Origin of the sequence: Nonomuraea sp. NPDC047897, assembly GCF_043204415.1 — a bacterium.
GTDB lineage: Bacteria > Actinomycetota > Actinomycetes > Streptosporangiales > Streptosporangiaceae > Nonomuraea.
Genome location: NZ_JBIDCC010000014.1, coordinates 186,194 through 242,818 on the forward strand (window position 1 = coordinate 186,194; position 56,625 = coordinate 242,818).

Annotated in this window: 51 protein-coding genes and 2 pseudogenes (2 of these 53 only partly in view); 29 read left to right on the plus strand and 24 right to left on the minus strand. The window is 72.3% G+C overall.

The features are described 5' to 3' along the window. Window positions 1-705, plus strand: the 3' portion of a protein-coding gene (locus ACGF0J_RS29465) for a glycosyltransferase family 4 protein (protein ID WP_393150874.1). The gene continues 468 nt to the left of window position 1, outside the view; 705 of the gene's 1,173 nt are visible here — the last part of the coding sequence; its start codon lies beyond the left edge, outside the window; it ends in the stop codon at window positions 703-705. Here ACGF0J_RS29465 and ACGF0J_RS29470 read toward each other — a convergent pair. Both ACGF0J_RS29470 and ACGF0J_RS29475 read right to left on the minus strand, forming a co-directional pair. Then, window positions 702-2,003, minus strand: coding sequence for a cytochrome P450 (locus tag ACGF0J_RS29470; RefSeq protein WP_393150876.1), 1,302 nt, complete (start codon window positions 2,001-2,003; stop codon window positions 702-704). The two genes, ACGF0J_RS29465 and ACGF0J_RS29470, sit on opposite strands and share 4 nt — an antisense overlap. 43 nt (window positions 2,004-2,046) lie before the next feature. Next, entirely contained in the window at window positions 2,047-2,361 is a 315-nt protein-coding gene (locus ACGF0J_RS29475; protein ID WP_393150878.1) for a hypothetical protein, read from the minus strand. 83 nt (window positions 2,362-2,444) lie between these two features. Between ACGF0J_RS29475 and ACGF0J_RS29480 the strand changes: the two are divergent. From ACGF0J_RS29480 to ACGF0J_RS29495, 4 genes and pseudogenes are all read left to right on the plus strand, one after another. Next, window positions 2,445-2,912: pseudogene (locus ACGF0J_RS29480) on the plus strand (GAF domain-containing protein); the annotation flags it as partial. Window positions 2,913-3,161: 249 nt separating this feature from the next. Beyond that, a pseudogene (locus ACGF0J_RS29485) lies at window positions 3,162-3,758 on the plus strand (PP2C family protein-serine/threonine phosphatase); the annotation flags it as partial. Next, window positions 3,755-4,120: an STAS domain-containing protein gene (locus tag ACGF0J_RS29490; protein ID WP_393150880.1), complete on the plus strand. Its 366-nt coding sequence runs from the start codon at window positions 3,755-3,757 to the stop codon at window positions 4,118-4,120. The pseudogene ACGF0J_RS29485 and the gene ACGF0J_RS29490, both read left to right, overlap by 4 nt. A gap of 175 nt (window positions 4,121-4,295) precedes the next feature. Next, window positions 4,296-4,733, plus strand: coding sequence for an STAS domain-containing protein (locus ACGF0J_RS29495; protein ID WP_393150882.1), 438 nt, complete (start codon window positions 4,296-4,298; stop codon window positions 4,731-4,733). Window positions 4,734-4,738: 5 nt separating this feature from the next. Here ACGF0J_RS29495 and ACGF0J_RS29500 read toward each other — a convergent pair whose 3' ends face one another. The 3 genes from ACGF0J_RS29500 to ACGF0J_RS29510 all read right to left on the minus strand — a co-directional run bounded on the left by ACGF0J_RS29500 (window position 4,739) and on the right by ACGF0J_RS29510 (window position 7,633). Beyond that, window positions 4,739-5,788 carry an NAD-dependent epimerase/dehydratase family protein gene (locus ACGF0J_RS29500; RefSeq protein ID WP_393150884.1) on the minus strand — a complete coding sequence of 350 codons (1,050 nt, stop codon included), beginning with the start codon at window positions 5,786-5,788 and terminating at the stop codon, window positions 4,739-4,741. Between the two features lie 37 nt (window positions 5,789-5,825). Continuing rightward, window positions 5,826-7,007 (minus strand): zinc-dependent alcohol dehydrogenase, encoded by a 1,182-nt coding sequence (locus tag ACGF0J_RS29505; protein WP_393150886.1) that lies wholly within the window; start codon window positions 7,005-7,007, stop codon window positions 5,826-5,828. A gap of 62 nt (window positions 7,008-7,069) precedes the next feature. Continuing rightward, complete coding sequence (locus ACGF0J_RS29510; protein ID WP_393150888.1) at window positions 7,070-7,633, minus strand: DUF4142 domain-containing protein; 564 nt, start codon at window positions 7,631-7,633, stop codon at window positions 7,070-7,072. Between the two features lie 160 nt (window positions 7,634-7,793). Here ACGF0J_RS29510 and ACGF0J_RS29515 point away from each other — a divergent pair, with 160 nt between their 5' ends. The 4 genes from ACGF0J_RS29515 (at window position 7,794) to ACGF0J_RS29530 (ending at window position 13,940) form a co-directional block, all read left to right on the plus strand. Continuing rightward, window positions 7,794-8,843 carry a polyprenyl synthetase family protein gene (locus ACGF0J_RS29515; RefSeq protein ID WP_393150890.1) on the plus strand — a complete coding sequence of 350 codons (1,050 nt, stop codon included), beginning with the start codon at window positions 7,794-7,796 and terminating at the stop codon, window positions 8,841-8,843. A 66-nt stretch (window positions 8,844-8,909) separates the two neighbouring features. Then, a complete protein-coding gene (locus ACGF0J_RS29520) occupies window positions 8,910-10,313 on the plus strand; it encodes a family 2B encapsulin nanocompartment shell protein (RefSeq protein WP_393150892.1) in 1,404 nt (467 codons plus the stop codon). Between the two features lie 34 nt (window positions 10,314-10,347). Further along, a complete protein-coding gene (locus tag ACGF0J_RS29525) occupies window positions 10,348-11,760 on the plus strand; it encodes a family 2B encapsulin nanocompartment shell protein (protein ID WP_393150894.1) in 1,413 nt (470 codons plus the stop codon). Next, a complete protein-coding gene (locus tag ACGF0J_RS29530; RefSeq protein ID WP_393150896.1) occupies window positions 11,757-13,940 on the plus strand; it encodes a germacradienol/geosmin synthase in 2,184 nt (727 codons plus the stop codon). Before ACGF0J_RS29525 ends, ACGF0J_RS29530 begins: the two co-directional genes overlap by 4 nt. Here ACGF0J_RS29530 and ACGF0J_RS29535 read toward each other — a convergent pair. The 5 genes from ACGF0J_RS29535 to ACGF0J_RS29555 form a co-directional block, all read right to left on the minus strand. Beyond that, window positions 13,838-14,263 carry an STAS domain-containing protein gene (locus ACGF0J_RS29535; RefSeq protein WP_393150898.1) on the minus strand — a complete coding sequence of 142 codons (426 nt, stop codon included), beginning with the start codon at window positions 14,261-14,263 and terminating at the stop codon, window positions 13,838-13,840. The genes ACGF0J_RS29530 and ACGF0J_RS29535 overlap by 103 nt on opposite strands. Before the next feature lie 872 nt (window positions 14,264-15,135). Continuing rightward, window positions 15,136-15,687 (minus strand): hypothetical protein, encoded by a 552-nt coding sequence (locus ACGF0J_RS29540; protein ID WP_393150900.1) that lies wholly within the window; start codon window positions 15,685-15,687, stop codon window positions 15,136-15,138. A gap of 1,008 nt (window positions 15,688-16,695) precedes the next feature. After that, a complete protein-coding gene (locus ACGF0J_RS29545; RefSeq protein WP_393150902.1) occupies window positions 16,696-16,935 on the minus strand; it encodes a hypothetical protein in 240 nt (79 codons plus the stop codon). A 360-nt stretch (window positions 16,936-17,295) separates the two neighbouring features. Further along, entirely contained in the window at window positions 17,296-17,754 is a 459-nt protein-coding gene (locus ACGF0J_RS29550) for a MarR family winged helix-turn-helix transcriptional regulator (RefSeq protein ID WP_393150904.1), read from the minus strand. Continuing rightward, window positions 17,751-18,377: a type 1 glutamine amidotransferase family protein gene (locus ACGF0J_RS29555; protein WP_393150906.1), complete on the minus strand. Its 627-nt coding sequence runs from the start codon at window positions 18,375-18,377 to the stop codon at window positions 17,751-17,753. Before ACGF0J_RS29555 ends, ACGF0J_RS29550 begins: the two co-directional genes overlap by 4 nt. 60 nt (window positions 18,378-18,437) lie before the next feature. Here ACGF0J_RS29555 and ACGF0J_RS29560 point away from each other — a divergent pair, with 60 nt between their 5' ends. Then, a complete protein-coding gene (locus tag ACGF0J_RS29560) occupies window positions 18,438-19,781 on the plus strand; it encodes an NERD domain-containing protein (protein WP_393150908.1) in 1,344 nt (447 codons plus the stop codon). A 67-nt stretch (window positions 19,782-19,848) separates the two neighbouring features. On the opposite strand, the gene ACGF0J_RS29565 is transcribed toward ACGF0J_RS29560, so the two are convergent. Beyond that, window positions 19,849-22,536 (minus strand): BTAD domain-containing putative transcriptional regulator, encoded by a 2,688-nt coding sequence (locus tag ACGF0J_RS29565; RefSeq protein WP_393150910.1) that lies wholly within the window; start codon window positions 22,534-22,536, stop codon window positions 19,849-19,851. Between the two features lie 149 nt (window positions 22,537-22,685). Between ACGF0J_RS29565 and ACGF0J_RS29570 the strand changes: the two genes are divergently transcribed. The 4 genes from ACGF0J_RS29570 (at window position 22,686) to ACGF0J_RS29585 (ending at window position 26,640) form a co-directional block, all read left to right on the plus strand. After that, complete coding sequence (locus ACGF0J_RS29570; RefSeq protein ID WP_393150912.1) at window positions 22,686-23,654, plus strand: M23 family metallopeptidase; 969 nt, start codon at window positions 22,686-22,688, stop codon at window positions 23,652-23,654. After that, the gene (locus ACGF0J_RS29575) at window positions 23,651-25,075 is read left to right on the plus strand and encodes an N-acetylmuramoyl-L-alanine amidase (protein ID WP_393150914.1); all 1,425 of its coding nucleotides are present in this window, start codon (window positions 23,651-23,653) and stop codon (window positions 25,073-25,075) included. Before ACGF0J_RS29570 ends, ACGF0J_RS29575 begins: the two co-directional genes overlap by 4 nt. 135 nt (window positions 25,076-25,210) lie before the next feature. After that, entirely contained in the window at window positions 25,211-26,272 is a 1,062-nt protein-coding gene (locus ACGF0J_RS29580; RefSeq protein WP_393150916.1) for a DUF2293 domain-containing protein, read from the plus strand. After that, window positions 26,269-26,640: an MmcQ/YjbR family DNA-binding protein gene (locus ACGF0J_RS29585; protein WP_393150918.1), complete on the plus strand. Its 372-nt coding sequence runs from the start codon at window positions 26,269-26,271 to the stop codon at window positions 26,638-26,640. The genes ACGF0J_RS29580 and ACGF0J_RS29585 overlap by 4 nt, the downstream gene beginning before the upstream one ends. Before the next feature lie 43 nt (window positions 26,641-26,683). Here the strand turns inward: ACGF0J_RS29585 and kynU are convergent, their stop codons facing one another. Continuing rightward, window positions 26,684-27,880 carry a kynureninase gene (gene kynU / locus ACGF0J_RS29590; RefSeq protein ID WP_393150920.1) on the minus strand — a complete coding sequence of 399 codons (1,197 nt, stop codon included), beginning with the start codon at window positions 27,878-27,880 and terminating at the stop codon, window positions 26,684-26,686. 81 nt (window positions 27,881-27,961) lie between these two features. Next, window positions 27,962-28,759, minus strand: coding sequence for a 2-keto-4-pentenoate hydratase (locus ACGF0J_RS29595; protein WP_393150922.1), 798 nt, complete (start codon window positions 28,757-28,759; stop codon window positions 27,962-27,964). A 101-nt stretch (window positions 28,760-28,860) separates the two neighbouring features. On the opposite strand from ACGF0J_RS29595, the gene ACGF0J_RS29600 reads away from it, so the two are divergent. The 3 genes from ACGF0J_RS29600 to ACGF0J_RS29610 all read left to right on the plus strand — a co-directional run bounded on the left by ACGF0J_RS29600 (window position 28,861) and on the right by ACGF0J_RS29610 (window position 31,130). Next, a complete protein-coding gene (locus ACGF0J_RS29600; RefSeq protein ID WP_393150924.1) occupies window positions 28,861-29,568 on the plus strand; it encodes a dienelactone hydrolase family protein in 708 nt (235 codons plus the stop codon). 428 nt (window positions 29,569-29,996) lie between these two features. Continuing rightward, the gene (locus ACGF0J_RS29605) at window positions 29,997-30,749 is read left to right on the plus strand and encodes a GntR family transcriptional regulator (RefSeq protein WP_393150926.1); all 753 of its coding nucleotides are present in this window, start codon (window positions 29,997-29,999) and stop codon (window positions 30,747-30,749) included. 120 nt (window positions 30,750-30,869) lie between these two features. After that, on the plus strand, window positions 30,870-31,130 hold the full coding sequence (locus tag ACGF0J_RS29610; protein ID WP_393150928.1) for a hypothetical protein: 261 nt from the start codon (window positions 30,870-30,872) through the stop codon (window positions 31,128-31,130). Between the two features lie 192 nt (window positions 31,131-31,322). Here the strand turns inward: ACGF0J_RS29610 and ACGF0J_RS29615 are convergent, their stop codons facing one another. Continuing rightward, a complete protein-coding gene (locus ACGF0J_RS29615; protein ID WP_393150930.1) occupies window positions 31,323-32,420 on the minus strand; it encodes a hypothetical protein in 1,098 nt (365 codons plus the stop codon). A 145-nt stretch (window positions 32,421-32,565) separates the two neighbouring features. Here ACGF0J_RS29615 and ACGF0J_RS29620 point away from each other — a divergent pair, with 145 nt between their 5' ends. The 3 genes from ACGF0J_RS29620 (at window position 32,566) to ACGF0J_RS29630 (ending at window position 35,239) form a co-directional block, all read left to right on the plus strand. Next, window positions 32,566-33,090: a gamma carbonic anhydrase family protein gene (locus tag ACGF0J_RS29620; protein ID WP_393150932.1), complete on the plus strand. Its 525-nt coding sequence runs from the start codon at window positions 32,566-32,568 to the stop codon at window positions 33,088-33,090. A gap of 99 nt (window positions 33,091-33,189) precedes the next feature. After that, the gene (locus ACGF0J_RS29625; RefSeq protein ID WP_393150934.1) at window positions 33,190-34,869 is read left to right on the plus strand and encodes a hypothetical protein; all 1,680 of its coding nucleotides are present in this window, start codon (window positions 33,190-33,192) and stop codon (window positions 34,867-34,869) included. Between the two features lie 214 nt (window positions 34,870-35,083). After that, window positions 35,084-35,239: a hypothetical protein gene (locus ACGF0J_RS29630; RefSeq protein WP_180903870.1), complete on the plus strand. Its 156-nt coding sequence runs from the start codon at window positions 35,084-35,086 to the stop codon at window positions 35,237-35,239. A 144-nt stretch (window positions 35,240-35,383) separates the two neighbouring features. Here ACGF0J_RS29630 and ACGF0J_RS29635 read toward each other — a convergent pair whose 3' ends face one another. From ACGF0J_RS29635 to ACGF0J_RS29665, 7 genes are all read right to left on the minus strand, one after another. Beyond that, complete coding sequence (locus ACGF0J_RS29635; RefSeq protein ID WP_393150936.1) at window positions 35,384-35,665, minus strand: metal-sensitive transcriptional regulator; 282 nt, start codon at window positions 35,663-35,665, stop codon at window positions 35,384-35,386. A gap of 30 nt (window positions 35,666-35,695) precedes the next feature. Further along, on the minus strand, window positions 35,696-36,766 hold the full coding sequence (locus tag ACGF0J_RS29640) for a glycosyltransferase (protein ID WP_393150938.1): 1,071 nt from the start codon (window positions 36,764-36,766) through the stop codon (window positions 35,696-35,698). Continuing rightward, window positions 36,763-37,560, minus strand: a complete 798-nt coding sequence (locus ACGF0J_RS29645; protein WP_393150940.1) for a hypothetical protein — start codon at window positions 37,558-37,560, stop codon at window positions 36,763-36,765. The genes ACGF0J_RS29640 and ACGF0J_RS29645 overlap by 4 nt, the downstream gene beginning before the upstream one ends. Window positions 37,561-37,708: 148 nt before the next feature. Further along, window positions 37,709-39,811 carry a (Fe-S)-binding protein gene (locus tag ACGF0J_RS29650; protein ID WP_393150943.1) on the minus strand — a complete coding sequence of 701 codons (2,103 nt, stop codon included), beginning with the start codon at window positions 39,809-39,811 and terminating at the stop codon, window positions 37,709-37,711. Window positions 39,812-39,958: 147 nt separating this feature from the next. Continuing rightward, window positions 39,959-40,540 (minus strand): TetR family transcriptional regulator, encoded by a 582-nt coding sequence (locus ACGF0J_RS29655; RefSeq protein ID WP_393150945.1) that lies wholly within the window; start codon window positions 40,538-40,540, stop codon window positions 39,959-39,961. Further along, complete coding sequence (locus tag ACGF0J_RS29660; RefSeq protein WP_393150947.1) at window positions 40,537-41,289, minus strand: class I SAM-dependent methyltransferase; 753 nt, start codon at window positions 41,287-41,289, stop codon at window positions 40,537-40,539. The genes ACGF0J_RS29655 and ACGF0J_RS29660 overlap by 4 nt, the downstream gene beginning before the upstream one ends. An 11-nt stretch (window positions 41,290-41,300) precedes the next feature. Then, window positions 41,301-42,110 carry a sugar phosphate isomerase/epimerase family protein gene (locus tag ACGF0J_RS29665; protein WP_393150949.1) on the minus strand — a complete coding sequence of 270 codons (810 nt, stop codon included), beginning with the start codon at window positions 42,108-42,110 and terminating at the stop codon, window positions 41,301-41,303. A 55-nt stretch (window positions 42,111-42,165) separates the two neighbouring features. Here ACGF0J_RS29665 and ACGF0J_RS29670 point away from each other — a divergent pair, with 55 nt between their 5' ends. From ACGF0J_RS29670 to disA, 5 genes are read left to right on the plus strand one after another with little or no spacing between them, the layout of a single operon-like run. Beyond that, window positions 42,166-42,864 carry a class I SAM-dependent methyltransferase gene (locus ACGF0J_RS29670; RefSeq protein ID WP_393150951.1) on the plus strand — a complete coding sequence of 233 codons (699 nt, stop codon included), beginning with the start codon at window positions 42,166-42,168 and terminating at the stop codon, window positions 42,862-42,864. 41 nt (window positions 42,865-42,905) lie between these two features. Further along, window positions 42,906-43,280, plus strand: coding sequence for a MerR family transcriptional regulator (locus ACGF0J_RS29675; RefSeq protein WP_393150954.1), 375 nt, complete (start codon window positions 42,906-42,908; stop codon window positions 43,278-43,280). Continuing rightward, a complete protein-coding gene (gene trxA / locus ACGF0J_RS29680) occupies window positions 43,280-43,585 on the plus strand; it encodes a thioredoxin (RefSeq protein ID WP_393151008.1) in 306 nt (101 codons plus the stop codon). Before ACGF0J_RS29675 ends, trxA begins: the two co-directional genes overlap by 1 nt. A gap of 36 nt (window positions 43,586-43,621) precedes the next feature. Then, on the plus strand, window positions 43,622-45,028 hold the full coding sequence (radA, locus tag ACGF0J_RS29685) for a DNA repair protein RadA (RefSeq protein ID WP_393150957.1): 1,407 nt from the start codon (window positions 43,622-43,624) through the stop codon (window positions 45,026-45,028). A 39-nt stretch (window positions 45,029-45,067) separates the two neighbouring features. Then, window positions 45,068-46,144, plus strand: a complete 1,077-nt coding sequence (gene disA, locus ACGF0J_RS29690; protein WP_393150959.1) for a DNA integrity scanning diadenylate cyclase DisA — start codon at window positions 45,068-45,070, stop codon at window positions 46,142-46,144. A gap of 23 nt (window positions 46,145-46,167) precedes the next feature. Here disA and ACGF0J_RS29695 read toward each other — a convergent pair whose 3' ends face one another. Continuing rightward, entirely contained in the window at window positions 46,168-46,854 is a 687-nt protein-coding gene (locus ACGF0J_RS29695) for a hypothetical protein (protein WP_393150961.1), read from the minus strand. A gap of 79 nt (window positions 46,855-46,933) precedes the next feature. Between ACGF0J_RS29695 and ACGF0J_RS29700 the strand changes: the two genes are divergently transcribed. From ACGF0J_RS29700 to ACGF0J_RS29710, 3 genes are all read left to right on the plus strand, one after another. Next, window positions 46,934-47,809: an A/G-specific adenine glycosylase gene (locus ACGF0J_RS29700; RefSeq protein WP_393150963.1), complete on the plus strand. Its 876-nt coding sequence runs from the start codon at window positions 46,934-46,936 to the stop codon at window positions 47,807-47,809. A 266-nt stretch (window positions 47,810-48,075) separates the two neighbouring features. Further along, a complete protein-coding gene (locus ACGF0J_RS29705; protein ID WP_393150965.1) occupies window positions 48,076-52,398 on the plus strand; it encodes a HAMP domain-containing protein in 4,323 nt (1,440 codons plus the stop codon). 59 nt (window positions 52,399-52,457) lie between these two features. After that, window positions 52,458-54,818: a SpoIIE family protein phosphatase gene (locus tag ACGF0J_RS29710; RefSeq protein WP_393150968.1), complete on the plus strand. Its 2,361-nt coding sequence runs from the start codon at window positions 52,458-52,460 to the stop codon at window positions 54,816-54,818. Window positions 54,819-54,825: 7 nt separating this feature from the next. On the opposite strand, the gene ACGF0J_RS29715 is transcribed toward ACGF0J_RS29710, so the two are convergent. After that, a complete protein-coding gene (locus ACGF0J_RS29715) occupies window positions 54,826-55,206 on the minus strand; it encodes a cupin domain-containing protein (RefSeq protein ID WP_393150970.1) in 381 nt (126 codons plus the stop codon). Window positions 55,207-55,265: 59 nt separating this feature from the next. On the opposite strand from ACGF0J_RS29715, the gene ACGF0J_RS29720 reads away from it, so the two are divergent. After that, window positions 55,266-55,733: a MarR family winged helix-turn-helix transcriptional regulator gene (locus tag ACGF0J_RS29720; RefSeq protein ID WP_393150972.1), complete on the plus strand. Its 468-nt coding sequence runs from the start codon at window positions 55,266-55,268 to the stop codon at window positions 55,731-55,733. Window positions 55,734-55,926: 193 nt separating this feature from the next. Here the strand turns inward: ACGF0J_RS29720 and ACGF0J_RS29725 are convergent, their stop codons facing one another. Continuing rightward, window positions 55,927-56,625, minus strand: partial view of a TIM barrel protein gene (locus tag ACGF0J_RS29725; protein ID WP_393150974.1) — the 3' portion only. Its footprint extends 240 nt past the window's final position; only the last 699 of its 939 coding nucleotides appear in the window; the start codon falls outside the window, past its right edge; the stop codon is at window positions 55,927-55,929.

The window sequence follows — 56,625 nt, forward strand, 5'->3', positions numbered from 1 at the left end:
CACTACGGCCGCTTCGACGCCGTGGTGGTGCTGACGCGCTCCAACCAGCGCGCCTACCGCGAGCTGCTGCCCGGCACCCCCGTCGTGCGCATCCCCAACGCCGTCGTGCCGTCCGGCGAGTTGTCACGGCAGGAGAACCCCGTCGTGATCGCGGCCGGCCGGCTCGTCCGCCAGAAGGGCTTCGACCTGCTCGTCCCGGCGTTCGGGCAGGCCGTGCGCCGCCATCCGGAGTGGGAGCTGCGCATCTTCGGCTCCGGGGCGCAGAAGGCGGCACTCACCGCGCTCGTCGACGCGCGGGGACTCGGCGACCGCGTCCACCTGATGGGCCGCACCGGCCGGCTCGACAGCGAGCTGGCCCGCGCCTCGATCTACGCGCTGTCGTCCCGCTTCGAGGGGCTGCCGATGGTGATGATCGAGGCGATGGGCCACGCGCTGCCGGTGGCCGCCTTCGACTGCCCCACCGGTCCCGCCGACGTGCTGACGCACGAGATCGACGGGCTGCTCGTGCCGCCGGGCGACGTCGCCGCGCTGGCGGCCGTCCTCGACCGGCTCATGGGCGACCGCGAGCTGCGGCTGCGCCTCGGGGCCGAGGCCGCGCGCACCGCCCGGTCGTACGCGCCGGAGGCGGTGATGCCGCTGTGGGTGGACCTGTTCGCCCGGCTGCTCGCCGGGCAGCCCGTGGGCGGCCGGCACGAGACCGGTTAGGAGCCGACCGGCGCCACCTGGTCGATCACGAAGCGGCTGTTGGGCAGGGCGGGCGCCCGCCACTGCTCGACGCGCAGGTCCTGGGCGGGCACGCCGTACGTCATCCAGCGGGTGAGCGCCGTCACGGCCACCTTCATCAGGTCCACGGTGATCCACTCGCCGGGGCACCGGTGCCCCCCGTGGTGGTCGCCACCGCCCTGCGGCACCAGCTCGTACGCGCCGGGCTCCCCTCCGGCGAACCGCTCCGGCCTGAACAGCTCCGGCCGGTCCCACAGGCGCGGGTCGTGGTCGGTGCCGTGCAGGTCGAACAGGACCCGCCGGCCGCGCGGGAAGTGGTGTCCCCGCCACTCGAAGGGCCGGGCGACCCTGGCCGCGACGGCGGGGAAGAACGGGTAGAAGCGGCGCACCTCCTGCACGAAGTGCTCCAGGTAGGTGTCGTCGCCGTCGCGGATGCGCTCCCGGCAGCCGGGCTGGGCGTGCAGCGCCATGGCGGCGAACGTGACGAACCGGCCGACCGCCACCGTGGGGCGCAGCACGTTCAGCACCTCGACGGCCGCCGTGCGGGGGTCGAGCTCCCGCCCGTCGGCGTCGCGGTGGCCGGCGATGTCGCCCAGGGCGGTGCCCTCGTACGGCTCCGGCCGTTCGCGCACCCGCTCCACCAGCCGGGCGATGCCCTGCTCGGCCCGGACCCGGGCCCGCCGCCCGCGCAGGTGACGCGGCCCCACGGCGGCCGGCGCCTCGACCATGGCCAGCAGCTCGGCGGTCAGCCACGGGATGTGCCGGGGCGCCGGGCGCAGTCCCGTCCACTCGCACACCGCCTGGCACAGCAGCCGGCTGACCTCGTCGTACAGCACGACGTGCGGCATCCGCGCCCAGATCGGGACGCGTTCCCGCCAGGCCCGCCCGGCCAGCTCCGCCAGCCGGGCGCGCGCCTGCGGCGTCATCAGGGACATGAACATCGCCTTGCGCACCCGGTGCGCCTCGCCGTCCAGCGTCTGCACGCCGCCCTCGCCGAACAGCGTCCGCAGCAGCCGCCCCGGCGCGGCGTCCTGCCGGACGAACCGCTCCGGGTCGTAGAACACCCGCGCCGCCTCGGCGCCCGTCATGCACGTGGTCGGCCGCAGCAGCAGCCGCGTGTCGAAGACGTCGGTGCCGAGCGCCCGTGCCCGGTCGCCGATGAAGGTGTACGGGCTGAGCCGGAAGGCCACGGTGTCGTCCGGGCCGACACCGGACACGGGCGGGCCGAAGTGTTCGGTCACCGCGGCGTGCTCGCTCGGAGGCGTTCCCAGGATGCTCATGGACGGGGACTATCCCGGTGAGATCAGCGGAAACCTCCGCAGCTCACTCCCGGCGCGCGGGCAGGTCGGGCCGTTCCGTCGTCCAGCCGACCTCCCGGTAGGCCGTCGAGTACCGCAACTCCACCCGCCGCCCGTCTGCCGTCGTGTCCGGCGACGTGGTCTCGCGCGCGAGGAGGAGGCCCCGGCGCGGGTCGATCACGAGGCGCGTGGCGGCGCGCGTCCCGTCGAACCGCACCGTCGAGGAGTCGAGCGCCTGGCCACGCCGGCCCAGCGCGTCAACGGTCTCCCCTCCGGCCCGCATGCCGGGCAGGCCGGCGAGCACCCGGAAGGCGGCGTCGCAGGCCCGTTTCGTCTTCACGCGCCCCGATGCCTGCCCTTCACACCGTGAAGCCGACTAAACTGCCTGAGATCGCGGAAGAAGAAGACGGTGACGACGAGCAGATGACGGCAACGCTGATCGATCCGGGCGTGGAGGCGGCGAGACTGGCGGCCGTCCGGCGCTACCAGATCCTCGACACGCCCCCGGAGAGCGCGTTCGACAGGATCGTGCAGCTCGCGGCGCGTGTCTTCGGGGCGCCGATGGCCTCGCTGACGATCGTGGACGAGGACCGGATCTGGTTCAAGGCCCGCACGGGCCTGCCCGACAACCTGACGCAGGTCTCCCGCGACGAGGGCCTGTGCGCCTCCGTGATCACCCAGTCGGGCCCGTACGTGGTGACCGACACGCTCGCCGAGCCGCGGACGGCCGACAACCCGCTGGTCACCGGCGAGCCGGGCATCCGCTTCTACGCCGCCGCCCCCGTCTCCACGGCCGACGGCCACCACCTGGGCACGGTCAACGTGCTCGACGTCCGGCCGCGCGAGGTCACCGAGGAGGAGCTGAACAGCCTCACCGACCTGGCCGCGCTCGTCGCCGGCGAGCTGGAGCTGCGGCTGTCGGCGCGGGCCGCCGTCGAGCGGGAGCGCCGGCTGCGCGAGCGGGCCGAGGCGGAGCGGGGCCGGCTGGAGCTGCTGACCTCGACGCTGCGCCGGGTGCTGCTGCCGCCCTCCCCGCCCAAGGTGCCGGGCCTCGACATCGCCACCCACTACCACGTGGCCTCGACCGACCAGGTCGGCGGCGACTTCTTCGACATCTTCCGCGTCGACGAGAACGACTGGGGCTTCTTCCTCGGCGACGTGTGCGGCAAGGGCGCCGACGCGGCGGTGGTGACGGCCCTGGCCCGCCACACGCTGCGCGCCGCCGCCGTCTACGCGGGCGATCCCGAGGACGTGCTGACCAACCTCAACGCGGTGCTGATGGACGAGTTCCTCGGCGCCGACCCGTGCTACTGCACCGTCGTCTACGGCGTGCTCACGCCAGGCGACGACGGGGTGCGGGTCAGCCTGGCCGGCGGCGGTCATCCGCCGGCGCTGGCCATCCGCGCCGACGGCACTGTGGACGCCGTCCACACCGAGGGCGGGATGCTGGTCGGGCTGCTGCCCGAGGCCCGCTTCGCGGTGGCGAGCACGTTCCTGCACCCCGGCGACGGCCTGCTGCTCTACACCGACGGGCTCACCGAGGCGCGCACCCGCGCCGGCCACATGTACGGCGAGGACCGCCTGATCGGCCTGGCCGCGTCGATGGCGGGGCAGCCGGCGCAGGCCATGGTGTCGCGGCTGGAGGAGACTCTGTCCGCGTTCGGCCCCGGCCTGACCGACGACACGGCCATCCTGTCCATGACCGTTCCTCCGATCGTGAAAAGGCAATCCCGGTGACCGCACCTGTTCAGCTGACGCAGATCTCGGCCGACGCCGCCACCGGCACGTGTGTCCTGGCCCTGAGCGGAGAGCTCGACTACATCAGCGCGGCGCAGCTTCGCACCGACATGGAGAACGCGCTGACGCCGGACCACCGGCACCTCGTCCTCGACCTGAGCGGGCTGGAGTTCTGCGACTCCACCGGCATCCGGACGTTCCTGGTGTTCCGCAAGCTCATCCTCGAACGCGGCGGCACGGTCGCGCTCGCGGGGCTGACCCCGCGGCTCGACCGGGTCTTCCGCATGACGGGGCTGTCGCAGGCCTTCGACCTCTACCCGAGCGCGGAGCAGGCGACGGCCGCCATCGCGGGAAAGAGCTGACCGTGGCGCGCTAGCACATGCTTCGCGGTCCTCGCGGAGGCGTCGGGCGACAGCCGGGCGATATTCGTCATTGGAATCCCACGTTTCCGCGGCCGACCGCGGCGGGGGTGGCGGGCTATGGTTCGTGCATGGCGACCATCGCTCGGCGCGGGCCCGCGGCCCCTTGACACCCCCGATGTCCCGGCTGACGTTCGCCCATCGGCACCTGCCCGGCGTCACCGTGATCACCTTGGGCGGTGAGCTGGACGCGACGAACGCAGGCCGGCTGGCAGAGCTCGTCGCGGACGTGTGCCGGCGACCCGGTGACCATCTGGTGTTCGACCTGGCCGAGGTGCGTTTCATGGACAGCGCGGGCCTGCGCGCCCTGCTCCGCTCCCACCTCGCCGAGGCCCGGCACGGTGGCGGCGTCCGCCTGGCCGCGCTGCAGCCCATGCCGGCCCGCATCGTCGAGATCACCCGGGTGGACGCGTACCTGCCGGTCCACGAGACGGTCGAGGACGCGCTGACGGCCGTCCGCCCCTCCCCCGAGCCGCCCGGCCGTCCGGGCGAGCCGCCCCGCCGCCCGGTCGGCGGCACGGGCGGCGGCGCCGGCGGCGGCACAGGCGTGGCCTGACCCCGCTACGGGCGCCCGCCGGCGCGGGAGGCGACCTCCTTCAGCCGTCCGACCGGGCCGCTGTCGGGAGCCAGCGGCGCCGTGTCCATCCCGGCCCCCTCGCGCAGCCCCTCCATCATCTCCAGCACGGCGTCGGCGGCCGAGTGCCGCGGCGCCCAGCCCAGCACCTCACGGGCCCGCCGGGTGTCCATCAACGGCAGTTGCAGCAGCATCTCCAGCAGTCCGGACGCGGCGGGCAGCAGCCGCAGATGCCAGCCGGCCGCCATGGCGCTGCGCGCCATCCACGCCGACACCGGCACCGTCCGCGCGCCGAGCAGCCGGGCCAGCTCGGCCGGCTCCAGCACGGGCTCGGCCGCCAGGTTGAACGCCCCCGAGACGGGCCGGGTGACCGCCAGCCGGTACGCCTCCCCGGCGTCGTCGGCGTGCAGCGCCTGGAACCGCAGCCCAGGAATGTCCGGGACGACCGGGATCAGACCCGGCCGCACCAGCCGTCGCGGGACGAACGGGCCGCCGAACAGCCGCCGCTGCTCGGTGGCCGCCACGCGCTTGAAGATGAAGCCCGGTCGCATCCGCACCACACGGATGTCCGGATTGTCGTGCTCGAAGACGTCGAGGACGCGCTCCACGTACGCCTTCTCCCGCCCGTACGCGGCCCCAGGCCAGCCGTGGGTCGGCCAGCTCTCGTCCACCGGCGGCTCGTCCGGGCCGGGCGAGTACGCCCCCACCGACGAGGCGTACACGAGCGCGGGCACCCCGGCCTCCGCCACCGCGCGGAAGACCCGCATGCTCCCCAGCACGTTGGCCCGCCAGGTGATCGTGGCGTCCCTCGTCGGCTGGAACAGCCACCCGAGGTGCACCACCGCGTCGGCCCCCTCGAAGATCTGGACCAGGTCGGCGGTGACGACGTCGGCCTGCCGCCACTCGGCGCGGGCGCCCCGCCAGCCGGGCGTCCGCCTGGCCACGCCGACGACGGAGGTCACGTCCGGGTCCGCTTCCAGGGCGCGCACCACGCTCGTGCCGACGTTGCCCGTAGCCCCGACCACGATCACTCTCATGAGGTGTCTCGCTGCCCGGGCGCCGGGCCCCGAAACCCTACGGCCGGAGCAGCACCTTGATCGCGCCGTCGCGCTTCTTCTGGAACATCTCGTAGGCGTGCGGCGCGTCGTCGAGCGGCAGCCGGTGCGTGGCCAGGTCCATCACGCCCAGCGGGTCGGCGTCGTCGGCGACCAGCGGCATCAGGTCGTCGATCCACCGCTTGACGTGGGCCTGCCCCATGCGCAGCGTGACGCCCTTGTCGAACATGCGCAGCATGGGCAGCGGGTCGGTCATGCCGCCGTAGACGCCGCTGACGGAGATCACGCCGCAGCGCCGCACCGCGTCGATCGCCTGGTTGAGCACCGCCAGCCGGTCCACGCCCGCCTGGGTCATCAACGGCGCCGCCACCATGTCGGGCAGGAAGCCGGTGAGCGTCTGGGCGAGCTTGGCGGCCGGCGAACCGTGGGCCTCCATGCCGACCGCGTCGATGACCGAGTCGGTGCCGCGCCCCCCGGTGAGCTCCCTGATCGCGTCGGGCACGTCACCGGCGCTACGGGCGTCGATCACCTCGACGCCGTGCCTGCGTGCCATCTCCAGCCGTTCGGCGACGCCGTCGACCCCGATCACCCGGTAGCCGCGGTGCCGGGCGACGCGGGCCGACATCTGGCCGATGGGACCGAGGCCGAAGACGGCCACGCTGCCGCCCTCGGGCACCTCGGCGTACTCGACGGCCTGCCAGGAGGTCGGCAGGACGTCCGACAGGTAGACGAACCGCTCGTCCGGCGGCCCCTCCGGCACCTTGATCGGCCCGAACTGGGCCTGCGGAACCCGCAGGTACTCGGCCTGTCCGCCGGGCACCTGGCCGTACAGCCGGGTGTAGCCGAACAGGGCCGCCCCCATGCCGTGCTCGCGCACCTGGGTCGTCTCGCACTGGGCGTACAGCTGCAGGCCGCACATGTGGCAGTGGCCGCAGGAGATGTTGAACGGCACGACGACCCGGTCACCGGGCCTGATGTGCCGCACCTCCGCGCCGACCTCCTCGACGACGCCCATGGGTTCGTGGCCCAGGATGTCGCCCTCGCTCATGAAGGGGCCCAGCACCTCGTACAGGTGCAGGTCTGACCCGCAGATGGCAGTGGAGGTGATCTTGATGACGGCGTCGGTCGGCTCCTTGATCGCCGGGTCGGCGACCTCCTCGACCCGTACGTCGCGCTTGCCGTGCCACGTGACGGCCTTCATGGGTCTGCTCCTCCGTCGGATCCGTCTCGCATACCCTCACACCCGGCGCCAAACGGCCCGGCTCAGGAGCCGGCGACCTTGCGCAGCAGCTGGAGGTGGTCGCGCAGGGACGGCAGCGTGGTCTTGGCCAGAGTCACGACCTCGGGCGCGCTCCCCCGGTTGATCTGGCGCCGGGTGGCGGCGATGGCGTCCTTGTGCGACTTGAGCATCTCCGTGACGAACCTGCGGTCGAACCGCGCGGTCGGAGCCTGTGCCAGCGCCTCGGCCTGCTTGCGGTGGGCCTCGGTGAGCGTGCCGGGCAGGTCGACGCCGAACTGCTGCGCGTTGCGGAGCAGCTCTCCGTCCATCTTGGCGCGCTCGGTGACCAGCGTGTCGCCGAGCGCCTTGACCTCGGCGCTCTTGGCCCGGGTCTGCGCCAGCCGGGCGACGTGGATCTGGGCGATGCCTCCCTGGTGGATCGTGCGCAGCCAGGCGCGGTCCTGGCCGGACAGGTGGACGGGCGCCGCGGCCGGCGCGCCGGCCGGCGCCTCGTCGGTGGCGGCGGTGTCGGTGGTGGCTCCCCCGCAACCCGCGGCTGCGGTGACGGCGAGGGTGGCGAGAAGCAGGCTCAGGTGCGAACGGCGCATCGACATGGAATCCCCACTTGTTTCGAGCACTCAGCGTATGGCCACAAGTAGACACCTTTCGGATGCGTAGCGTAATCGCGCTACGCAAGGGGGTTTACACAATCAGTGTTCAAACAATAACGTCGCGTAGCGAAACCGTTGCCGGAAGGGGCGCCAGGTCATGGCATTGAGCTTCACGCGCAATCTGGTCGGGCCGCGCATCGACGAACGACTGATCGGCTTCCTCGACTCCTGGCGTGCCCCCGTGTCCGATCCGGACGTGGTGGCGGCGTACGAGCTGCTGACCGACTTCATCATGGGCGGCGGCAAGCGCATCCGCCCGCAGCTGTGCTACTGGGGGTGGTGCGGGGCGGGCGGCGCCGACTGCGACGAGATCATCAGCGCGGCGGCCGCCCTGGAGCTGTGCCACGCCGGGCTGCTCATCCACGACGACATCATGGACGGCAGCGACCTGCGGCGCGGCCACGCCACCGTGCACCGCAGGCTCGCCGCGCTGCACCAGGGGCCGGGCTCCGACACCTTCGGCCAGGCGGCCGGCATCCTGCTCGGCACGCTCAGCCTGGCCTGGGCCGACGCGCTGCTGTCGTCGTGCGGGGTGGAGCCCGCCCGGCTGCGCGTGGCGCACCACCTGTTCGACGCCATGCGCAGCGAGGTGATCAGCGGCCAGTACCTCGACATGCTGGCCCAGCTCCGGGCGGGCGTGTCCGTGCAGCAGGCGCTCACGGTCGTCCGCTACAAGACGGCCAAGTACACCGTCGAGCGGCCCCTGCAGATCGGCGGCGCGCTGGCCGGGGCGCCCCCGGAGCTGCTCGACGCCTACTCCCGTGTCGGCCTCCCGCTCGGCGAGGCGTTCCAGCTCCGCGACGACGTGCTCGGCACGTTCGGCTCGTCCGCCGAGACCGGCAAGTCGGCGCTCGACGACCTGCGCGACGGCAAGCACACCGTGCTGTTCGCGCACGCCGTGCAGCGGGCCACGCCCGCGCAGCGCACCTACCTGCGCACCTGGCACGGCAACCCCGAGCTGACCGAGGAGCGGGCCGGCGAGCTGCGCTCGATCCTCGTCGAGACGGGCGCGCTGGCCGAGGTCGAGGGGATGATCGCCGAGCGGGTCCGCGAGGCGGTGGCGGCCATCGGGGCCGCGCCGATCGCGGCCGAGGTGCGCGAGACCCTGACCGTGCTGGCCGGCGAGCTGGCCCACCGCGACCGCTGACCGGCCGCATCCCTGATCCTCCCTTCAGCTGGAACGCTCCATCTCTCCTGAGTAGAACGGCACATCATGACAGAGACGACCGAGCCGGCCCTGCCCGGCGGGCAGCAGCTCAGCCTCAGCACCGAGGCGGCGCGCAACCTGGCCACGACCACCAAGACCGCCCCGCAGATGCAGGAGATCACCTCGCGGTGGCTGCTGAAGCTGCTGCCGTGGGTGCAGACCTCGGGAGGCGTCTTCCGGGTCAACCGACGGCTCACCTACACCCTGGGCGACGGCCGGATCACCTTCACCACGACCGGCGCCGAGGCGCGGGTCATCCCCGCCGAGCTGACCGAGCTGGCGCCGCTGCGCGGCTTCGCCGACATGGACGTGCTGGAGGCGCTGGCCGAGCGCTTCACGCAGCGCGAGTACGAGCCGGGCCAGGCGATCGTCACCGAGGACACGCCGATCGACCAGCTCGTCCTCATCGCGCACGGCCGGGTGGTCAAGACGGGCCACGGCGCCTACGGCGACGAACAGAGCCTCGGCGTGCTGGCCGACGGCGACCACCTGGGCGAGGAGCTGCTCACCGGGGCGGGCCGCTACGGCTTCACCGCCAGAACCACGACCGCGTGCACCGTGCTCACCCTGTCGCAGCACGACTTCCGCCAGGTGCTGGAGCGGTCGGCGGAGCTGCGCGAGCACCTCGACGGCATCCAGGCCCGCCAGGCGCGGGCGAGCAACGCCTACGGCGAGGCCGCGATCGAGCTGTCGTCCGGCCACACCGGCGAGCCGACGCTGCCCGGCACGTTCGTCGACTACGAGCTGAGCCCGCGCGAGTACGAGCTGAGCGTCGCGCAGACGATCCTGCGCGTGCACACCCGCGTCTCCGACCTGTACAACCAGCCGATGAGCCAGCTCGACCAGCAGCTCCGGCTCACGATCGAGGCGCTGCGCGAGCGGCAGGAGCACGAGCTGGTCAACAGCCGCGACTTCGGCCTGCTGCACAACGCCGACTTCGGCCAGCGCATCCGCACCCGCACCGGCCCGCCCACCCCCGACGACCTCGACGACCTGCTGGCCAAGGTGTGGAAGGAGCCCGCCTTCTTCCTGGCCCATCCGCAGGCGATCGCGGCCTTCGGCCGGGAGTGCTCCAGGCGCGGGCTCTACCCGCAGGCGAGCGAGGTCAACGGCCACCGGGTGCCGGCCTGGCGCGGCGTGCCGATCTTCCCCTGCAACAAGATCCCCGTCTCGGAGGCCCGGACGAGCTCCATCATGCTGATGCGGGTCGGCCAGGACAACCAGGGTGTCGTCGGCCTGCACCAGACGGGCATCCCCGACGAGTACCAGCCGAGCCTGTCGGTCCGGTTCATGAACATCAACGAGAAGGCGGTCATGTCCTACCTGGTCAGCGCCTACTATTCGGCCGCCGTGCTGGTGCCGGACGCGCTCGCCGTGCTGGAGGACGTCGAGCTCGGCCGCGACAACTGACGGCGCGGGTCCGGTCGAGAGGGTGGTGTTCCGGTTGACGGAGCGGGATCAGCGGCTGAGCCTGGACACGGCGGCGGCACGCACGCTCGCCACGACGACCAAGTCGGCCCCGCAGACGAGCGAGGTCTCGCCGCGCTGGTTGTTGCGGGTGCTGCCGTGGGTGGACGTGCCCGGCGGCACCTACCGGGTGAACCGCAGGCTCACCTACCCGGTGGGCGGCGGGCGGGTGAGCTTCGCCGGGGCGGGCGCACGGCTCGGCGTGATCCCGCCCTCCCTCACCGAGCTGCCGCCGCTGCGCGGCTACGCCGACGTGCCGGTGCTGGAGACCTTGGCCGGGCTGTTCGAGCAGCGCACGTACGCCTACGGCGAGGAGATCGTGCGGGCCGGTGATCCGGCCGGCGGGCTGCTGGTGGTGGCGCACGGCAAGGTGGCCGTGCGCCAGGCCGGCCCGTACGGCGACAGCGTCGTCCGCGCGACGCTGTCCGCCGGCGACCACGCCGGCGCCGACCTCCCGGCGGCCGGTGACGGCCTGCCCGCACCGGGCGCGCGCTGGCCGGTCACCCTGCAGGCCCGCACGACCGCCTGCACCGTGCTGTTCCTGCCGTGGGCCGCCTTCCGCACGGTGGCCGGCCGGTCACCCTCGCTGGAGGCGCAGCTCGCCCGACGCCTGGCGGCGCCGGCCCGGCCGCGCACCCGGCACGGCGAGGCCGTCATCGAGGTGGCCGCCGGCCACACCGGCGAGCCCGTCCTGCCGGGCACGTTCGCCGACTACGACCCCGGCCCCCGCGAGTATCCGCTGAGCGTCTCCCAGGCGGTGGTGCGCGTGCACACCCGGGTGGCCGACCTGTTCAGCGAGCCCATGGACCAGACCGAGCAACAGCTCCGGCTGACGATCGAGGCGGTGCGCGAGTCGCAGGAGCGCGAGCTGGTCAACAACCGCGACTTCGGCCTGCTGCACAACGCCGACCCGCGTCAGCGGCTCACCACGCGCACCGGCCCGCCCACCCCTGACGACCTCGACGAGCTGCTGTGCCGCCGGAAGAAGTCGCGCTACTTCCTCGCCCACCCGGCCGCCATCGCCGCGTTCGGCCGCCAGTGCAACCGCCGGGGCGTGCTCCCCGAGCCGGCCGAGGTGGACGGCCGCGTGGTGCCTGCCTGGCGGGGCGTGCCGATCCTGCCGTGCGACAAGATCCCGATCTCCCGCCACGGCACCACCTCGATCCTCGTGCTGCGCACCGGCGAGGCCGACCAGGGCGTGGTCGGCCTGCGCCAGAGCGGCGTGCCGGGTGAGCGGGAGCCCGGGCTGAGCGTGCGCCACACCGGGATCGACGCGCGGGCCATCGCCTCCTATCTGGTCAGCGCCTACTACTCGGCCGCCGTGCTGGTGCCCGACGCCCTCGGCGTGCTCGACGACGTCGAGCTCTGCGAAACCGGAGTGACCCCATGACCGACCAGCCGTTCGAGCTCCCCGACTTCTACCTGCCGTACCCGGCGCGGCTCAACCCGCACGTGGAGGCGGCGCGCGGCCACTCCCGCCGGTGGGCCCGCGACATGGGCATGCTGGAGGGGTCGGGCGTCTGGGAGCAGCGCGACCTCGACGCCCACGACTACGCCCTGCTGTGCGCGTACACCCATCCCGACTGTGACGCGCCCACGCTCGGTCTGATCACCGACTGGTACGTGTGGGTGTTCTTCTTCGACGACCACTTCCTGGAGCTGTACAAGCGCACCGGCGACCGCGAGAGCGGCCGGCACCACCTCGAACGGCTCCCGGCGTTCATGCCGATGGACCTGGCCGGCGGTCTCCCCGAGCCCGCCAACCCGGTGGAGGCCGGGCTGGCCGACCTGTGGGCGCGCACGGTGCCCGGCCGGTCCCGGCACTGGCGGGCCAGGTTCGCCGAGACGACCCGCAACCTGCTGAACGAGTCGCTCTGGGAGCTGTCCAACATCAACGCCGATCGGGTGCCCAACCCGGTCGAGTACATCGAGATGCGCCGCAAGGTCGGCGGGGCGCCGTGGTCGGCCGCCCTCGTGGAGCATGCGGTCGGCGCCGAGGTGCCCGAGCGGGTCGCCGCGTCCCGGCCGTTGCGGGTGCTGCGCGACACGTTCTCCGACGGGGTGCACCTGCGCAACGACCTGTTCTCCTACCAGCGCGAGGTCGAGGACGAGGGTGAGCTGAGCAACGGCGTGCTGGTCCTGGAGACGTTCTTCGGCTGCACGACGCAGCAGGCCGCCGACGCCGTCAACGACCTGCTCACCTCACGGCTCCAGCAGTTCGAGCACACCGTCGCCACCGAGCTGGGGCCGCTGTTCGTGGAGCACGGTCTCGACCCGCTGTCGTGCGCGGGCGTGCTCGCGTACGTGAAGGGGCTGCAGGACTGGCAGTCGGGCGGGCACGAGTGGCACCTGCGCTCCAGCCGCTACATGAACGAGCGCGCCGACCGGGGTGGCGGGCCCGGCATGGGGTCGATCACGTCGATCGCCGGGCTGCTCGGCCCGCAGCGGGTGCGCGCCCGCACCCACGTGCCGCACCAGCGGGTCGGGCCGTCGGTGATCCCCGACCTGTACATGCCGTTCACGCCGAAGCTGTCGCCGCACCTGGACGCGGCGCGGGCCAACGTCGTCACCTGGGCGCACGCCATGGGCATCCTCGAAGCGCAGCCTGGCGTCGCCGGGTCCGCCGTGTGGGACGAGGACAAGCTCCTCGACTACGACCTGCCGCTGTGCGCGGCGGGCATCCATCCGGACGCCTCCCCCGAGCAGCTCGACCTGTCGTCGGCCTGGCTGGCGTGGGGCACCTACGGCGACGACTACTTCCCCGTCGTCTACGGCCGGACCCGCAATCTGCCCGCCGCCCGGGCGGCCGTGGACCGGCTGCCGGCGTTCATGCCGCTCGACGGCCCGGTCACCGCCCAGCCGGTCACCGGGCTGGAGCGCGGCCTCGCCGACCTGTGGACCCGCACGGCCGGCCCGATGCGGCCGGCCGCGCGCCGCGCGTTCCGCAAGGCCGTCGAGGACATGGTCGGAAGCTGGCTGTGGGAGCTGGCCAACCAGATCGAGCACCGCGTCCCCGACCCGGTCGACTACGTCGAGATGCGGCGGATGACGTTCGGCTCGGAGCTGACGATGAGCCTGTGCCGGCTGGCCCACGGCACCCGGGTGCCGCCGGAGATCTACGCGAGCGGACCGATGCGGTCGCTGGAGAACTCCGCCATGGACTACGCCGCCCTGCTCAACGACGTGTTCTCCTACCAGAAGGAGGTGGAGTTCGAGGGCGAGGTGCACAACGTGGTGCTGGTCGTGCAGACCTTCTTCGGCTGCGACCATCCCACGGCGCTCGCCGTGGTCAACGACCTGCTCACGTCGCGGATGCGCCAGTTCCAGCACGTGGCCGAGCACGAGCTGCCGGTCCTGTACGACGACGCGGGGCTGGACGAGGAGGCCCGCCGGGTGCTGCGCGGTTACGTCGAGGAGCTGGAGAACTGGATGTCCGGCATCCTGGTGTGGCATCGGGAGTGCCGCCGCTACGACGAGGCGTCCCTGCTCCGCCACCATCGGCCGCCTCGGCCCTCGCTCGGCGGGCCGACCGGTCTCGGCACCTCGGCGGTGCTCGTCTCCGGCCACTGATCCGGCTCCGGCACGTCGCACCAGCCCAGCAGCCCGATGATCCGCCGCTGTGACGGGGTGACGTTGCGCAGGCGTACCCAGCGTTGCTCGGCCGGCACCGCGGGCAGGAGCAACACCCGCAGACCCGAAAGGTCGACGAAGGTGAGCGCGCCGGTGTCCACGGTCACGTGCCGGCCGCGGGGGCGGCAGCGTTCCAGCGCTCGGGCCAGCGCCTCGCTGTTGGTGGCGTCCACCTCGCCGGCGACCACCAGCAGGGGTCCGTCTCCGGACACCCGCAGGGAGATCCGGACCAGCCTGTCGGCATAGACCAGGCGCTCGGTCATGTCCGTGCCACCGCCCATCGGCCTCACCCCCATCTCCCTCGTGCCGGGGGTTGCCGCCGGACAGCCCAGCGCCCCTGCCTCGGACGGAGGGTGATCGTCACGCATGACGATGACCCGGAACCAGATTATCTGAAATGTCTTTTCGGCAGTGATATGCAGGATAAAGAGGTGGTATCAGGCATCCGTCGGCCGAGACGCCGAACGCCCGGCCGGGGTTCGAGGAGGACCTCGAACCCCGGCCGGGCGCCGTAGGCCGTACGGATTTTCCTGGTCGACCGTCGTGACCCAGGCGTACATGTCGAGCCGGGACTCGGTGCCGGTGCCGCCATCGTCATCACCGCCGCCCGTCGTGCTCGTCGCCGCGGACGGCCTGAGGCCGCCGCACTCACGTTGGCGGTGATGTCCGCCGGTCCGGGCCCGGGCGCCCCTTGCGGGCCGCCATCTCGCGCCCACGCCCTCCGGCGGTCATGTCGTCATCCCGCACCGGGGCGACGGCTCCTTCTCCGGTGTTCACGTCTGAACGCCGGTCGCCCGTCGCCGCCACCCTGCCGGCTCGCGGTCTCGACTCCTGGGACGCTGGTCATCGCCGGTTTCCGGCTCGTCGTCCGGACGCGGCAGAGGTTCCGACGGACGTGCACGGTCCATCGGCACGGCCTGCCCGGTCCGCCGCGGGCACCGCCGCCATCACGCGGGTGCCTCGGCCGTACGGGTGCCGCCTGTTCCCTGTCGCTCCCGCGCTCGGCGAGCACGGGCTCCGGTCCGGCCAGGGCCGTCCGCACGGGGCACCACGGTCACCTGACCGCGTCACGTGCTGCGCGGATGGACGTGCGGGAGGCCGACGCCTCCCCGGGCCGTCCGGGTCTGCCGGTCGTTCAGCAGGGGTCGGCGCAGACGATGCCGTGCGTGGCGAGGCCGGAGGCGGCCTGGTTGTTCAGCGCCGACACGTCGATCTTCGACAGCCTGTCGATGTTGAGCACGTGGACGTTCTTGACCGAGTTGTTGGCCACGCCGTTCAGCAGGCTCGCGCCGCTGAGCGCCGACCACTGGCTGCCGATCTGGTTGCCGGTGTTGACCGCGCCGGAGGAGGCGGCGGAGGAGGCGGCGGGGGTCACCACGCACTGGGTGGTGGTGACGGCCGACTTGGCCTCGCACCAGGTCGCGCTGATGGAGCTGGTGGCGACGGGCGCGACGACGGCGGGCTTGGCGATGACGCAGTTGGTCGTGACGACGACCGGCTTGGCGACACAGTGGGTCGTGGTGATGACCGGCTTGACAGCGCACACGTCGGTGGTGACGGCGGGCTTGGCACCGCAGTCGGACGTCCTCTTGACCGGGGCGGGGTTCGCGTCGGCAGAGGCGGCAGTGGCCGAGATACCGAACGCGAAGCCGGCGATGGCTGCACCGACGAGAATGCGACGCATCATTTCACTTCTCCTTTGTTGGGGATTCAGCGCGAGAGGGGTTTGCGCATCATCTGAGTCGCTCTCACAGGTCTGCGAGGGCCGAATAAAGATCCCGCGCCCCACCCGGTCACCGCAACCGAAATTCGCTAAGTCGGAGTCAAATACGGCCCTCAATTGCTTGGCACTTGGTGATGCGTTGTCCGGATATGTCCCGCATACTCCAGACTTGGCGATGAGTTATGGACGTCTATTTCCCGCTTATCGCCTTATGCGCTACCGACCTGATCAAAGGGGGTTTTATCTCCATACGGCGGGAGGAATACTCCCGACCGGACGTCCTGGGCGACACCGAAGGGGCTGCGATGCGAAAACGAGCGCGAGAACGCCGAATATGCCGTGGACCCCATACTGACGCTTCTCATCGGGGCGGCGACAAAGCGGAGCCCGGGGAATGCTGATCGTTTTGAATAGCGGCGCGACAGACGTACGGGCACGACGGACGGGGGTGCACGGGCGGCCTGAAGGCGCGTGGGGTCAGGCGGTGCACGCGGGGGTCAGGCGGTGCAGGCGGGGGGTCGGCCGGGTCAGGGGACGGCGGGCGGGGGCGCCGGCGGGAGGGCCAGGAGCGCGGGTCGCACGGCGTCGGGGGGCGGCGCGGCGGAGGCGGCGCGGCGGGGGGGGCGGCGCGGCGGAGGGGGCGGCGCGGCGGAGGGGGCGCGGCGGTGGCGGCGCGTGGCGCGCTGGGCAGGCCGGGTCCCGTACGTGTGAGGTGGCGGTCGGGGGAGTCGGCGTTCTGGAGCAGTGGGCCGGTGACGGCGAAGGCCCGGGACGTCCCGCCGGAGCGGGTGGGCGTCCCGGGCCGCGCGCATCAGGTCCGGAGACCGGGCGGAAACCGTGGCCTCGCGAGAATCCACGGTCGTCGCGATGTGCGTCAGGGCGCCGGATCGCGAAGGTGATGGCGTCCGGTGACCGGCCGGCTCGTGGCCGGCGGTCCTCGGAGGAGACTTCGCGCCCGCGCCCCCGGTGGTGTCAGCCGTTGTTGAGGGCGGTGACGTTGAGCTCGGAGGCGCGGGTCACGTTGAGCACGTGCACGTTGTGCACCGAGTCGTTGAGAACGTTGTTCAGGGCGGTCAGGTTGTCGAGCGCGCTGAACTGGCTCAGCACGCTGTTGCCGCTGTTGAACGGTGCGGAGTCGGCGGAGGCGGCGGTGGCCGAGAAGCCGAACGCGGCGCCCGCGATTGCAGCACCGACGAGAATACGACGGATCATGTTTGTTTTCCTCCGTTGATCGGCGCACAATGGGCGGCGCCATAGTCGATTGCGCAGGGCTGTAAGGTGCCGTCAATAACAATCCCCAACAGCATGCGCGCGCCGCAACCCAAGAAAGCCTCGCCAGAGTCAAGGAGCCGCCTCGATTTCTTGGCACTCCGTTTCGCCCGGCACCGAACTCGCGTCATATACAGAATACGGCGGCGAGGCGGCTGCGTTGTTTGGCGATGATCACCCTAAACTTGGCAGCCGCATTCGGCTGGGCGTCCTCGGCGAAAAACATCGGTCCGCGTATCACCCTGTTCGGGGCGTGGGCCCCGGGAAAGCGTCAAGACGCGCGCCGCTTTCGCCGGCCGGAGGTCAGGCCGGGCCGTGCTCCGTCTCGTCGAGGCGGGCCAGGGCGTCCGACAGGCGCCGCAGGGCGGCCAGGCACTCGTGGGCGCCTTCCTGGCCCAGCTCCGCGACGAGCCGTTCGGCGAACGCCCGGTGCCCCGGCACGATCCTGGCGATGGCCTCGCGCCCGGCCGCCGTGGGCACGAGCAGCTTGGCGCGGCGGTGGGCGGGGTTGGGCCGGTATTCGGCCAACCCCTTCTCCACCAGTAGGTCGGCGACCCGCTGCACGCCCTGGCGGGTCATGCCCATGGTCCGGGCGATGCCCGCGACGGGCAGCGGCTCGCGCAGCACCGCGCCGAGCACCTGCCACCAGGCCGCGGTGAGCCCGGCCGGCCGGGCCAGCCTCTCCGACACCTCCAGGAACTGGCCGTTCAGCCGGAAGACGGTCAACGCGACGGCCGAAAGCAGGTCAGCCGGCTCGCTCACGCGTCCATCAACACCTCGTAGGCCGAGGCGTCGCTCTTCGCGAACAGCCGGAACCAGGCGTCGAGGACGTCGGGCCGGTAGACGTCGAGGCGGCCCAGGATCTCGCGGGCGAAGGCCACCGGCTCGGTGGGACCGGCGGTGATCAGGTCGCCGTCGGTCACCGCGTCCTCCTCGCGGTAGCGCTTGGCTCCCGCGTAGCCCTCCTGCGCCTCCAGGTACTGCACCACTGCGCTGGTGTGGTCGCGGTCGTCGAGCAGCCCCTCGCGGGCCAGCCCGGCGGTGGCGCCGCAGATCGCGGCGACCGGGACGCCTGCGTCGAGGAACGTGCGGGCGGCGCGGGCGAACGGCGTGAGCGAGTCGCCCGCGTCCCACAGGTCGGCGCCGGTCAGGATGAGCAGCGCGCTGCCCTCGGGCGTCAGGTCGTCGAGCGTGATGTCGGGGACGACGCGCATCCCGCCCATGGTGGTGATCGGGTCGGCCGTCAGGGCGACCGTGACGATCTCGTACGAGCCGGGCTCGCGGTGGAAGCGGGGGCTGCGCAGGTGGGCGATCGCGTGTCCGCTCTCCCAGTCGGCCATGGTGTCGTAGACGGCGAGGTGGACGGGCTTCTTCGTCGTGTTCATGACAGTATCTTGTCATATCGACAGTGTGTTGTCAAGAGGTGGACGTGCGAGGATAGGTCCATGGCAGAGATCGTCGGCGGGGGGCAGCCGGTCAACGACGCGGAGCGGCGGGTGATCGCATACCTCCGCGACCACGCGCCCGCCGGCTGGCTGCTGCTGCACAACGTCGAAGTGCCCCGCGGCCACGACCTGTTCGAGGTGGACCTGCTCGTGCTGACCGGCCACTCCCTGGTGGTCATCGACGTCAAGGGCACGCGCGGCCGCATCGAGGTCTCGGGCGCGCGGTGGTTCCCGCCGCGCCGCGAGGCGTTCGGCTCCCCGGTGACCAAGCTCCGCGGCACCGCCAAGGCGCTGAAGGGCCTGCTGGTGTCCCGGGCGACCCAGTTGGAGCGGGTGTACGTCGACAACCTCGTCGTGCTGACCTCACCCGACGCCGAGCTGGTCGACCCCGCCGGGCGAGACCGGCCCAACGTCACCGACCTGCCCCGCCTGGTGGCCACGCTGAGCGACGTCTCGCGGATCCGGCGCGGCTGCAGCCCCGACATCAGGCCGTACCTCACCAAGATCCTCGACGCGCTCAACCAGACCGTGCGCCGCAGCACCGCCCCGCCCCGCTTCGGCAACTGGGAGGTCGAGGAACAGCTCGGCGGCGACGCCCGGGTGACCGAATACCGCGCCTTCAACGCGACGCTGCCCGGCAGCGAGACCGTGCTGCTGCGCGTCTACCAGGCCGACCCGCTGGCCGACGAGGAGTCACGGGCCGCCGAGCGGCAGCGCATCGCCAACGCCTACCAGACGCTGGCGCGCATCCCACCGCATCCGTGTCTGGTGCGCTCGCGTGACTTCTTCGCCATCGACGACGAGAGCCGGTTCGTGCTCGTGCTCGACGACGTGCACGGCGAGGCGCTCCACCTCAGCCTGGGCAAGGGCGCGCGCCTCGGCGTCATCCAGGACCTGCTGCGCGGCCTGGCCCACGCCCACGCCCACGGCGTCGTGCACCGCGCCCTCACCCCGGCCTGCGTGCTGGTGACCGACGACGGGCACGCCGTCCTGACGGGGTTCGACTACGCGAAGCCGGGCCCGCGCAACTTCACGGTGGCCCACGAGCTGAGCAACGTGCTCGACGCCCACTACGTGGCGCCCGAGTGCCACGATCGGCCCGACCGGATGACGGCCGCCTCCGACGTCTACGCGGCCGGGGTGATCGCCTACCAGCTCCTCACCGGGGAGCTGCCGGCCAGCGCCGACGTCCACGGCCCCGACGTGCCCGACGTGGTGCGCGGGATGCTCGACCACTCGCCGGCCAAGCGGCCGACCGCGGCGGAGGCGCTCGACGCGCTCCAGGGCATCCCCCAGCAGTCCCGCCTCAGGCGGCTGGTCCGCCGCATCGTGTCGGGGCCCTGAACGCGCTCCCGCCGGCGCGCCCGAGTCCGACTCCGGCGGTCCCGGCAGGCCGGCGGGGAGCGCGGGCCTACGCCGGGATCTCGCGGCGCAGCACGCCGGCGTGCTGCAGGTAGTCGAGCGCCAGACCGGTACGGCCGGCCGTGCGGTGCAGCTCCCCCAGCATCTGGGTGGTGGACGCCTCGCCGCTGCGGTCGCCCAGCTCGCGGAAGACCACCAGCGACTGTTCGAGGCGCGTCGAGGCCCCGGCCAGCTCGCCGCGCGCCACCTGCAGCCCGGCCAGGCTCTGCATGGCGTAGGCGCCGCAGTGCCGGTCGCCGAGCGACTCGAAGATGTCCAGCGCGTGCCGGTGGAACACCATGGCCTGGTGCAACTGCCCCATCTGCAGGCAGACGCAGCCTTCGCGGTGCGCGTCGCCGAGCTCCTGGGCCAGCCGCATCGCCTGCCGGAGCGAGGCGTCCGCCTGGGCGTAGTCGCCGGCCTTGAGGCAGACGCGGCCGATGGCCTGGCGGGCGAACGCCTCGCCCTGGGGGTCGCCCGCGGTCAGGAACATGGCGAGCGCGCGCTTGAAGTGGCCGAGCGACTGCAGGTGCCTGCCGCGGAACTGGCTGACGGCGCCGAGCCCGCAGATGGAGGTGGCCTCGGCCCGCAGGTCGCCGAGGTCGTGGAAGAGCCGGCGGGCCCGGGTGAAGCCCTCGGTCGCGTCGTCGTACCGGTCCTGGTAGAGCGCCACCTGCGCGAGGCCGCGCAGCATGGCGGCCTCGCCGTAGGTGTCGCCGGCGGCGCGGGCGGCGTCCAGAGCGACGGTGTGGGTGCGCTTCCAGGTGTCGAGCAGGCAGTGCAGGTCCAGGTACGGGACCATGGCGGCGGCCAGGCCCCAGGCCGACTCCGCCAGGCCGGCGCCGGCGGCGACGCCGATGGCGCCGACCAGCGAGTCGTGCTCGGCCTCGAACCAGCCGAGCGGGTCGGAGGTCAGCCGGTCCAGCGTCTGCTGGGGAAGCTGCCAGCGCGGGGTGCGGGGGGCGGTGAGGCTGAAGACGGTGGTGGGCAGCCGGCCCATGGCGTGCTCGGTGGTCGCCGTCCAGGCGGCCAGCACCCGGGCCAGCCCGGCCCGGTCGGGGCCGCGTTCGAGGGCGTGCCGGCGGAAGAGGTCGGGCACCCGGTAGCGCGGCTGCCCGACGGGGTCGGTGCCGACCAGCTCCAGCAGGTTGACGTCCACCAGGAGGTCGGTCACGTCGTCGGCCCGGTGCCGGTCGAGCGCGGCGTCCACCACCCAGCCGGGCTGGGCGAGCGCCCCGAACTGGCCGAACGTGCCGAGGGTGCGGGCGGCCTCGTCGGTCAGGTGGCGGTAGCTGCGTTCGAGGCTGTCGCGGACCTCGGTGAGCTCGCTGAGCCGGTCGTCCTCCAGCCGCTGCCTCAGCACGGCGAGCGCCCAGCCGGGCCGTCCGGCCAACCGCGCGCCGGCGCTGCGGACGGCCAGCGGCAGCCGGCCGCACGCCTCGACGATGGCCTGGGCGTCCTCCCGCTCGCGGGCCACCCGGTCGGCGCCGACGATCCTGGCGAACAGCCGCATCGCGTCATCCTGGGTCAGCTCGGCGAGGTGGACGTGCACGGCGCCGGGAAGCTGGGTGATGCGGCGCCGGCTGGTCACGATGACGACGCTGTCGTTGCCGGGTAACAGCGGGCGCACCTGCGCCGCGTCGAGGGCGTCGTCCAGCAGGACGAGCATGGGCCGTTCCGCCAGCAGCGACCGGTAGAGCGCCGAGCGTTCGCGCAGCGTGGGCGGCGGCGTCTCGGCGCCCAGCGCCCGGAGCGCTTCGGCGAGCACGTCGCCCGGCTCCCGCCCGTCGAGGTCGAGGTAGAGCTGCCCGGCTGGGAACCGGTCGCGCAGGGTGTGCCCGGCGTGCACGGCCAGCGCCGACTTGCCGGCCCCCGGCGGGCCGGAGACGACCGCGATCTGGAACGGCTCGGCCAGCACGGCGAGATCCTCGTCCCGCCCGGTGAAGTCGGGCACGTCGGGGGGGAGCTGCCGGGGCGCGGCGGGCGGGGCCTCGTCGGCGAGGATGGCCTCGTACGTGGCGCGCAGGTCGGCGCCGGGCTCCACGCCCAGCTCGTCGACGAGCTGCTCCCTGATGGTGGCGTAGGCCCGCAACGCCTCCGCCTTACGGCCGCCGCGGTGCAGGGCGAGCACCAGCCGGCCCCACAGGTCCTCCCGGTAGGGGTGCTCGGTCAGCAGGCCGCGCAGGTCGGTCACGGCGCCCGCGTGGTCGCCGCGGTCCATCCGCCGGTTGATCAGCTCTTCGGCGGCCCGCAGGCGTACTTCGTGGAGGGGTTCGAGGCGGCGGTCCCAGACCGGGCTGCCGGGCAGGTCGGCCAGCGGGGAGCCGCGCCACAGCGCCAGCGCCTCGGCGAACCGGGCCTGTCCCACCAGTTCCTCGAAGGTGTGCAGGTCGAGTGCCCCGTCGGGGACGTCGATCGCGTAACCGGAACCGTCGCCCCGCAGCAGGCCGCCGGCCGGCTCGGCGGCGCCGGCGAGGTCGGACCTGAGCGAGCTGACGTAGGTGCGCACGTTGGCCTGCGCCGAGCGGGGCGGGCGCTCCGGCCAGAGCACCTCGACGAGTTGGTCGGCGCCGACCACCCGGCCCGCGTCCAGCAGCAACGTGGCCAGCAACAGGCGGGGCTTCCTGCCGGAGATCCGGACGGGCTGGCCCGATAACCGGACTTCCAGCGGCCCGAGCACATGGAAAGTGACCGTCATGACCGCATCTGCTCCTTTTGGAGGCGTGACAGCTCTTTGTATCGGGTCTGGACGTTTCTTGTGCGCCATATGCCGACCCTTGTCTCAGAGATCCCACGGGAAAGGATCACCACATGAAGCTCAATGGAGCACTCGTCGCAGGTTGCGCGGTGTTATTCGGCCTGGCCACAGCCACGATGACGGCCACGGCGGCGGCAGCGGACCCCGCGCCCGCCCCCACCTCCAGCCCCACCGCGACCCCGGCCCCCACGGCCCCCGCGACCCCGACCCCCACGGGAACGGAGTCGCCCGCCCAGCTCCTGGCCGCTCCGAACTTCCAGCTCCCGTTCCCCTGCGGACAGACCTGGAACGGCAACAACAGCGCCAGCAGCGCGCACAAGGCGTATGAGATCGACTTCAACCGGGGCAGCACGGCGAACGCCGACCTCGGCGACACGGTCGTCGCCGCCGCCGCGGGCACCGTCGGCATCTCCGCCCACCAGGGCAGCGTGAACGGCTTCGGCAACCTGGTGACGATCAACCACGGTGGCGGCTACGTCACCTACTACGCCCACCTGAACTCCCGCTCGGTCTCCGCCGGCCAGACGGTCGCGCAGGGCCAGAAGATCGGCACGGTCGGCAAGACCAGCAGGCCGGGCAACAACATCTCCGCGCACCTGCACTTCGAGGTGCGCAAGGGCACCGGCTACCCGTCGAACATCCAGCGCGCCGTCTTCGGCGGCAAGACGTTCGGCTACCCCGTCGCGAACGTGACCTCGCAGAACAAGTGCTCCGGCGGCGGCACCCCCACCAACCCGCACACCCCCGAGCAGGTCTGCGGCTCCGGCTCCAAGGTGATCGACTCGCAGGCCCTCGGCAGCGAAGGCCGCGTCTACCTGCTCTACAACAGCGCCACCGGCAACAACTGCGTGACCACGCTGAAGGCCAAGTCGCTCGGCACGAAGACCGCGACCACCGCCTTCCTAGAGGTGCAGGGCAGCGCCCGTAAGACCGACTCCGGCAACTTCACCTACTACGCCGGGCCCGTCTCCGCCAGGGCCCCCGGCAAGTGCGTGAAGTGGGGCGGCAAGGCCGGCTCCGTCACCTACACCAGCCCCTTCGAGCATTGCGGATCATGAGACTCAGAACCCTCGCACTCGCCGGACTGATCGCCGTGTCCGGCCAGCAGGTGGCGTACGCCGCCACCGCCTCCCTCTCCGCCACGTCCACCGCGGCCCCGCTGGCCGAGGCCTTCACCAAGGCCGCCGCCGCCTACGAGGTGCCGCACGACCTGCTGGTCGCCCTCGGCTACGCCGAGACCCACCTCGACGGCCACGACGGCGCGCCCAGCGCCAGCGGCGGCTACGGTGTCATGCACCTGGTCAGCAACCCCAGGACGAAGACCCTCGACGAGGCCGCCAAGCTCACCTCGCGACCGGTCGCCGAGCTGAAGTCCGACGACGCGGCCAACGTGCTCGGCGGCGCCGCGGTGCTGCGCGCCCGCGCCGACGCGCTCGGCCTGGACGCGACCGACCGCAAGGACCCGGCCAAGTGGTACGGCGCCGTGGCCGCGTACGGCAACGCCGCCGAGGAGAGCACGGCAAAGCTCTACGCCGACGCCGTCTACGAGGCCCTCGCCGAAGGCGTCGAGGCGGCCGGCGTGCGGACCGCCCCGCGCGCCGTGCAGCCCGAGCTCGGCGACTACGCCGACGCCGAGCCCCGCACGCTCGCCGCGGCCACCGACTATCCGGGCGCGCTCTGGAAGGCGGCGCACAGCAGCAACTACGCCGTGTCCAACCGCCCGACCAGCGACAAGATCGACCGGATCGTCATCCACGTGACGCAGGGCTCGTACGCCGGCGCGATCTCGTGGTTCCAGACCGGCCCCCGCGCCAACCCCACGTCCGCGCACTACGTGATCCGCTCCTCCGACGGCCAGATCACGCAGATGGTGCGCGAGAAGAACCGCGCCTTCCACGCCGGCAACTGGAACCGGCGCTCGGTCGGCATCGAGCACGAGGGCTACGTGGACAACGCCTCGTGGTTCACCGACCAGATGTACCGCGCCTCGGCCGCGCTGACGCGCAGCATCGCCGACAGGTACGGCATCCCGAAGGACCGCACCCACATCGTGGGCCACCACGGCGTGCCCGGCGCGAACCACACCGACCCGGGTCCGCACTGGAACTGGACGAAGTACATGGGCTACGTGACCGGCGGTTCGGGCACGCCGACCAACCCGCACACCCCCGAGAAGGTCTGCGGCACCGGTTACAAGGTCATCGACTCGCAGGCGCTGAGCACGGCCGGCACGGCGTACCTGCTGTACAACAGCGCCACCGGCTACAACTGCGTGGCCACGCTGAAGAAGACCTCGCTCGGCAAGGCCAGCGCGGTCAGCGCCTTCCTGGAGCCCCAGGGGTCGAGCCGGAAGACCGACTCGGGCAACTTCACCTACTACGCGGGCCCCGTCTCCGCCAAGGCGCCCGGCAAGTGCGTGAAGTGGGGCGGCTCGGTCGGCTCCGCCACGTACACGAGCCCGTTCGAGCACTGCGGCTGATCGGCTGACAGCCCCGGGACGGCCTCGGCGCCGCCGCTGACACACGCGGCGCGCCGGGGCCGTCCCCGCGTTCACCGATCAGCCCCACCACGCGGAGCCCGCACGGCGCCCCCGGAGTCCGGCACACTGGAGCGGGTGAGCAAGCCGAACCTGGCGCGCAGGGTCGCGGACGCGGCCGAGATCGCGCTGGCCAACCGGAAGTACGTGACGTTCATCGACGTGGTGACCGGGCTGCGGTGGCTGCACTCGCGCCACGTCGACGTCTGGCGGCAGGGCCGGGCGGCCACCCTGACCGAGCTGGCGGCGGTCGACGACGACCGCCTGCTCCAGGCCGCCACGCTGCTGCGCGACTGGGCGGTGGCCAAGGGCCTGCGGCCGGTGGAGATCCCGTACGTGTCGGGCAGCCGTGACCGGCGCGAGCTGCGCTTCACCGCGGCGGCGCACCCGCAGGAGGGGTTCCGCACGCACTGGCTCGCCCCGGGGCTGAGCGAGGCGCGGGCCCGGCAGCTCACCGAACGCCAGAGCAAGGCGCCCGACCTGGTGGTCGTGGCCCCGCTGGAGCCGTGGACGTGCGCGTCGTGCGCCGACACCGGCCCCTACCTGATCATGGAGGACGACCGGCCGCACTGCCTGACCTGCGCCGACATGGACCACCTGGTGTTCCTGCCGTCGGGTGACGCGGCGTTGAGCCGGCGGGCCAAGCAGGAGAGCGGCCTCGCGGCCGTGGTCGTCCGGTACAACCGGCGGCGCAAGGTCTACCAGCGCCAGGGTCTGCTGGTGGAGGAGCGCGCGCTGGAGGCGGCCGAGGAGCGCTGCCTGGCCGACGAGGAGGTCCGCCTGCGCCGCCGCGAGCGGGACCGGGAGCGCCGGGCGGAGCAGGACGTCGAGTTCCAGGAGCGGATGGCGGCGGAGATCGCCCGCCTCTTCCCTCGCTGCCCGGCCGGGCGGGCCGGCGAGATCGCGGCCCACGCCGCCCTGCGCGGCAGCGGCCGGGTCGGCCGCACGGCCGCCGCCAGGGCGCTCGACGCGAACACGATCACCCTGGCCGTGGTCGCCTCGATCCGCCACCTCGACACCGACTACGACCGGCTGCTGATGGCCGGAGTCCCCCGTATGGAGGCCCGCGACCGCATCAGGCAGACCATCGACCGCAAGCTGGCCGAGTTCAGAGGAGCCGAGTTCGGAGGAGAGGCATGACCGACTGGCACGAGGTACGCGAGGCGCTGCGGGCGTTCGCGCTGGGACTGCCCGAGGCCCACGAGGATCACCCGTGGGGCGACACCGTCATCAAGGTCGGCAAGAAGGTGTTCGTCTTCCTCGGCGTGGACGAGCCGACCGACAAGTGGGACCCGTCGTTCAGCGTGAAGCTGCTGTCGGAGGCCCACGGCCACGCGCTGACCGTCGCGGGGGCGGCGCCCACCGGCTACGGGCTGGGCCGGGCCGGGTGGGTCACCGTGCCGCTGCTGGCCGAGCTGCCGCCGACCGAGGTGCTGCTCGACTGGGTGGAGGAGAGCTACCGGGCGATCGCCCCGAAGCGGGCGGTCCGGCTGCTCGACGAGCGCTGAAGGTGATCTTCCGGCTCGCTGTCGCGAGGGATGCCTCCCCCGGTCAGGTGACGGGCAGCCGCCGGGCGTACCGCTCGTCCCGCCACAGCTCCTTGTCCAGCACGTCGGCCAGCGTCGCGGCGGCGTCCCAGACGTCCACGTGGCGGGTGTAGAGCGGCGCGAAGCCGAAGCGGAGGATGTCGGGCGCCCGGAAGTCGCCGTGCACGCCCCGGTCGATCAGCGCCCGCATCACCGGGTAGCCGTCGGGGTGGCGCAGGCTGACCTGGCTGCCGCGCCGCTCGGGGTCGGCGGGCGTGGCCGACTCCAGCCGGTCGCCGACCAGGTCGAGGAAGAGGGAGGTCAGCGCCACGCTCTTGGCCCGCAGCTCGGCCATCGGCACCCGCTCCCAGACGTCCAGCGCCGCGTCCAGGGCCGCCGACGACAGCACGTGCGGGCTGCCCACCGTGAACCGCCTGATCCCCTCGGCCGGCCGGTAGTCGCGCTCGAAGGCGAACGGCTCGGCGTGCCCGTGCCAGCCGGACAGCACGTTCTCGGCGTCGGCCAGGTGGCGCGGGTTGACGTACAGGAAGGCCGGCGAGCCCGGACCGCCGTTCACGTACTTGTAGGTGCAGCCGACCGCGAAGTCGGCCCCGGAGACGTCCACCTCCATCGCGCCCACGCTGTGGCAGAGATCCCAGACGATCAGGGCACCCGCCGCGTGCGCCCGCGCGGTCACCTCGGGCACGTCCTGCCGCGCGCCGGTGCGGTAGTCGACCTCCGAGAGCAGCACCACGGCCGCGTCGTCGAAGCGGCCCTCGGCCAGGTCGCGGACCTCGTAGCCGCCCAGCGCCCCGGCGAGCCCCTGGACGATGTAGTGGTCGGTGGGGAAGTTCGTCGCGTCGGAGACGATCACGCGGCGCTCGGGGCGCAGCCGCAGGGCCGCCGACACCGCCTGGTGGATCACGATGGACGTGGTGTTGCCCACCACGACCTGTCCCGGGCCGGCGCCGATGAGCGGGGCCAGCCGGTCACCGAGGGTCAGCGGCTGGGTGAACCAGCCGTCGTGGTTCCAGCCGCCGACGAGTCGTCGCCCCCACTCCTCCTCGACCGTCCGCCGCACCCGCTCGGCCGTGCGGCGGGGCAGCGCGCCGAGCGAGTTGCCGACGAGGTAGACGATCCCTTCGGGCAGCACGAACTCGTCCCTGAACTCCCGCAGCGGATCCGCGGCGTCCAGCGCCAGGCAGTGGTCTCGATCCGGCATCCGGCGACTCCTTCCGGTCACAGGCCGTTCATCGGCGGCATGGGCGTTACGGTAGGGAGGGTTGGGGGCGTTCGGCGGTGTTCATGCGGAAAAGACCGCACGGACCGACCCCAGTCCGTCGATGCGCGCCTCGAACGCGTCTCCCGGCTTCACCGGCACCAGCGGCCCGAGCGCGCCGGTCAGCACCACCTCGCCGGCCCGCAGCGGCCGCTCGCCGCTCCCCAGCGCCGTCGCCAGCCAGACGGCGGCGTTCAGCGGATGCTCCAGGCAGGCCGCGCCGGTCCCCGCCGACACCTCCCGCTCGCCGCGGGTCATCGTCATCGCGGCCCGGCGCAGGTCCAGCCCGGCCAGCGGGACCGGGGTGCCGCCGAGCACGAACGCCCCGCCGGAGGCGTTGTCGGCGATCGTGTCGACCAGCGAGATGTCCCAGTCGGCGACGCGCGAGTCGGCGATCTCGATCGCGGGCAGCGCGAAGTCCACCGCCCGGATCACGTCCACCACCGTGAACGGCCCGCCGACCAGGTCGTGGCCGAGCACCAGCGCGATCTCCGCCTCGGCGCGCGGCTGCAGGAACCGCCCCACCGGCACGGGCAGCCCGTCGAGGAAGGCCATGTCGGCGAAGAGCGTGCCGTGGTCCGGCTCGCCGACGCCGAGTTGCTTCTGGACGAGCGCGTTCGTGACGCCGATCTTCCGGCCGACCGGCCGGCGTCCCTCCTCCACGGCCCGTCGCACGTTGATCTCCTGGACCGCGTACGCGTCGCGGGCCGTGCCGATCAGGTCGCGGACCGGGGGGCACGGCTTGCCGGTGCGGGCGGCCTCGGCGAGCCGGTCGGCCGCCTGGTTCCTCGTGTCGACCGCCTCGGACCATTCGTCATACATGCGGACCGCTCCTCATCCTGGGCTCTGGTTCCCTCATGTCCGGGTATAGAACGACAGGAGGCCGAGGACAACCGTGTACCCGGCCCGCCATCCTGGACACCATGCAGCAGCGAATCGATCACGTGACCGCCCACGACGGCTCCTTCGACGTCCACCTCTGGCTGCCCGGCGGCGGCAGCGGGCCCGGCATCCTGCTGATCCAGGAGATCTACGGCGTCGGGCCGTACATCGCGAAGGTGGCCGAGAACCTCGCGGCGCGGGGCTATGTCGTGGCCGCGCCCGATCTGTTCTGGCGGCTGCGCCCGCACTGGGTGGGCGAACACACCCCGGAGGGCACCGCCGCCTCGATCGAGCTGGCCGCCGGCTTCGACCTGCCGCAGGGCGTCGCCGACTGCGCGCTCACCCTGGCCCACCTCGGCGAGCTGCCCGAGGTGACGGGCGGGTTGGGGGTGCTCGGGTTCTGCCTGGGCGGCTCGGTGGCGTACATGCTGGCCACGCAGGCCCGGCCGGCCGCCGTGCTGTCCTTCTACGGCTCCGCCGTGCCGGAGGCGACGGGGTTGATGGAGCGCATCGACTCGCCGCTGCTGCTGGTCTTCGGCGGCAGCGATCCGTATATTCCGCGCGAACGGGTGGCCGCCGTGGAGCGCGCGGCGGCGGACCGGGCGAACGTGCGGATGCACGTGGAGGAGAAGGCGGGGCACGCCTTCCACAACAGCGAGTCGCCGATGTTCCACCAGCCGGAGCCGGCCGCGCGGGCGTGGGAGGCCGCCACGGCGTTCCTGGACGAGCACCTGCCCGCCCGCTCCTGACGGCGCCGCGGGGGCCCTGTCCGGGAGGCCACCTTCTCGTACCTTCGGGTGCCGCCCTCGTGGTCCGATGCCGCGAACCCCGGGTTATGGGGAAATGTCATCATCGCGGGGGTCCTCGCGCTCCCCGTGGCCGGCGCGGCGGCGCTCCCGCTCGCCCGCCGCCGCGCCCGCGCCGGGCACCATCCCGTGCCCATCCACCTGGGCCGGGGTGCTCGCCGCCCCGGTTACCCAACGCTGGCGGGACGGCCGGATACCGGACCGCCCCGTTCCGCGTTTACGGCCGGTCGAAACACCGCTTCGTTCACCACATGGGCACGATCCGCTCAAATAAAGCTCGGTACCAACCTCCGTATCTGTGCGATCGTGGACAAGAGGGGGCAAGTTCTCTGGAGACGCCAAACCCGGTTGGTGACAGAGGGTGGTCAAACGTGTCCGAATCCCCGGTTCCCCACGATCTTCCGATCTATCGACGCATCGCCGACGGCCTCCGCGCCCGGATCCTCTCCGGCGAACTGCGCGACGGGGACCGGTTGCCCGGCGAGAACACGTTGATGGCCGAGTACTCGATCGCCCGCGCCACCGCCAGGCAGGCGCTCGCCGTCCTCATCAACGAGGGCCTCGCCGTGCCCAAACGCGGCTCCGGCGTGTACGTCCGGCTGTTCAAGCCGATCCGCAGGCACGGCTCCCGGCGGCTGTCCCGGGAGCAGTGGGGCGAGGGCAACGCCATCTGGGACGCCGACTCCCGCGGCCGGCCCTTCGCCGTGGACGAGGTCGAGGTCGTACGGGAGCGGGCCTCGGACGAGGTGGCCCGCGTGCTCGACGGCGCCGAGGTGTGGGTACGGCGGCGCCGCTACTCCGTCGACGGACGGCCCGTGCAGCTCGCCACGTCGTTCTTCCCCGCCGAACTGGTCGAGGACAGCGCCGTCACGGCCGCCGACACCGGCCCCGGCGGCGTCTACGCCAGGCTGTCGGACCTCGGCGCGGCCCCCGCGCACTTCACCGAGGAGATCCGCGCCAGGATGCCCGCCCCGCGGGAGAGCGAGCTGCTCGGCCTGCCGGGCGGCACTCCGGTCATCGTCATCGCCCGCACCGCCTACACCGCCGGAGGCAGGCCCGTCGAGTACAACGAGATGGTGCTCGACTCCGCGGCGTACGTCCTGCAGTACGACTTCGACGCGTAGGTCAAGATGTTGTCAAGCGATAGGTTGACCTGTCTTCCGAGATCCTAGACATCTCTAGAGATGTGCCGCACTCTGCAAGGGAGACGGCACCTCGCCTGGGGCTCCCGGGAGGATGAGCAGATGTCCTTTGACCGGCACCTCGCCGACATCGCCCGGGAGTTTCCCCAGTGGACCATCTGGCGGAGCGACGCGGGCCGCTGGTGGGCGACCCGCCACCACCCGCTCAGTGACGCGCAGCGCGACGCCGGCTACGCGATGACCATCGACGCGGACGACCCCGCCGCGCTGCGCGACCAACTCCGGGATCAAGAGGGCACGACCGACGACCACGAGAGCGGGGCCGGTGAGAGTGAGGGGTGCACCGGCCCCGCCTCGCCCTAGCGCCCGGCCGCCCGCACCGGCCCTCCTCCGGCCGGACGGGGCGGCGGCAGGCGCACATGAGCAGCCCGGTGCCGGGTCCAGCGTCTCGGCGGCCTCGGCACCGGGCCCCCAGCGGGGCCCTACGAAGACGGGGCCACGGACGCGGAAGCCTCCGACCCGATCGGGGGCGGAGGCTTCCGCTCGGCCGACGCGCTACTTGCGCACCTCCGACAGGCGGCCGATGTTGACGTCGGTGTCGTCGGAGACCTCCCGGCGCACCGGCGCCGTGACGGGCTCGTGCTCGTCCGCGACGATGATCCGCACGTCGTCGTCCGGTGCGGGCTGCCCGGGCTCACCGGTCGCACCGCTCTCACCGGAGTCCCCCGCTTCACCGGCCGCCAGCGCGCGCACCTCCGCGCCGCCCTCGGCCGCCTGACCCCGGGCCTGCGCCCCGCCGTCCGGTCCGGTGATCTCCCTCGGCGGGACGGCGGGCTCCACGACCAGCGGCCCGGCCGCGTTCTCGGCGTGCATCAGGTCGCCCAGCACCGAACCGATCTCGGCCAGCCTGCGCACGACCTCGCTGTGCGTGTTGCTCAGGTACTCGACGCGGCGGCCGGCGTGCTCGTCGAGGGCGGCGACCCGCTCCCGGGCGGCCGTGAGCGTCGACTCCGCCTCGTGGCGGGCCGCGGCCACGGTCTGCGCCGCCTCCGCGTTCGCGGCCTCGCGAAGCCGTTCGGACTCCTGCTGGGCCACCGTCACCAGGCGCTCGGCCTCCGTGTTCGCCCCGAGCAGCGTGTCCTCGGCCTCCTGGCGCGCGCTGCCCAGCTTCTCGTCGGCGTCGGCGCCCGCCTGCGCCAGCATCCGCTCGGCCGCCGCGGTCGCCTCGTGCACCCGCCGCTCGGCCTCCGCCTGCGCGGAGCTGAGGAGGTTGTCGGCCGTCTCGCGGGCGGACGTCAGCACCCGGTCGGCCTCCGACCTTGCGGCGTCACGCACGCTGGCCGCCTCGGCCTCGGCCTCCTCCCGCTTGGCCGCCGCCTCCTCCTCGCCCAGCTTGAGTATCTGCGCGAGCCTGGGGCTGAGGTCCTCGTAGCTCTGTGGTCCCTCGACCATGCGCCGCCGGGCCTCCGCCAGCTCCAGGCGACCCTGCTCCGCCTGCTCGATCGCCCGGGCCAGCCGCTCCTCCAGATCCCGGATCTGGTTGCGGGTGCGCATCATGTAGTCGTGGACCTGGCGGCGGTTGTAGCCGCGCATGACCACCTCGAAGGTGTCCTCTTGCATCAGGTCGGGGAAGCTCTCGTGCTGGTTTGTCATGGGGTACCTAAGGATTCGCGTGAGGCGGGGGAAAACTGCGGGTTGTGAGGGTCTGGCGACGAGACGTCAGGAAACGACTTTCCTGCCATCTGCCCACGTCCGCAACCCGAACGCCAGACCTGGGGCGGGAATTACGATGTGACGGGTGTACATCGCAGCATTGGACGGCGGAGCGACCCCGGACATCCATCCCGAGGCGTACATCGCGCCCGGCGCCGTCGTGGTCGGCGACGTCCGGGTGGGCCGGGCGTCGAACATCTGGTACGGCTCCGTTCTCCGGGGTGACGACGAGCGGATCGAGATCGGCGAGGAGTGCAACGTGCAGGACCTGTGCTGCCTGCACGCCGACCGCGGCGAGCCGGCGGTCCTGGAGTCCCGCGTGAGCCTGGGTCACAAGGCCATGGTGCACGGCGCCCACGTGGAGCGTGGCGCGCTGATCGGCATCGGCGCGATCGTGCTCGGCGGCGCCCGCGTCGGCGCGGGCACGCTCGTCGCGGCCGGAGCCCTGGTCGGCCCGGGCAAGACGATCCCGGCCGGGGTACTCGTGGCCGGGGTCCCGGGCAGGATCGTGCGCGAACTCACCGACGACGACCGCGCCTCCTTCGCCCGCACACCCGACAGCTACATGGCCAAGGCACTCCGGCACCGCCAGGCGACACCTCTGTCGTGACGGCGGCCCCTCGACGTGCCCCCCTTTTGTCACCATAACGGACGATCTGCCGGGTAGACGCTCGCCGCCGCCCCGCGCCCGGCCAGTACGATGGCCGCCGTGCGCCCGTGGGATGCGTTCACCGCCACCGAAGCGGAGGTCCGCGCGCTGGTCGCGGACCCGCGCTGGGAGCGGCTGCCCGTGCCCGCGCGGGCCGAGGCGATCGCGTCCAGGACCCTGGTGACGCCCGACGGCGACCGCTGGCTCTTCGGCGCGCACGCCCGCTGGCACCTGCACGACCCTGCCGACGGCCGCTGGCACCTGGCGCCACCCCCGCGCGGCGCCCGCGTGCGCCGCGCCGGGCACGCCGCCGCGGTGCTGCCCGCCCGGGTCATCCCCCGGGGTCCCGACTTCGCCGCCGAGCCGGGCTCGACGCAGGCGTTCGTCGGGCCGGACGTGCCCGCCCACGTGACCGAGCAGATCCGCGTGCTGGTGCGCGCCGCCGGTCGCAGGTCCGAGCTGGACTTCCCGCTGACCGCGTTCGACGAGGTCCTCGCCGGTGACGTGCCGAGCACGGTCGCCGCCGTGTGGGGGACCGTCATGTGGTGCGCGTACGCGCCCGCCTTCGACGGCAACGAGCGGCTGCTCACCGTCTTCGGCGAGTACCTGCGCCGCCCGCTGCCCGGTGACGAGTGGGTGCGCTGGGTGCCCGCCCCGCCGCTGCTCGACCTCGTGCGGCTCGTCGCCGAACGGATGCGCGCCGGCCGGCCCCGCGAGGCGCTGCGGCTGGCCGCCGTGACGGCCGACACCGCCCACATCCTGCTCGCCGACGCCCGCTTCAGGCCGCGCGCGCTGGCGCTGCTGACGATGGTCGAGCCCGCGCTCAACCGGCCCGGCCTGGACGAGCCCGCCGCCCGGCGCGACGACGAGTCGGTACGCCGGGCCTGGCTGGAGCGCTGCCCGTCCCGGCTGCGACGCGCCATCCTGGCCGAGACCGACCCTCGCGCGCATTTCAGCCACACGGTGTACGACCTGGTGGAGGCGCTGTCGTTCACCCCCGACCCGACGCGGGCCGCGGCGACGCTGCTGGCCGACCTGTCCGACTCCAAGGGGCTGCTGCCGGGACTGCTCGACCACCGGCTCAGGCACGCCTACGACGAGTTGTCCCGCGCGGGACTCACCGGCACCTCCGCCGCCGAACACACCCAACCGGACGGCTTCCCCGTCCTCGGCCCCGCCCAGCCCCTCCCGTTCCCTCACCGCCCCACCACCCCGCCCCGCCCCACCGGGCCCTTCCCCGCCCCGGGCCAGCTCCGGCGGACAGGCCCGCTCCAGGACACGGGACCGCTCCAGGACACCGGCCCGCTCCAGGGCACCGGGCCGCTCCAGGAAAGGGGCCCGCTCCGCGACACGGGGCCGCTCCAGGAAGGGGGCCCGCTCCATCCGACGGGCCCGCGCCTCCCCGCCACCGGTCACTTCATGAGCCCGGACGACGCCGGCCACCCCACGGGTGGAGGCCACCCGACAGGGTTCAAGACCCGGTGGGGCGTCAGCGCGGTGCCGGCGGCGGCCAGGAAGGCGCGGGAGGCCCTGTCGAGGCTGCCGCGCCGGCCCGTGGTGTCGGGGTTCGAGATCGAGCCGCCCGACCGGGAGAGCGCGGCGGCCGTGCTGGGGGCCGCGTACGCCGCCGGGCTGGCCTGGCGGGGCGTGAGTGGAGCGCGGGTGCCGGACCGCGGGTTCGCGGGGCAGGCCGCGCTGGTGCTGCGGATCGTCCACGAGCGCGACGACATCCACCCTTAAACCACGAATACCGCTATTTCCTCATCACCTCACCCATATCCCCCTATCACGCTGGGCAGCAGACAATTCGCTGAATTGTGATCTCTGCTTCGGGAAATGATCCCCCTGGGGCCAGGGTGACGCCGAAAGGAATGACTCCGATGGGCCATGTCGCCCGAAGGGCCTGCGCCGTAACCTCGTAGAGGGTGTGGGCTGCGGAAGGAAGGACGACGCGGTGGGGCACGACGACCTGGACTCTCGGGTCCACGACCGTGTCGCGTTGGACGAGATTGCGCTCTACGCCGAGGTGCTTACCGCTGTCGCTATCAGCGAGCGGCGGCTGACCTTGGACGAGCTCGACGACGCGCTCGGATTGCGGACTTCGGCCTGAAAAGATCAACAGATTCGGTCCCGGACTCCTGAGGGGTCCGGGACCGCGTTTGGGATGGCTCACTTCATCCCAGATGACTAGTCAGTCAAACGATCTTTCTCTACCGGATTCGCCCGCTTCTCGGGATTCGCCCCGGGAGACGCGTCACGAACGGACGAGTCGCGCGATCGCGGCCGAGGCCTCCTTGACTTTCGCCTCCGCCTCGGGGCCGCCGTTGTTGATCGCATCGGCGACGCAGTGGGAGATGTGCTCCTCCAGCAGGCCTAGCGCCACCGCCTGCAGGGCGCGCGTCGCCGCCGACACCTGGGTGAGGATGTCGATGCAGTAGGCGTCCTCGTCGACCATGCGCTGCAGGCCCCTGATCTGGCCCTCGACCCGCCTGAGCCTCGTCAGGTACGCCTGTCTGTCCGCAGTGTAGCCATGCATGCCTCCACGATACCCGTATCCCGTATGGTGTCAGCGGAGTTCGGAGATCAGCTTCTCCCACTGCGGGGCGACCTCGTGGGCGGCGTGCCGGACGGCCGTCTCCAGCGCCCCGGCGGCCAGCGAGCGCCGCCTGCGTTCGTCGTCGATCAGCGCGAGCAGCGCGGCGGCCAGCAGTTCCCGATCCTCGGCGGCGGTCTCGGGGACCAGCACGCCGTTGTAGCCGGTCGCCACGAACTCAGCCGGCCCCCTGGCCCCCTCGAACGCCACCACCGGCACCCCGCACCCCATGGCCTCCAGCACCGTCATGCCCAGGTCGCCGCTGCGCGAGGTGTTGGCCACGATCGACGCCTTGGCGAACTCGCCCGCCAGGTCGGGCGTGGTGCCCATGAAGTAGACGTGGTTGTGCAGGTCGAGGTCGCTGACCAGCTCACGCAGCCGCCGCTCCTCGGGGCCGCCGCCGTACAGCCTCAGCCGCCAGTCGGGCCGCTTGTCGGCCACCGTGGCGAACGCCCTGATCAGCCGGTCGTACGCCTTGACGGGCACCCACCGGCCGCCCGCCGCGACGATGCGGTTGTCCATCCGGGAGCGCGGCCACGGCCCGGTCGGCAGCGCGTCGGGCACGGTCTGCACCACCGGCCCGCCCTCCAGCAGCCCGGTCCACTCGGACCCGGTGCTCTCCGTGGCCGTGACGACGGCGTCGAGCCTGGGATAGAACCTCTTCACCGGCGCGGGCACCGAGGGGCGGCTCCACTCGCGGGCCAGCTTGAGCACCTCGCGCGGCGCGTGCCTGGCCGCCTGGACACCCAGGGACGGCCTGGTCGTGATCAGCACGTCGGATCTGAGCGTGCGCAGCAGCCGCCACAGCGCGACCTCGGTGCGCATCTGGCCGCGCGGCAGCAGGTGGCGCACGCCGGGCCGGGTGTCGATCACCGAGCGCATCGTGACGCCGGGAGCCACGGGGAAGAACGGCTTGTCCCGGTGCCGCCTGATGCTGATCACCTCGACGTCGTGCCGTTCGGCGAGCGCCCCGGCCAGGTTGAGCGTGGAGCGGACGTCGCCGCGCATGCCGTACGCGGAGGAGAGCATCAGGCTGATCTTCACCCGCCCACCTCGATGCGCAGCTCGTCGTCGGCGGTGTAGCAGGGCCGGATGGGCACGCCGTCGATCCGGGCCGACGGATAGTGCAGGCGGCGGCGTTTGCCGTCGACGTCGTCGAGGCGGGAGCCGAGCTTGAGCGGCCTGGCCACGCCCTCGACCTCCAGCGACGGCTCCCACGTACCGGACCCGCCGGGGTCGGCGGCGAGCACGTCCACCAGCGAGAAGGCGGCGTGGAAGCGCACCCCCTGCACGGTGGCCGAGGCGCGCACCATCGAGTCGTCGGACTGCCTGCGCTGCAGCGACAGCCGGGCCTCGTGCCGCGCGTCGTCGTCGGCCAGCCCGGTGAAGGCCAGCAGCCCCGTCACCTCGAAGCGGCCCTCCCGGAACCAGATCGCGCGCACCTCGGCGGCCGGCTCGGCGTCGGAGATCTTCAGGGCGAGGTAGCCGTTGCGCGTGCGGTAGGAGCGGTAGGCCATGGTCCGCCTGCACAGCGCGTACGCGTCGAGGTGGTCGAGCGAGAAGCCCGGGTCGACGCTGCGCAGCCGGGTACGCTTGCCGTCGCGGCGCAGGTAGGTGTCCCAGCGCCCGGCGGTGAGGCTCAGGGGCGCGAGCGAGACGGCCACGCCGGCCTCCCCCGTCCAGGCTCCCGGCGTGCCGAGCAGCACGTCACGTTCGACCCCCGTCGTCCGGTGTCTGAGCACGAGCTCGGTGCCGTCCCCCAACGGCTCGTCCATGGCGAGTCTCAGCGAGAGGACGTCGGCTAGCGTGACTTCCGCGTCTGTGACCACGACGCGCATCGCGAGCCCCCTCCCCGTCGAATGAAGCCATGCGTCGTTGAGGTTACCGTGATTTTCCCGTTATGTGGATGGCGGATTTTCTCCGCTTCGCCCTCCTGACATGCGGAACTCCTCCACAAGAGCTGTGGAGGAGTCCGACTTTCCCGCGTCAGGAAGGGGTCTTGACCGATTTGATCAACAGCTGGGCCACGTCCACGACCTCAAGGGACTCCTTCGCCTCGCCGCTGTTCTTCTTCTCGTTGATGGCGTCGCCGAGCATCACCATGCAGAACGGGCAGGCGGTCGAGACGGTGTCGGGATCGGTGGTCAGCGCCTCGTCCACCCGCTCGGTGTTGATGCGCTTGCCGATGCGTTCCTCCATCCACATGCGCGCGCCTCCGGCGCCGCAGCAGAAGCCGCGGTCCTTGTGACGGTGCATCTCCTGGGTCTGCACGCCCGGCACCCTGGACATGATGTCGCGCGGCTGGGAGTAGACCTTGTTGTGGCGGCCGAGGAAGCACGGGTCGTGGTAGGTGATCTTCTCCTCGATCGGCGTGACGGGAACCAGCTTGCCCTCGTCCACCAGCCTGGCCAGCAACTGGGTGTGGTGCACGACCTCGTACGTGCCGCCGAGCTGCGGATACTCGTTGGCCAGCGTGTTGAAGCAGTGGGGGCAGGTGGCGACGATCTTCTTGACGCCGGCCTCGTTCAGCGTTTCGATGTTCTGCTGCGCCAGCATGTTGAACAGGTACTCCATGCCCAGGCGGCGGGCCGGGTCACCGCTGCACGCCTCCATCGGGCCGAGCACGGCGAACTTCACGCCCGCGATGTGCAGCAGCTCCGCGACGGCCTTGGTGGTCTTCTTGGCCCGGTCCTCCAGGGCTCCCGCGCAGCCGACCCAGAACAGGTATTCGGCGTCCTCGGGCATCTTGTCCTCGACGACCTCGACCTCGAAGTCGAGTTCGGCGATCCAGTCGGCCCGCTTCATCTCGGACATGCCCCACGGGTTGCCCTTGTTCTCCAGGTTCTTCACCATCACGCCCGCCTCGGACGGGAACGACGACTCGACCATCACCTGGTAGCGGCGCATGTCGAGGATGTGGTCGATGTGCTCGATGTCGACCGGGCACTGCTCGACGCAGGCGCCGCAGTTGGTGCACGACCACAGCACGTCCGGGTGGATGACGCCGTCCTCGCCGACGAGCGGCTTGTCCAGCAGTGCCAGCACGTCGGTGTCGGCGTGCTCGGTGGGGGCGCCGGCCAGCAGGTACGGGGCCACCTTGAAGGCGTGGTCACGCTGGTCGAGGATGAGCATCTTCGGCGAAAGGGGCTTGTCGGTGTTCCACGCCGGGCACTGCGACTGGCAGCGGCCGCACTCGGTGCAGGAGTAGAAGTCGAGGAAGCCCTTCCACGTCGTGTCGCCGATCTTGCCGCGGCCCAGCCGTTCGGGGTCGAGGTCCTCGTCCTCGAAGTCGACCGGCTTGCCGTCCACGCGTAGCTCGGGCGCGGCGCCCATGGCATCGGGGCGACGCGAGAAGAGCACGTTCAGCGGCGCGGTGAAGATGTGCAGGTGCTTGGAGTTCACCACGATGACCAGGAACACCAGCATGAAGCCGATGTGCAGGAGCAGCGCGATCTGCTCCAGCAGGTGGCCGGCCGGGAGGACGTCGCCCAGGGCGATCGAGACGAAGGCGCCCGAGCTGTAGGGCAGGTTGCCGTTGGCCGCCGCCGCGCCGCGCGCCAGGAAGAGCGTCCAGATGATGTTGAAGATCATGAACAGCACGAGCCAGGCGCCGCCCAGGTGGGAGCCGGAGAAGCGCGACCTGCGGCCCAGCGTCTTCGGCGAGTTCCTGATCCGGATGACGGCGAACGCGACGAGGCCGAGCAGGCAGGCGACGGCGATGAAGTCCTGCAGGAAGCCGAGCACCGCCCACTGCCCGATGAGCGGGATGTGGAAGTCAGGCCGCCCGGTGATCGCGCCCTGGATGATCGCGCCGTACGCCTCGATGTAGACGGTCAGCAGGATGAAGAAGGCCCACATGACGAAGAAGTGGGCCACGCCGGACGGCGTCCACTTGAGCAGTTTCTTCTGGCCGAACACCTCGACGAGCTGCGCCTTGACCTCGTCGGCCGCGTGCGCCTTGGCGTACTCGACCCGCTCGGGGGCGGGTGGGCCGACCGTGGCCAGCTTGTACAGGAACATCGTCCGGCGGCCGGCCACGGCTACCGCCAGGACGGTCATGATGAGTCCGATGATGGCTACCCAGAGCACGGGCCCTCCCACAGACGACGTTGGCTGCCAGCGTACGGACGCCGGTCATCCACGCGATGACCAGGTCGCCCCAGAATCCTACCCGCGAGTAACATTCTGGGGTAATGCGACCCACCCTATGGGTCGCCGACCTTCCGGAACAGTGCTCTACCCCGTGAAATAGCGCTGGACCGTCGGCGCCAGCAGCTCGACGAGCTCCTCCGGGTCAGCGCTGGCCATCGGCTCCAGCCTGAGCACGTAGCGGGCCATCAGCACGCCGAACATCTGCGCGAACGCCGCCTCGACGCGCAGGTGCGGCACGTCCAGCAGCTGGCTCACCCGCAGCAGCAGCGCGTTGGAGACGAACTCGCGGAACATCGCGGCCGCCTGCTCGTGGGTCATCGCCGAACGGATGAGCGCGATCATCGGCTCGCGCGTCTCGGGCGTCGCCGTGACCGTCAGGATGAGCCTGACCAACCGCTCCCCGATCAGCTCCCGCGGCCCGTCGAGCACCGCCGGCACGATCACCTCGGGGCTGAGCGGCAGCCGCATCGCCGCCGCGAACATGCCGTCCTTCGTCTCGAAGTAGTGGTGCACGAGCGCCGGATCGACCCGCGCCTCCCGCGCGATGCCGCGCACCGTTGCCTTGTCGAAGCCCTTCTCGGCGAACACCCGCCGCGCCGCCGCCAGGATCTCACCGCGCGTGTCGGCCGAACCGGGCCTGCGGCCCGGCCGTCGCCCGGTCGTCACCGCCCCACCGCCAGGTAGACGCGCATCGGCACCGACACCACACCCCCGGGGAACGTTCCGCGCAGCCGGGCCCGCTGCCGGTCCACCAGCGCGTCGGCCGCCTCCGGCGGCAGCTCCGCCATGTAGGAGTGGGAGCGCATGCCGAGCAGGAACTCCTCGATGCCGGCCAGCCGGGTCCACGGGATCCAGCGCTCGGCGACCACCTCGAAGGCCGCGGCGATGGGCGGCACCGACCACTCCTCCAGCGCCTGCCCCCAGTAGGCCGGGCACTCCTGGGCGAGCAGCGCCTCGTGGGCGGCCAGCCAGTCGGCCTGCCGGGCGTCGCTGAGGTTCCAGCAGCCGACGATGACGCCGCCGGGCCGCAGCACCCGCCTCGCCTCGGCGATCGAGGCCACCGGGTCGAGCCAGTGCCACGACTGCGCGTACGTCACCAGGTCGGCCACCCCGTCGGCCAGCGGCAGCGCGTTGCCGTCGGCCCGCACCGCCGCCGTGCCGGCGTCCTGCCCGGAACGGGACACCAGGCGGGTCAGCATCTCGGCGCTCGGGTCGACCGCGACCACCCGTGACCCGCGCGCCCGCAGGGCGCGCGTCAGGATGCCCGTGCCCGCCCCGACGTCCACCGCCGTCGCGCCGGCCGGCTCGACGCCCGACACCTCCGCCAGCACGGCGAACAGCTCGTCGGGGTAGGACGGGCGGCCCGCGTCGTAGGCGTCGGCGACCCCGTCGAACACCCGGGCCAGCTCGCGCATCGGCCCCACGCTCATGCCGAGGCCGCCAGGTGCAACCGGGCGAACGCGAGCGCCTCGGCCAGGTCGTCGATCCGCTCGGTGCGGCTGGCCGCCTTGCGCGTGTTGATCTCCAGCACGACCAGGCCCGTGTAGCCGGAGCCGGCCAGCCGTTCGAGGATCTGCGCGCACGGCTGGTTGCCCCGGCCGGGCACGAGATGCTCGTCCTTGTTGGTCACGCCGACACCGTCGGCCAGGTGCAGGTGGGCCAGCCGGTCACCGAGCTTGGTCGCCATCTCCATCGCGTCGGAGCCGGATACGGCGGTGTGCGACAGGTCGAGGGTGACCTGCGGGAAGTCGAAGTCGATGGGGTTCCAGTCGGGAGAGTAGGGCACCACGTCGTTGTTGCGCGCCCGCAGCGGGAACATGTTCTCCACCGCGAACGTGACGTCGGTCTCCTCCCGCATGCGGGCGAGGCCGGTCTCGAAGTCGCGCGCGTAGTCGCGCTGCCAGCGGAACGGCGGGTGCACCACCACCGCCGAGGCGCCCAGCCGCTCGGCCGCCTTGCGCGCCCTGACCAGCTTGGCCCACGGGTCGCGGCCCCACACGCGCTGCGTGACCAGCAGGCACGGCGCGTGAATGGCGAGCACGGGCACCTGATAATGATCGGAGAGCCGCTCGATCACGTCGATGTCCTGGCTCACCGGGTCGGCGCCGACCATGATCTCGACACCGTCGTAGCCCAGGCGGGCGGCCAGTTCGAACGCGTCGGGGGTGCGTTCGGGGTATACCGAGGCGGTGGACAATGCGATCTTCGCATTGGGCACGCGGATGACATCAGCCACCTTGCCAGCCTAAGCCGGTGACACGGTTCTGGCGCGCGACCCCTACGGTTGGGTCATGCCCCGGATCGCCAAAGGCGCCGTCCCGAGCCCCAACATCTGGAACACGCCGCAGGTCTACGAGCTGGAGAACCGCGCCGTCGACCCGGACGGCGCGGCCGACGCCGCCATGCGGGCGCTGCGGTCGTGGGCCGGCGGCACGGTGCTCGACATCGGCTGCGGCACCGGCTACCACCTGCCCGCCCTCGCCGCCGACGCGGCCAGGGTCGTCGGCGTCGAACCCCACGGCGACCTGGTCGCGCTGGCCCGCCGCCGCTGCGCCGCCCTGGCAGGCGTCGAGGTGCACGCCGCCGCGGCCCAGGACCTGCCGCTGCCCGACTCCTCGGTGGACGTGGCGATCGCGCGCTGGGCGTACTTCTTCGGCCCCGGCTGCGAGCCCGGCCTGCGCGAACTGTCGCGGGTGGTGCGGCGGGGCGGCGCGGCCTTCGTCATCGACCTGGACGCGACGCGGGGGGCCTTCGGGCGGTGGTTCTCCCGTACGGTGCCGGGCTACGACGCCCGCGCCGTGGAGGCCTTCTGGACCCGGCACGGCTGGCAGCGGCAGCCGCTCGACCTGCGGATGGCGTTCGAGCGGCGGGCCGACCTGGAGGCGGTGCTGCGCATCGAGTTCGCGCCGAAGGTGGCCGAGCGGGCGATCGCCGAGACGCCCGGCCTGGAGCTGGCCTATCCGAACGTGCTGCGCTGGCGGCACTTCTAGGGCTTGACCTTGACGCCGGTGTCAAAGTTTACGGTGGTGGCATGCGCATCGGAGAGCTGGCCGGGCGTACGGGAGTGAGCACCCGTTCGCTCCGCTATTACGAGCAGAACGGCCTGCTCACCGCCCGGCGCGGGGCCAACGGCTACCGCGACTACACCGAGGACGACGTCCGGCTGGTGGCCGAGATCCGCTCACTGCTGGCGGTCGGCTTCACGCTGGAGGACACCCGGCCGTTCGTCGACTGCCTGCGCGCCGGGCACGGCTCGGGCGGCGCCTGCGGCGACTCCGTCGCCGTCTACCGGCGCAAGCTGGCCGAGATCGACGACGAGATCCGCGTCCTGCTCGCCCGTCGCGCCGAGGTCGCGGCCCAGCTCGGCGAGTCATGCGCCGGCTGCTTCTTCAAGGGAGGACGATGATGATCACGTTGACCGCGGACAACTTCGACGAGCAGGTGCTGGGCGGCGACAAGCCGGTGCTGGTCGACTTCTGGGCCGAGTGGTGCCCGCCCTGCCGGATGGTCGCCCCGGTGCTCGCGGAGATCGAGGCGGAGCACGGCCTGACCGTCGGCAAGCTCAACACCGACGAGCACCCCTCGATCATGGCCCGCTACGGCGTGCTGAGCCTGCCGACGCTGCTGCTGTTCGAGAACGGCGAGCCGGTCAGGCAGATCGTCGGCGCCCGGCCCAAGCGCATGCTCGTCTCCGACCTCGGCCTGGCCTGATCCGGATTGTCGGCGCGGGCCGCTAGCCTGCTCCGCATGGCCAAGACTGCCCCGAAGCCCGGATACCGCTGCGCCGAGTGCGGCTGGCGCACCACCAAGTGGGTGGGCAGGTGCGGCGAGTGCCAGGCGTGGGGCACCGTCGACGAGGAGGGCGCCCGCGCCGGCGTCAACGTCGTCCAGGCGGGCGCCACCACCGCGCCGGCGATGCCCATCGGCCAGGTCAAGGCCGAGGTGGCCGCCGCGCGCACCACCGGCGTGGCCGAGCTCGACCGGGTGCTCGGCGGGGGCCTGGTCCCCGGCGCCGTCATCCTGCTGGCCGGTGAGCCGGGCATCGGCAAGTCCACGCTGCTGCTGGAGGCGGCCGCCCGCATGGCCGAGGGCGACACCGTCCTCTACGTCACGGGTGAGGAGTCGGCCGCGCAGGTGCGGCTGCGCGCCGACCGCATCGGCGCGATCCGCGACCGCCTCTACCTCGCCGCCGAGACCGAGCTGTCGGCCCTGGTCGCCCATGTCGAGAAGGTGCAGCCCCGGCTGCTCGTCGTCGACTCGGTGCAGACCATCGGCTCGGCGCAGGCCACCGGCGTCCCCGGCGGAGTCACCCAGGTCCGCGAGGTCGCCGCCAACCTGGTGCGGCTGGCCAAGGAGCGCAACATGGCGACGGTGCTCGTCGGCCACGTCACCAAGGAGGGCTCCATCGCGGGGCCGCGCACGCTGGAGCACCTGGTCGACGTGGTGCTCAACTTCGAGGGCGACCGCCACTCCCGGCTGCGCATGGTCCGCGCGATCAAAAACCGCTACGGCCCGACCGACGAGGTGGGCTGCTTCGACCTGCACGAGCGCGGCATCGAGGGCATCACCGACCCGAGCGGGCTGTTCGTCTCCCGGCGCAGCAGCCCCGTGCCCGGCACCTGCGTGACGGTGACGGTCGAGGGCACCCGCCCGCTGCCCGCCGAGGTGCAGGCGCTGGTCGCCCGCACCGAGGCGCAGCAGCCGAGGCGCACCTCGTCGGGGCTCGACACCTACCGGGTGCAGATGATCCTCGCCGTCCTGGAGCGCCGGCTCAACGCCAAGCTCGGCGGCTGCGACGTGTTCACCGCGACCGTGGGCGGCATCAAGCTGGCCGACCCGGCCGTCGACCTGTCGGTGATGCTCGCCGTGGCCAGCGCCGCCGGCGACAAGCCGCTCCCGGCCGGCCTGGTGGCGCTCGGCGAGGTGGGCCTGGCGGGCGAGCTGCGCCCGGTCCAGGACGTCCGCCGGCGGCTGAGCGAGGCGGCGCGGCTCGGATTCCGGCGCGGGCTGGTGCCCGCGGGCTCCCTCGACGAGGGCGGCGTCAAGCGCAACGGCCAGCGGTCGCTGGTGCGGGTGGGGCCGGTGTCGTTCGCGCCGGGATTCGAGGTGGTGGAGGCGGAGAACGTCTGGGACGCTCTCACACACGTCACATAGCGCCGCTAAGCTGGGCGTGACGAACGACACGGGGGTCTGGTGCCAAACGACAGGAGTCTGGACGACCGCCGTCGCGAAGCCCTGGCCGCGGTGGCTCCGGGCACGCCGCTGCGCGACGGCCTGGAGCGGATCCTGCGCGGGCAGACCGGCGGGCTGATCGTGCTCGGCCACAACAGCCTCGTCGAGCAGGTGTGCAGCGGCGGGTTCGAGCTCGACGTCGAGTTCTCGGCGACCCGGCTGCGTGAGCTGGCCAAGATGGACGGCGCGATCGTGGTGAGCGACGACCACCGGATCGTGCGCGCCGCCGTACACCTCGTCCCCGACCCCGCCATCCCCACCGACGAGTCGGGCACCCGTCACCGCACCGCCCAGCGGGTCGCCCGGCAGACCGGCCTGCCGATCATCGCGATCAGCAAGTCGATGCGGATCATCGCCCTCTACCTCGACGGCATCCGCTACGTCCTGGAGGAGTCGGCGGCCATCCTGTCCAAGGCCAACCAGGCCCTGGCGACCCTTGAGCGCTACAAGCACCGCCTCGACGAGGTGTCCGGCACGCTGTCGGCGCTGGAGATCGAGGACCTGGTGACGGTGCGTGACGTCGCGGCCGTCGCCCAGCGCCTGGAGATGGTGCGCCGCATCTCCGACGAGATCAAGGGCTACGTGGTGGAGCTGGGCACCGACGGGCGGCTGCTGTCGCTGCAGCTCGACGAGCTGGTGGCGGGCGTCGACTCCGAGCGGGAGCTGGTGGTGCGCGACTACCTCCCGGCCTCGCCGGGCCGGCGTACCCGACGCCTGTCCGACGCCATGCACGACCTCGATCAGCTCTCGGGCGGCGAGCTGCTCGACCTGTCGGCCGTCGCCCACGTCCTCGGCCACGACGACGAGATCGACGGCGCGGTCAGCCCGCGCGGCTTCCGCCTGCTGGCCAAGGTGCCCCGGCTGCCGGCCACCGTCGTCGACCGCCTGGTCAACCACTTCGGCAGCCTGCAGAAGCTGCTGGCGGCCAGCATCGACGACCTGCAGGCGGTGGGCGGTGTCGGCGAGTCGCGCGCCCGCAGCGTGCGCGAGGGCCTGTCCCGCCTCGCGGAGTCGTCGATCCTCGAACGCTACGTCTGACCGCCGGGGCCCGCCGCGCGAGATCAGCGCAGGTGGAACACGCCCTTGTGGCTCTTCAGCCGCCCCATGCGCGCCACGGCCACGTACGTGCCCGGCAGCGCGGTGGGCCGGTCGGCGCGGCAGTCGGTGGTGGAGCGGCGCCGGTCCCAGTCGAGCGACCGGACGTACGGCACGCCTCGCTGCAGCTCGCGCACCTCGCCGCCCGCCCCGCTCACGCAGTCGGAGGTGGACCAGATCCGGTCGTCCCCCGAGGTGATGCGGAGCTCCATGGCCCGGGGCCCCACGTCGGCCCGGCACATCACCGGCCCGGTGTTGACGAGCGACACCAGGAAGTTCGGCCAGGCGCCCGCCGCGTACACCTCCTGCTTGCCCTGCAGGCTCAGCACCAGGTCGGCCTCCTCGCACGGCTCTCCGGGCCGTTTCTGCCTGGCGGAGGAGGCGCTGGTCTTGGGGGTGGGGTTCGGCGTGGGCGTGGGGCTCGCCGTACCGAGGGCGAGGGTGCGCAGTCCCGCGAGGAGGGGATCCGCGGCCGGGGTGGCGCTCGCCGAGGAGTCGGCGCTGGAGGAGCGCTGCGGCCCGTCACTCCCGCTGGAACAGGCCCATGCCACGACGGCCACGACCACCAGCACGGCGATGAGCACGCTCATGCGCCGCCGCCAGTAGACGTCGCCGCCCCCGTCGCCGCCGTCACGCATCGTATCCGGATCCATACGCACAGCATGCTGACGGAGTGGCTGCTTGACGCGGACGACACGCCGTCCCTTGCCATCTCGCAATACGCTGGGGCGCGTGGTTGAGCCGAACCTCCTACACGTCCCCGTTCTGGAGTGGTACGACGCCAACGCCCGGGATCTCCCGTGGCGTGCCGCCGGCGCGACGCCGTGGGGCGTGCTGGTGAGCGAGATCATGCTCCAGCAGACCCCGGTCGTGCGGGTGCTGCCGGTCTGGCACGAGTGGATGGAACGCTGGCCCACGCCCAGGGCGCTGGCCGCCGAGCCGCCGGGTGAGGCCGTGCGGCACTGGGGCCGGCTCGGCTACCCGCGCCGGGCGCTGCGGCTGCACGCCTGTGCCCGGGCCATCACCGAGGAGCACGCCGGCGAGGTGCCGTCCGACCACGCGACGCTGCTGGCGCTGCCCGGCATCGGCGAGTACACCGCCGCCGCGGTCGCGAGCTTCGCGTACGGCGGGCGGCACGCGGTGCTCGACACGAACGTGCGCAGGGTCTTCGCCCGCGCCGTGCGGGCCGAGGAGTATCCGCCGCAGGCCACGTCGGCGGCCGAGCGGCGGCTGGCGGAGGCGCTGCTGCCGGAGCTGGGCGCGGCCCGCTGGGGGGTGGCGGTGATGGAGCTGGGCGCCCTGGTGTGCACGGCCCGCTCGCCCCGCTGCGCCGACTGCCCGATCGCGCGGGTGTGCGCGTGGCGGCTGGCCGGCAAGCCGCCGCACGCGGGGCCGGCCCGCAGGGGGCAGACGTACGCGGGCACCGACCGGCAGTGTCGTGGCCGCCTGCTGGCCGTGTTGCGGGCGGCGCACGGCCCGGTGCCGAAGGAGGCGCTGGACGTGGTGTGGGGCGACGCCGTGCAGCGCGAGCGGGCCCTGGACGGTCTGGTCGCCGACGGCCTGGCGGAGCACCTGCCCGACGGGACCTTCCGGTTGCCGCACGGCTGACGGCGCGCTGAGGGCGCGCTGAGGGCACGCCGAGGGCAGGCTGAGGCGCGCGGAGGGCAGGCTGAGGCGCGCGGAGGGCAGGCTGAGGCGCGCGGAGGGCAGGTGCCATTCGCAAGAGGAATAGCACTCTTAGGAATAAAGGGCGTCCACTAACAATCTTCGCGAAACGCCCGCTCGACGGCCGGTAGAGTCTCGGAGGCGGGCGGCTTCCCGTCTGCCCGCTATGCCCCTTCTGACGATAATGAGGCGCTGGTATGCGCCCTGGCATGCCATTGACTGGAGTGAGGGTGGACATGGGCGAGATGGCGGCCAGTGGCGCGCGTCCGGCGACGCGCGACAAGACAGGGCGCGGCGTGAGCAAGGCCATGGAGCCCGAGCTGCGCCAGCTGCTGGCCGGGCTGACCGCGGTCCGGGACGGCGACTTCGGCACCCGGTTGCCCGACGACGCGGGCGGCCTGCTCGGCGAGATCGCCCAGGTGTTCAACGGCATGGTCGACCAGCTCTCCCTGTTCACCTCCGAGGTGACCCGAGTGGCCCGCGAGGTGGGCACCGAGGGGCGGCTGGGCGGCCAGGCAGAGGTGCCCGGCGTCTCCGGCACCTGGAAGGACCTCACCGAGTCGGTCAACGCCATGGCCGGCAACCTCACCAGCCAGGTGCGCAGCATCGCCGAGGTCACCACGGCCGTCGCCAAGGGCGACCTGTCGCAGAAGATCACCGTGGACGCCCGCGGCGAGATCCTGGAGCTGAAGAACACCGTCAACACGATGGTCGACCAGCTCTCCTCCTTCGCCGACGAGGTCACCCGCGTCGCCCGCGAGGTCGGCACCGAGGGCCAGCTCGGCGGCCAGGCCGACGTCAAGGGCGTGGCCGGCACCTGGCGCGACCTCACCGACTCGGTCAACTACATGGCCGGCAACCTGACCGCCCAGGTGCGCAACATCTCGCAGGTGGCGACGGCGGTGGCCCGCGGCGACCTGTCACAGAAGATCACCGTCTCGGCCCGGGGCGAGATCCTGGAGCTGAAGAACACCCTCAACACGATGGTCGACCAGCTCTCCTCCTTCGCCGACGAGGTCACCCGCGTCGCCCGCGAGGTCGGCACCGACGGGCGGCTCGGCGGCCAGGCCGACGTCAAGGGCGTCTCCGGCACCTGGAAGGCGCTGACGGAGTCGGTGAACGTCATGGCCGACAACCTCACCGCCCAGGTGCGCAGCATCGCCGAGGTCACCACGGCCGTCGCCAAGGGCGACCTGTCGCAGAAGATCCGGGTCGACGCCCGCGGCGAGATCCTGGAGCTGAAGGAGACCATCAACACGATGGTCGACCAGCTTTCGGCGTTCGCCGACGAGGTCACCCGCGTCGCCCGCGAGGTCGGCACCGAGGGCCAGCTCGGCGGCCAGGCCACCGTGCGCGGCGTGTCGGGCACCTGGAAGGACCTGACGGACAACGTCAACTTCATGGCCTCCAACCTCACCGGGCAGGTGCGGTCCATCGCGCAGGTGGCGACCGCGGTGGCCAAGGGCGACCTCTCGCAGAAGATCAACGTGGAGGCCAAGGGCGAGGTCGCCGCGCTGGCTCAGACGATCAACACGATGGTCGACACGCTGTCGGCGTTCGCCGACGAGGTCACCCGCGTCGCCCGCGAGGTCGGCACCGAGGGCCAGCTCGGCGGCCAAGCCCGGGTGCCGAACGTGGCCGGCACCTGGAAGGACCTCACCGACAACGTCAACTCGATGGCCGACAACCTGACCAACCAGGTGCGCTCCATCGCCCAGGTCACCACGGCCGTCGCCAGGGGCGACCTGACCAGGAAGATCGACGTGGACGCCCGCGGCGAGATCCTGGAGCTCAAGACCACCATCAACACGATGGTCGACCAGCTCTCCTCGTTCGCCGCCGAGGTCACCCGCGTGGCCCGCGAGGTGGGCAGCGAGGGCCGGCTGGGCGGCCAGGCCGAGGTCGAGGGCGTCTCCGGCACCTGGAAGCGGCTCACCGAGAACGTCAACGAGCTGGCCGGCAACCTCACCCGGCAGGTGCGCGCCATCGCCGAGGTGACCAGCGCCGTCACCTCGGGCGACCTGACCCGGTCGATCACCGTCGACGCCGAGGGCGAGCTGGCCGACCTCAAGGACAACATCAACTCGATGGTGGGCTCGCTGCGCGAGACCACGCGGGCCAACCAGGAGCAGGACTGGCTCAAGTCCAACCTGGCCCGCATCTCCAGCCTCATGCAGGGTCACCGCGACCTGTCGGCCGTGGCCGAGCTGGTGATGAACGAGCTGGCGCCGCTCGTCTCGGCCCAGTACGGCGCGTTCTTCCTGGCGGAGGAGGCGTCCGGCGGCGTCGAGCTGGAGCTCATCAGCGCGTACGGCTACAGCGACGACGCCGAGCGGCCGACCCGCTTCAGGCTCGGCCAGTCGCTGGTGGGCCAGGCCGCCCGGGCCCGCCGGACGATCGCGATGGACGACGTGCCGGCCGACTACGTCCGGATCTCCTCGGCCCTCGGCCACACCACCCCCGCCTCCGTCATCGTGCTGCCGATCGTGGTGGAGGAGCAGGTGCTCGGCGTCATCGAGCTGGGCTCGGTCTACGCCTTCACCGCGGTGCACCGGGCGTTCCTCGACCAGTTGATGGAGACCATCGGCGTCAACGTCAACACGATCATCGCCAACGCCCGCACCGACGAGCTGCTCGTGGAGTCGCAGCGGCTCACCGCCGAGCTGCAGGCCCGCTCGGAGGAGCTGCAGAACCAGCAGGAGGAGCTGCAGCGCTCCAACGCCGAGCTGGAGGAGAAGGCGGCGCTGCTGGCCAGCCAGAACCGCGACATCGAGACGAAGAACCTCGAGATCGAGCAGGCCCGTCAGGAGCTGGAGACCCGCGCCCAGCAGCTCGCGCTGGCCTCGAAGTACAAGAGCGAGTTCCTGGCCAACATGAGCCATGAGCTGCGCACCCCGCTCAACAGCCTGCTCATCCTCGCCCAGTTGCTGGCCCAGAACCACACGCGCAACCTCACCCCCAAGCAGGTCGAGTACGCCAGCATCATCCACTCGGCCGGCTCCGACCTGCTCCAGCTCATCAACGACATCCTCGACCTGTCCAAGGTCGAGGCGGGCAAGATGGACATCGCGCCCGAGCGGGTGCCGCTGCGGCAGCTCCTCGACGACATCGAGGCCACCTTCCGCCCGATGACCATGCAGAAGAGCCTCGACTTCGTCGTCTCGACGGCGGCCGGCGTGCCGGTCGACGTGCTGACCGACGACTCCAGGCTCCGCCAGGTCCTGCGCAACCTGCTGTCCAACGCGGTGAAGTTCACCGAGGCGGGCAGCGTCGAGCTGCACATCGAGCCCGCCGGCCCCAGCGAGGTGCCGTCGCCGGTGCGGGCTCATGGCGCGTCCATCGCCTTCCGGATCAAGGACACCGGCATCGGGATCGCCGAGCCGCAGCTCGAAGCAATCTTCGGCGCGTTCCAGCAGGCCGACGGCACCACCAGCCGCAAGTACGGCGGCACCGGGCTGGGCCTGTCGATCAGCCGGGAGATCGCCCAACTGCTCGGCGGCGCGATCACCGCGCAGAGCACCCCGGGCAAGGGCAGCGTGTTCACCCTCTACCTGCCGGTGGCGCGGCCCGACTTCGGCGAGATGTCGGCCGGTGTCGCCGTGGCCGAGCGGCCCGTCGGCAACGACGAGCCGGTGGCCGCCGCCGTCCTGCCGCCCGCCCCGCAGCCGCAGCAGCAGCGGCGCCTGCTGGTGATCGAGGACCGCGACCGGGGCCTGCTGTCGCTGGTGGCCGAGAGCGCGGTGGCCGACCTGGCCAACAACCGCGACCTGGGTGACATGCGCGGCCCGATCGAGGTCGTCACCGCCGTGGGGGTGCAGGAGGCCGCCGCCGCGCTGGCCGCGCAGGCGTACCACTGCATCGTGCTGGAGCTCGACATGGCCGACGGGGCGGCGCTGCGCTTCCTGGAGGACATGGACGGCGACTCGGCTCTGAGCGGCGTCCCGGTGCTGGCCTACAACAACTGGCGGCTGGACCCGCGCCAGGAGTCCGACCTGCAGGCGCGCACCGGCACCCAGCCGCTGGAGCTGCTGTCCAGCCTCGACGAGCTGCGCGAGCGGATCGCGCTGCACCTGTCAGCCGAGGCTCCGGGCGACGTGCTGCCCCTGGTGCGGCACGAGGAGGTGCCTCGGCCGGTCGCCCAGAAGGTGGACGACACGCTGGCCGGGCGCACGGTGCTCGTCGTCGACGACGACGCGCGCAACCTGTACGCGCTCACCGGCATCCTGGAGATCCACGGGATGCAGGTGCTGCACGCCGAGAACGGTCGCAAGGGGATCGAGGTGCTCACCTCGCACCCCGAGATCGACATCGTGCTGATGGACGTCATGATGCCCGAGATGGACGGCTACGCGGCCACCGCCGCCATCCGTCAGATGCCCCAGTACGCCGAACTGCCGATCATCGCGGTGACGGCCAAGGCGATGCCGGGCGACCAGGAGAAGAGCCTCGCCTCCGGTGCGAGCGACTACGTCACCAAGCCCGTGGATGCGAGCGACCTGCTCGCCCGCATCCAGCGCCGGCTGGCGACGTAAGCGCCCGGCGACCTCTCTCCCGCCCAGCAAGAGCCCATCCACCGCCCGAGGAGTAGGACGTGCACGAGCCCGAACAACGCCCTGAGCGGGGCACCGGCCTCGGGCGGCTGGCCGCCACCGTGGAGCGGCTGCGCCGTGAGGTGCGCGAGGCGCACGCCGCCGCCGACGGCCGCGCGCTGATCGAGCTGGCCAAGGGCATCCTGGTGGAGCGGCTGCGCTGCAACCCCGCCGAGGCGGCCCGCCAGCTCGCCGCGCTCGCCGAGCAGACCCAGCTCTCGCAGCTCGAACTCGCCGCCGACATCGTCAACCAGGCGGCCCAGGACCGGCTGACCGAGGTGGCCAGCCAGTTCGTGGTCGCCGCCGTCGAGCCCGGTGAGCCGACTGCGGAGCCGGTCGCCGAGCAGGACGACCCCTCCCTCGCCGTACGGCTGCGCACCGCCGAGAGCGGCGTCCTGGCGGCCCGCGACACCCAGGCGGTCAGCGAGTCGCTGCTCCAGCACGCGCTGGCCCCGCTGGGCGCCACGACGGTCGCCGTGTGGGCCGCCGGCACGGACGGCTCGCTCACCCTGGCGGGCTCGGCCGGGTTCGCCTCCGGGCAGGCCATGCGCTGGCGGTACGTGCCGCCGGGGGTCGCCACGCCCGCCCGTCACGCCCTGGTGGACCGGCGCGCGGTGTGGTTCGACGATCTGGCGGAGGTGGGGCTGCCGTCGATCGGCCACCAGCCGGGCGACCGGTCCGGCCGGGTGACCGTGCCGGCCGGCACCGGCGGGCGCATCCTGGGCGTCCTGGAGATCGGCTGGCCGCATCCCCTCTCACCGCAGCCGCCGGCGATCCAGCGGCAGGTGGAGGCCCTGGCGGAGCTGGTGGCCCACACGCTGGAGTCGCATCCGGTGATCGCGCCGCAGCCGCCCGACATCGAGCTGGTGGACCTGGCCAACGGGCTGCACGACCCCGCGCTCATCCTGCGCCCGCACCTGACCGGCGAGGGCGACCTGGCCGACTTCCGCATCCAGCACACCAACGCCAACTTCGTCGACTTCGCCGGCCGCCCGCGCAGCGCCGTCAGCGGCGCGCTGATGCTGGAGGCCTATCCGATGGCCGCCGGCGAGGGCGGGCTGTACGAGAAGATCGAGCACGTCCACGCCACCGGTGAGCCGTTCCGGGCCGAGCGGATGCCGCTCACGGCGCTGATCGACGAGGTGCCGCTGACCGCCATCGCCGACATCAGCATCAGCCGGCACGGCGAGAGCGTGCTGCTGATCTGGCGTGTCCTGGACGAGGCGGCCCGGGTGGCCGGTCTGCTCCAGCACGCCCAGCGGCTGGGCCGCATCGGCGGCTTCGAGGAGAACCTCGCCACCGGCGAGATCACCTGGAACGCCCAGCTCTACACCCTGCTGGGCCGGCCGCCCACCGCCAGCCCCATCTCCCTGCAACTGCTGCCGCAGCACGCCCACCCCGACGACGCGATCGGCATCGGCCGGTTCCTGCGGACGCTGCTGCACCACCACCTGCCCGCGTCCACGGCCTTCCGGATGCAGCGCTCCGACGGGGTCTCCCGGCACATCCGGGTGGTCGCCGAGCCGGTGCTGGACGCCCACGGCGACCTGCTGAGCATCCGAGGCGCGTACCAGGACATTTCTGCACAACACTGGACAGAGGTGGCGCTGGCCGCCACGCGCGACCAGCTCGCCCACTCCGAGCAGCAGGCCGCCGAGCGCAACCGCCTCGCGCTGCAGCTCCAGCAGGCCATCATGCCGCCAACACACGGCCCGATCGAGGCGTTCGACCTGAAGATCGCCGTACGGTACCGGCCGGCCGAGGAGGAGCACCTCGTCGGCGGCGACTGGTACGACTGCGTGATCCTGCCGTCCAAGCAGGTGCTGCTGTCGGTCGGCGACGTGGCCGGCCACGGCATCGACGCGGCCACCGGCATGGTCATCCTGCGCAACGCGCTGCGCGGCCTGGCCGCCACGGGGGCGGGCCCCGCGCAACTGCTGACCTGGCTCAACCTCGTCGCCCACCACCTGACCGAGCAGGTCACCGCCACGGCCATCTGCGCGCTGTTCGACCCGGAGACCCGGACGCTGCGCTGGGCCCGGGCCGGCCACTTCCCGCCGATCATGGTCCGCCGGGACGAGGCGCGGGAGCTGCCGATGATCGACGGCGTGCTCCTCGGCGCGCTGTCCGAGGCGCACTACGAGGAGGGCAGCGTCCGGCTGGAGAAGGAGGACGTCCTGCTCATGTACACCGACGGCCTGATCGAGCGCAAGGACCGCAGCCTGGAGCAGTCTCAGCGGCAACTCCTCAGCGTGGCCACGACCGCCGTTCCGTCGCTGGAGCAGCGGCTCGACCACCTGCTCACCTACAGCAAGTCCGACACCGACGACGACACGTGCGTCATCGGCATCCAGCTCCGCTGACCGGGGGTCAGACGATCCACGGCGGCACGCCGTAGTCGCCGTCGCCGTCGGCCGCGAGCGCCCTCGCGCCGGCGGGCGCGGTGACGACGGCGGCGTACCCCTCGTCCGGATCGGCCAGCACGCGCCGGACGGTCCTCGCCGGCATCACCACGGTGTCGCCGGCCGCGACCTGGTGGGTCTCGCCGCCCAGCTCGACGGTGGCCGCCCCGCTCAGCCAGGTCCACACCTGCTCGACGTCGAAGTCGTGCGCCGGGCCCTCGGCTCCCGGCTTGGCGTCCACCCGCCACAGCGACCGGGAGGCACCGCCCTGGGTGGGCGAGGCGAACGTGGTCATCACCCCGTTCGCCGTCTCCGACCTGCGCGCCTCGGCGCCACGAATGACAGTCATGCCCTGCTCCCCTACAATAGACAAAGAAGTTGTCCATATAGTTAACCAGGTTGTCTATCGTGTCAAGTGACCCTCCCGGCTTCGAACTGCCGCTCCTGCTCCTCCTGGGCTTCCGCGTGCTCATCGACGAGCTGCACGACGAGCTGGCCCGCCAGGGCCATCCCGAGCTGCGGCCCATGCACGGCTTCGTCATGCAGGCCATCGGCCACGGCACCACCGCCGTGGAGCTCGGCCGTACGCTCGGCGTGTCCAAACAGGCGGCCGGCAAGACCATCGAGACCCTGGAACGGACCGGGCACGTCGAGCGCGCCGTCGACCCGGCCGACAGCCGGCGCAAGCTCGTCCGGCTCACCCCGCGCGGCCTCGACGCCCTCACCCGCTCCGCCCGCGTCTTCGACGCGCTCCGCCGCCGCTGGGCCGACCAGCTCGGCGCGGACCGCCTGCTCGCCCTGGAGGCCGACCTGCGCAAGGTCACCCCGCCCGACCTGTTCCGCCTGGACATGCCGGGCTGGTTCGGCACCCTCTGACCGCACACCCGAACCCGACCCGCACACCCGCACGCCTCGAACGACCCGGACCCACTCGCACGACCCGGACCTACTCGGACGGCCCGAATCCACTCGGACGACCCGAACCCACTTGCACGACCCGAACCCGCTCGGACGACCCGAACCCGCTCGGACGGCCCGGAGGACGGTCAGCCGGTGGCGGCCACGCCGGTCAGGCGGCGAGCTGGAGGCCCAGGCCGGTGAGGTTGGTGCGGGCCCAGTCGAGCTCCTGCGCCAGCACCGACACCAGCGCCCCAGGCCCCTTGGCCCGTCCCGGAACGATCAGGTTGTGCGTCTCCACCTCGATGTGGGCGTTGCCGCTCACCGCCCCCGACAGCATCGCCGTCAGCGTGTCGTGCAATACCGCACCCGTGCTGGGCGTCTCGCCGGTGTGGTTGTGCACGTGGCCCAGCTTGACCACCGGCGCTCCCGCGGCGGCCAGCCCGCGCAGGGTCTCCCCCGCCTCCTCGGAGCCACCCGCGAGATGGCAGGCGTCGAGACAGACACCCAAATGCTCGGAGTCGATCCCGCAGACCCGCTCCAGCGCCTGCTCGGTGGTCTCCAGCACGCATCCCGGCCACGGCTCGAACCCGACGCGGATCGTCTTGCCGGTCACGCTGTAGATGCCGCGCAACTCGCGCGCCAGGCGCTCCAGGCGGCGGGTGGCGATGGCGTGCAGGTCGGCCGGCCAGTCGCGCCGCCAGCCGATCGGGATGGTGGAGATGCTGCCGAACCGTACGTCCTCCGGCAGCAGGAACGCCAGGATCTTGGCCAGCGCCATCGTGTAGCGGTAGCGCTCGGGCTTGGCCCAGTCGGGCCCCGGCACCTCCTGGTTGCGGCCGCCGGTGCCGTTGAGGCTGACGACCTCCAG

Coding starts and splice junctions, on each gene's coding strand:
- ACGF0J_RS29470 (WP_393150876.1), bottom strand. CDS start 2,003: ATGAGCATCCTGGGAACGCCTCCGAGCGAGCACGCCGCGGTGACCGAA.
- ACGF0J_RS29495 (WP_393150882.1), top strand. CDS start 4,296: ATGTCCCGGCTGACGTTCGCCCATCGGCACCTGCCCGGCGTCACCGTG.
- ACGF0J_RS29500 (WP_393150884.1), bottom strand. CDS start 5,788: ATGAGAGTGATCGTGGTCGGGGCTACGGGCAACGTCGGCACGAGCGTG.
- ACGF0J_RS29505 (WP_393150886.1), bottom strand. CDS start 7,007: ATGAAGGCCGTCACGTGGCACGGCAAGCGCGACGTACGGGTCGAGGAG.
- ACGF0J_RS29510 (WP_393150888.1), bottom strand. CDS start 7,633: ATGCGCCGTTCGCACCTGAGCCTGCTTCTCGCCACCCTCGCCGTCACC.
- ACGF0J_RS29515 (WP_393150890.1), top strand. CDS start 7,794: ATGGCATTGAGCTTCACGCGCAATCTGGTCGGGCCGCGCATCGACGAA.
- ACGF0J_RS29520 (WP_393150892.1), top strand. CDS start 8,910: ATGACAGAGACGACCGAGCCGGCCCTGCCCGGCGGGCAGCAGCTCAGC.
- ACGF0J_RS29530 (WP_393150896.1), top strand. CDS start 11,757: ATGACCGACCAGCCGTTCGAGCTCCCCGACTTCTACCTGCCGTACCCG.
- ACGF0J_RS29535 (WP_393150898.1), bottom strand. CDS start 14,263: ATGACCGAGCGCCTGGTCTATGCCGACAGGCTGGTCCGGATCTCCCTG.
- ACGF0J_RS29540 (WP_393150900.1), bottom strand. CDS start 15,687: ATGATGCGTCGCATTCTCGTCGGTGCAGCCATCGCCGGCTTCGCGTTC.
- ACGF0J_RS29545 (WP_393150902.1), bottom strand. CDS start 16,935: ATGATCCGTCGTATTCTCGTCGGTGCTGCAATCGCGGGCGCCGCGTTC.
- ACGF0J_RS29555 (WP_393150906.1), bottom strand. CDS start 18,377: ATGAACACGACGAAGAAGCCCGTCCACCTCGCCGTCTACGACACCATG.
- ACGF0J_RS29560 (WP_393150908.1), top strand. CDS start 18,438: ATGGCAGAGATCGTCGGCGGGGGGCAGCCGGTCAACGACGCGGAGCGG.
- ACGF0J_RS29565 (WP_393150910.1), bottom strand. CDS start 22,536: ATGACGGTCACTTTCCATGTGCTCGGGCCGCTGGAAGTCCGGTTATCG.
- ACGF0J_RS29575 (WP_393150914.1), top strand. CDS start 23,651: ATGAGACTCAGAACCCTCGCACTCGCCGGACTGATCGCCGTGTCCGGC.
- ACGF0J_RS29585 (WP_393150918.1), top strand. CDS start 26,269: ATGACCGACTGGCACGAGGTACGCGAGGCGCTGCGGGCGTTCGCGCTG.
- kynU (WP_393150920.1), bottom strand. CDS start 27,880: ATGCCGGATCGAGACCACTGCCTGGCGCTGGACGCCGCGGATCCGCTG.
- ACGF0J_RS29595 (WP_393150922.1), bottom strand. CDS start 28,759: ATGTATGACGAATGGTCCGAGGCGGTCGACACGAGGAACCAGGCGGCC.
- ACGF0J_RS29600 (WP_393150924.1), top strand. CDS start 28,861: ATGCAGCAGCGAATCGATCACGTGACCGCCCACGACGGCTCCTTCGAC.
- ACGF0J_RS29610 (WP_393150928.1), top strand. CDS start 30,870: ATGTCCTTTGACCGGCACCTCGCCGACATCGCCCGGGAGTTTCCCCAG.
- ACGF0J_RS29615 (WP_393150930.1), bottom strand. CDS start 32,420: ATGACAAACCAGCACGAGAGCTTCCCCGACCTGATGCAAGAGGACACC.
- ACGF0J_RS29635 (WP_393150936.1), bottom strand. CDS start 35,665: ATGCATGGCTACACTGCGGACAGACAGGCGTACCTGACGAGGCTCAGG.
- ACGF0J_RS29645 (WP_393150940.1), bottom strand. CDS start 37,560: ATGCGCGTCGTGGTCACAGACGCGGAAGTCACGCTAGCCGACGTCCTC.
- ACGF0J_RS29660 (WP_393150947.1), bottom strand. CDS start 41,289: ATGCGCGAGCTGGCCCGGGTGTTCGACGGGGTCGCCGACGCCTACGAC.
- ACGF0J_RS29670 (WP_393150951.1), top strand. CDS start 42,166: ATGCCCCGGATCGCCAAAGGCGCCGTCCCGAGCCCCAACATCTGGAAC.
- ACGF0J_RS29675 (WP_393150954.1), top strand. CDS start 42,906: ATGCGCATCGGAGAGCTGGCCGGGCGTACGGGAGTGAGCACCCGTTCG.
- trxA (WP_393151008.1), top strand. CDS start 43,280: ATGATCACGTTGACCGCGGACAACTTCGACGAGCAGGTGCTGGGCGGC.
- radA (WP_393150957.1), top strand. CDS start 43,622: ATGGCCAAGACTGCCCCGAAGCCCGGATACCGCTGCGCCGAGTGCGGC.
- ACGF0J_RS29695 (WP_393150961.1), bottom strand. CDS start 46,854: ATGGATCCGGATACGATGCGTGACGGCGGCGACGGGGGCGGCGACGTC.
- ACGF0J_RS29705 (WP_393150965.1), top strand. CDS start 48,076: ATGCCATTGACTGGAGTGAGGGTGGACATGGGCGAGATGGCGGCCAGT.
- ACGF0J_RS29715 (WP_393150970.1), bottom strand. CDS start 55,206: ATGACTGTCATTCGTGGCGCCGAGGCGCGCAGGTCGGAGACGGCGAAC.